General features: G+C 66.1%; 55 protein-coding genes (1 of these 55 only partly in view). 36 read left to right on the top strand and 19 right to left on the bottom strand.

Annotated elements, in window-relative coordinates:
* The first annotated feature begins 306 nt into the window (after positions 1–306).
* Complete coding sequence (locus tag QSJ18_RS06825) at positions 307–1,824, top strand: aldehyde dehydrogenase family protein (protein WP_286325572.1); 1,518 nt, start codon at positions 307–309, stop codon at positions 1,822–1,824.
* A gap of 90 nt (positions 1,825–1,914) precedes the next feature.
* A complete protein-coding gene (locus QSJ18_RS06830) occupies positions 1,915–2,526 on the top strand; it encodes a TetR/AcrR family transcriptional regulator (RefSeq protein WP_286325573.1) in 612 nt (203 codons plus the stop codon).
* 27 nt (positions 2,527–2,553) lie between these two features.
* Here the strand turns inward: QSJ18_RS06830 and zapE are convergent, their stop codons facing one another.
* Positions 2,554–3,549, bottom strand: coding sequence for a cell division protein ZapE (zapE, locus tag QSJ18_RS06835; RefSeq protein WP_286325575.1), 996 nt, complete (start codon positions 3,547–3,549; stop codon positions 2,554–2,556).
* A 42-nt stretch (positions 3,550–3,591) separates the two neighbouring features.
* On the opposite strand from zapE, the gene QSJ18_RS06840 reads away from it, so the two are divergent.
* On the top strand, positions 3,592–4,128 hold the full coding sequence (locus tag QSJ18_RS06840) for a TetR/AcrR family transcriptional regulator (RefSeq protein ID WP_286325576.1): 537 nt from the start codon (positions 3,592–3,594) through the stop codon (positions 4,126–4,128).
* Positions 4,129–4,156: 28 nt separating this feature from the next.
* Here the strand turns inward: QSJ18_RS06840 and QSJ18_RS06845 are convergent, their stop codons facing one another.
* Positions 4,157–5,215: an MBL fold metallo-hydrolase gene (locus QSJ18_RS06845; protein ID WP_286325578.1), complete on the bottom strand. Its 1,059-nt coding sequence runs from the start codon at positions 5,213–5,215 to the stop codon at positions 4,157–4,159.
* 162 nt (positions 5,216–5,377) lie between these two features.
* On the opposite strand from QSJ18_RS06845, the gene QSJ18_RS06850 reads away from it, so the two are divergent.
* Complete coding sequence (locus QSJ18_RS06850; RefSeq protein WP_286325579.1) at positions 5,378–6,976, top strand: acyl-CoA synthetase; 1,599 nt, start codon at positions 5,378–5,380, stop codon at positions 6,974–6,976.
* A 46-nt stretch (positions 6,977–7,022) separates the two neighbouring features.
* Here the strand turns inward: QSJ18_RS06850 and QSJ18_RS06855 are convergent, their stop codons facing one another.
* From QSJ18_RS06855 to echA20, 4 genes are read right to left on the bottom strand one after another with little or no spacing between them, the layout of a single operon-like run.
* Entirely contained in the window at positions 7,023–8,129 is a 1,107-nt protein-coding gene (locus tag QSJ18_RS06855) for an NAD(P)H-dependent flavin oxidoreductase (RefSeq protein ID WP_286325581.1), read from the bottom strand.
* Positions 8,126–8,893 (bottom strand): CoA-transferase subunit beta, encoded by a 768-nt coding sequence (locus QSJ18_RS06860; protein WP_286325583.1) that lies wholly within the window; start codon positions 8,891–8,893, stop codon positions 8,126–8,128. Before QSJ18_RS06860 ends, QSJ18_RS06855 begins: the two co-directional genes overlap by 4 nt.
* Positions 8,890–9,876, bottom strand: a complete 987-nt coding sequence (locus tag QSJ18_RS06865; RefSeq protein ID WP_286325584.1) for a CoA transferase subunit A — start codon at positions 9,874–9,876, stop codon at positions 8,890–8,892. The genes QSJ18_RS06860 and QSJ18_RS06865 overlap by 4 nt, the downstream gene beginning before the upstream one ends.
* 1 nt (position 9,877) lies before the next feature.
* Positions 9,878–10,663, bottom strand: coding sequence for a (7aS)-7a-methyl-1,5-dioxo-2,3,5,6,7,7a-hexahydro-1H-indene-carboxyl-CoA hydrolase (echA20, locus tag QSJ18_RS06870; protein WP_286325585.1), 786 nt, complete (start codon positions 10,661–10,663; stop codon positions 9,878–9,880).
* Between the two features lie 96 nt (positions 10,664–10,759).
* Here echA20 and QSJ18_RS06875 point away from each other — a divergent pair, with 96 nt between their 5' ends.
* From QSJ18_RS06875 to QSJ18_RS06885, 3 genes are all read left to right on the top strand, one after another.
* On the top strand, positions 10,760–11,596 hold the full coding sequence (locus QSJ18_RS06875; protein ID WP_286325586.1) for an SDR family oxidoreductase: 837 nt from the start codon (positions 10,760–10,762) through the stop codon (positions 11,594–11,596).
* A gap of 81 nt (positions 11,597–11,677) precedes the next feature.
* Entirely contained in the window at positions 11,678–12,574 is an 897-nt protein-coding gene (locus tag QSJ18_RS06880; protein WP_286325587.1) for an SDR family oxidoreductase, read from the top strand.
* Positions 12,571–12,942: a hypothetical protein gene (locus QSJ18_RS06885; protein WP_286325588.1), complete on the top strand. Its 372-nt coding sequence runs from the start codon at positions 12,571–12,573 to the stop codon at positions 12,940–12,942. The genes QSJ18_RS06880 and QSJ18_RS06885 overlap by 4 nt, the downstream gene beginning before the upstream one ends.
* Before the next feature lie 75 nt (positions 12,943–13,017).
* Here the strand turns inward: QSJ18_RS06885 and QSJ18_RS06890 are convergent, their stop codons facing one another.
* Positions 13,018–13,674: a GNAT family N-acetyltransferase gene (locus QSJ18_RS06890; RefSeq protein ID WP_286325589.1), complete on the bottom strand. Its 657-nt coding sequence runs from the start codon at positions 13,672–13,674 to the stop codon at positions 13,018–13,020.
* Between the two features lie 194 nt (positions 13,675–13,868).
* On the opposite strand from QSJ18_RS06890, the gene fadD8 reads away from it, so the two are divergent.
* The gene (gene fadD8, locus QSJ18_RS06895) at positions 13,869–15,509 is read left to right on the top strand and encodes a fatty-acid--CoA ligase FadD8 (RefSeq protein WP_286325590.1); all 1,641 of its coding nucleotides are present in this window, start codon (positions 13,869–13,871) and stop codon (positions 15,507–15,509) included.
* A gap of 111 nt (positions 15,510–15,620) precedes the next feature.
* Here fadD8 and QSJ18_RS06900 read toward each other — a convergent pair whose 3' ends face one another.
* Complete coding sequence (locus QSJ18_RS06900) at positions 15,621–16,880, bottom strand: cytochrome P450 (RefSeq protein WP_286325591.1); 1,260 nt, start codon at positions 16,878–16,880, stop codon at positions 15,621–15,623.
* 227 nt (positions 16,881–17,107) lie between these two features.
* On the opposite strand from QSJ18_RS06900, the gene QSJ18_RS06905 reads away from it, so the two are divergent.
* Positions 17,108–17,719 carry a TetR/AcrR family transcriptional regulator gene (locus QSJ18_RS06905; RefSeq protein ID WP_286325786.1) on the top strand — a complete coding sequence of 204 codons (612 nt, stop codon included), beginning with the start codon at positions 17,108–17,110 and terminating at the stop codon, positions 17,717–17,719.
* A gap of 124 nt (positions 17,720–17,843) precedes the next feature.
* Here the strand turns inward: QSJ18_RS06905 and QSJ18_RS06910 are convergent, their stop codons facing one another.
* Both QSJ18_RS06910 and QSJ18_RS06915 read right to left on the bottom strand, forming a co-directional pair.
* On the bottom strand, positions 17,844–18,323 hold the full coding sequence (locus QSJ18_RS06910) for a nitroreductase family deazaflavin-dependent oxidoreductase (protein WP_286325592.1): 480 nt from the start codon (positions 18,321–18,323) through the stop codon (positions 17,844–17,846).
* A gap of 15 nt (positions 18,324–18,338) precedes the next feature.
* Positions 18,339–19,502: a steroid 3-ketoacyl-CoA thiolase gene (locus QSJ18_RS06915; protein WP_286325593.1), complete on the bottom strand. Its 1,164-nt coding sequence runs from the start codon at positions 19,500–19,502 to the stop codon at positions 18,339–18,341.
* Positions 19,503–19,885: 383 nt separating this feature from the next.
* Between QSJ18_RS06915 and QSJ18_RS06920 the strand changes: the two genes are divergently transcribed.
* The 6 genes from QSJ18_RS06920 to QSJ18_RS06945 all read left to right on the top strand — a co-directional run bounded on the left by QSJ18_RS06920 (position 19,886) and on the right by QSJ18_RS06945 (position 23,917).
* Positions 19,886–21,160: a cytochrome P450 gene (locus QSJ18_RS06920; RefSeq protein ID WP_462476004.1), complete on the top strand. Its 1,275-nt coding sequence runs from the start codon at positions 19,886–19,888 to the stop codon at positions 21,158–21,160.
* The gene (locus tag QSJ18_RS06925; protein WP_462476005.1) at positions 21,157–21,615 is read left to right on the top strand and encodes a nuclear transport factor 2 family protein; all 459 of its coding nucleotides are present in this window, start codon (positions 21,157–21,159) and stop codon (positions 21,613–21,615) included. Before QSJ18_RS06920 ends, QSJ18_RS06925 begins: the two co-directional genes overlap by 4 nt.
* A gap of 136 nt (positions 21,616–21,751) precedes the next feature.
* The gene (locus QSJ18_RS06930) at positions 21,752–22,255 is read left to right on the top strand and encodes an RNA polymerase sigma factor (RefSeq protein WP_462476006.1); all 504 of its coding nucleotides are present in this window, start codon (positions 21,752–21,754) and stop codon (positions 22,253–22,255) included.
* Complete coding sequence (locus QSJ18_RS06935; RefSeq protein WP_286325595.1) at positions 22,252–22,869, top strand: hypothetical protein; 618 nt, start codon at positions 22,252–22,254, stop codon at positions 22,867–22,869. The genes QSJ18_RS06930 and QSJ18_RS06935 overlap by 4 nt, the downstream gene beginning before the upstream one ends.
* Complete coding sequence (locus tag QSJ18_RS06940; protein ID WP_286325596.1) at positions 22,866–23,366, top strand: hypothetical protein; 501 nt, start codon at positions 22,866–22,868, stop codon at positions 23,364–23,366. Before QSJ18_RS06935 ends, QSJ18_RS06940 begins: the two co-directional genes overlap by 4 nt.
* A gap of 2 nt (positions 23,367–23,368) precedes the next feature.
* Positions 23,369–23,917 (top strand): carboxymuconolactone decarboxylase family protein, encoded by a 549-nt coding sequence (locus tag QSJ18_RS06945; protein WP_286325597.1) that lies wholly within the window; start codon positions 23,369–23,371, stop codon positions 23,915–23,917.
* Positions 23,918–24,007: 90 nt separating this feature from the next.
* Here the strand turns inward: QSJ18_RS06945 and QSJ18_RS06950 are convergent, their stop codons facing one another.
* The 4 genes from QSJ18_RS06950 to QSJ18_RS06965 all read right to left on the bottom strand — a co-directional run bounded on the left by QSJ18_RS06950 (position 24,008) and on the right by QSJ18_RS06965 (position 28,450).
* Complete coding sequence (locus QSJ18_RS06950; protein ID WP_286325598.1) at positions 24,008–25,000, bottom strand: hypothetical protein; 993 nt, start codon at positions 24,998–25,000, stop codon at positions 24,008–24,010.
* Positions 25,001–25,219: 219 nt separating this feature from the next.
* Positions 25,220–26,398, bottom strand: coding sequence for a thiolase domain-containing protein (locus QSJ18_RS06955; RefSeq protein ID WP_286325599.1), 1,179 nt, complete (start codon positions 26,396–26,398; stop codon positions 25,220–25,222).
* Complete coding sequence (locus QSJ18_RS06960) at positions 26,398–27,444, bottom strand: thiolase domain-containing protein (RefSeq protein WP_286325600.1); 1,047 nt, start codon at positions 27,442–27,444, stop codon at positions 26,398–26,400. Before QSJ18_RS06960 ends, QSJ18_RS06955 begins: the two co-directional genes overlap by 1 nt.
* Positions 27,445–27,460: 16 nt before the next feature.
* Entirely contained in the window at positions 27,461–28,450 is a 990-nt protein-coding gene (locus QSJ18_RS06965) for a Zn-ribbon domain-containing OB-fold protein (protein ID WP_462476015.1), read from the bottom strand.
* A 135-nt stretch (positions 28,451–28,585) separates the two neighbouring features.
* Here QSJ18_RS06965 and QSJ18_RS06970 point away from each other — a divergent pair, with 135 nt between their 5' ends.
* Positions 28,586–29,623: an LLM class F420-dependent oxidoreductase gene (locus QSJ18_RS06970; RefSeq protein ID WP_286325602.1), complete on the top strand. Its 1,038-nt coding sequence runs from the start codon at positions 28,586–28,588 to the stop codon at positions 29,621–29,623.
* Positions 29,624–29,636: 13 nt separating this feature from the next.
* Here QSJ18_RS06970 and QSJ18_RS06975 read toward each other — a convergent pair whose 3' ends face one another.
* Complete coding sequence (locus QSJ18_RS06975) at positions 29,637–31,076, bottom strand: cytochrome P450 (protein ID WP_462476016.1); 1,440 nt, start codon at positions 31,074–31,076, stop codon at positions 29,637–29,639.
* A gap of 190 nt (positions 31,077–31,266) precedes the next feature.
* Positions 31,267–32,088 carry a crotonase/enoyl-CoA hydratase family protein gene (locus tag QSJ18_RS06980; protein WP_286325603.1) on the bottom strand — a complete coding sequence of 274 codons (822 nt, stop codon included), beginning with the start codon at positions 32,086–32,088 and terminating at the stop codon, positions 31,267–31,269.
* Between the two features lie 72 nt (positions 32,089–32,160).
* Between QSJ18_RS06980 and QSJ18_RS06985 the strand changes: the two genes are divergently transcribed.
* The 7 genes from QSJ18_RS06985 (at position 32,161) to QSJ18_RS07015 (ending at position 39,170) form a co-directional block, all read left to right on the top strand.
* Positions 32,161–33,804 (top strand): acyl-CoA synthetase, encoded by a 1,644-nt coding sequence (locus tag QSJ18_RS06985; RefSeq protein WP_286325604.1) that lies wholly within the window; start codon positions 32,161–32,163, stop codon positions 33,802–33,804.
* A gap of 2 nt (positions 33,805–33,806) precedes the next feature.
* Complete coding sequence (locus QSJ18_RS06990; RefSeq protein WP_286325605.1) at positions 33,807–34,940, top strand: NAD(P)H-dependent flavin oxidoreductase; 1,134 nt, start codon at positions 33,807–33,809, stop codon at positions 34,938–34,940.
* A gap of 270 nt (positions 34,941–35,210) precedes the next feature.
* Complete coding sequence (locus QSJ18_RS06995; RefSeq protein WP_286325607.1) at positions 35,211–36,437, top strand: hypothetical protein; 1,227 nt, start codon at positions 35,211–35,213, stop codon at positions 36,435–36,437.
* A gap of 122 nt (positions 36,438–36,559) precedes the next feature.
* Complete coding sequence (locus QSJ18_RS07000; RefSeq protein ID WP_286325608.1) at positions 36,560–37,027, top strand: enoyl-CoA hydratase; 468 nt, start codon at positions 36,560–36,562, stop codon at positions 37,025–37,027.
* A gap of 411 nt (positions 37,028–37,438) precedes the next feature.
* Positions 37,439–38,026: an enoyl-CoA hydratase gene (locus QSJ18_RS07005; RefSeq protein ID WP_286325610.1), complete on the top strand. Its 588-nt coding sequence runs from the start codon at positions 37,439–37,441 to the stop codon at positions 38,024–38,026.
* 71 nt (positions 38,027–38,097) lie between these two features.
* Positions 38,098–38,598 carry an enoyl-CoA hydratase gene (locus tag QSJ18_RS07010; protein WP_286325611.1) on the top strand — a complete coding sequence of 167 codons (501 nt, stop codon included), beginning with the start codon at positions 38,098–38,100 and terminating at the stop codon, positions 38,596–38,598.
* A 71-nt stretch (positions 38,599–38,669) separates the two neighbouring features.
* On the top strand, positions 38,670–39,170 hold the full coding sequence (locus tag QSJ18_RS07015) for an enoyl-CoA hydratase (protein ID WP_286325612.1): 501 nt from the start codon (positions 38,670–38,672) through the stop codon (positions 39,168–39,170).
* A 75-nt stretch (positions 39,171–39,245) separates the two neighbouring features.
* On the opposite strand, the gene QSJ18_RS07020 is transcribed toward QSJ18_RS07015, so the two are convergent.
* From QSJ18_RS07020 to QSJ18_RS07030, 3 genes are read right to left on the bottom strand one after another with little or no spacing between them, the layout of a single operon-like run.
* Positions 39,246–40,817, bottom strand: a complete 1,572-nt coding sequence (locus QSJ18_RS07020) for a long-chain-fatty-acid--CoA ligase (RefSeq protein WP_462476017.1) — start codon at positions 40,815–40,817, stop codon at positions 39,246–39,248.
* Positions 40,818–40,832: 15 nt separating this feature from the next.
* Positions 40,833–41,978: an acyl-CoA dehydrogenase family protein gene (locus tag QSJ18_RS07025; protein ID WP_286325614.1), complete on the bottom strand. Its 1,146-nt coding sequence runs from the start codon at positions 41,976–41,978 to the stop codon at positions 40,833–40,835.
* A gap of 59 nt (positions 41,979–42,037) precedes the next feature.
* A complete protein-coding gene (locus tag QSJ18_RS07030; protein ID WP_286325615.1) occupies positions 42,038–43,255 on the bottom strand; it encodes an acyl-CoA dehydrogenase family protein in 1,218 nt (405 codons plus the stop codon).
* A 201-nt stretch (positions 43,256–43,456) separates the two neighbouring features.
* Between QSJ18_RS07030 and QSJ18_RS07035 the strand changes: the two genes are divergently transcribed.
* The 13 genes from QSJ18_RS07035 to QSJ18_RS07095 form a co-directional block, all read left to right on the top strand.
* Complete coding sequence (locus QSJ18_RS07035; protein ID WP_286325616.1) at positions 43,457–43,651, top strand: ferredoxin; 195 nt, start codon at positions 43,457–43,459, stop codon at positions 43,649–43,651.
* Positions 43,652–43,735: 84 nt separating this feature from the next.
* Positions 43,736–44,626, top strand: coding sequence for a 3-oxoacyl-ACP reductase (locus tag QSJ18_RS07040; RefSeq protein ID WP_286325617.1), 891 nt, complete (start codon positions 43,736–43,738; stop codon positions 44,624–44,626).
* A 57-nt stretch (positions 44,627–44,683) separates the two neighbouring features.
* Entirely contained in the window at positions 44,684–45,448 is a 765-nt protein-coding gene (locus QSJ18_RS07045) for an MlaE family ABC transporter permease (RefSeq protein ID WP_286325618.1), read from the top strand.
* 4 nt (positions 45,449–45,452) lie between these two features.
* On the top strand, positions 45,453–46,304 hold the full coding sequence (locus QSJ18_RS07050) for an MlaE family ABC transporter permease (RefSeq protein WP_286325619.1): 852 nt from the start codon (positions 45,453–45,455) through the stop codon (positions 46,302–46,304).
* Positions 46,305–46,308: 4 nt separating this feature from the next.
* Positions 46,309–47,487, top strand: coding sequence for an MCE family protein (locus QSJ18_RS07055; protein WP_286325620.1), 1,179 nt, complete (start codon positions 46,309–46,311; stop codon positions 47,485–47,487).
* On the top strand, positions 47,480–48,535 hold the full coding sequence (locus QSJ18_RS07060) for an MCE family protein (RefSeq protein ID WP_286325621.1): 1,056 nt from the start codon (positions 47,480–47,482) through the stop codon (positions 48,533–48,535). Before QSJ18_RS07055 ends, QSJ18_RS07060 begins: the two co-directional genes overlap by 8 nt.
* Positions 48,535–49,755 (top strand): MCE family protein, encoded by a 1,221-nt coding sequence (locus QSJ18_RS07065; RefSeq protein ID WP_286325622.1) that lies wholly within the window; start codon positions 48,535–48,537, stop codon positions 49,753–49,755. The genes QSJ18_RS07060 and QSJ18_RS07065 overlap by 1 nt, the downstream gene beginning before the upstream one ends.
* 1 nt (position 49,756) lies before the next feature.
* Positions 49,757–51,016: an MCE family protein gene (locus QSJ18_RS07070; RefSeq protein WP_286325623.1), complete on the top strand. Its 1,260-nt coding sequence runs from the start codon at positions 49,757–49,759 to the stop codon at positions 51,014–51,016.
* 71 nt (positions 51,017–51,087) lie between these two features.
* Positions 51,088–52,335, top strand: a complete 1,248-nt coding sequence (locus QSJ18_RS07075) for an MCE family protein (protein ID WP_286325624.1) — start codon at positions 51,088–51,090, stop codon at positions 52,333–52,335.
* Positions 52,332–53,759: an MCE family protein gene (locus QSJ18_RS07080; protein WP_286325625.1), complete on the top strand. Its 1,428-nt coding sequence runs from the start codon at positions 52,332–52,334 to the stop codon at positions 53,757–53,759. Before QSJ18_RS07075 ends, QSJ18_RS07080 begins: the two co-directional genes overlap by 4 nt.
* A 26-nt stretch (positions 53,760–53,785) precedes the next feature.
* Positions 53,786–54,829, top strand: coding sequence for a hypothetical protein (locus QSJ18_RS07085; protein WP_286325626.1), 1,044 nt, complete (start codon positions 53,786–53,788; stop codon positions 54,827–54,829).
* Positions 54,829–55,503: a hypothetical protein gene (locus QSJ18_RS07090; protein ID WP_286325627.1), complete on the top strand. Its 675-nt coding sequence runs from the start codon at positions 54,829–54,831 to the stop codon at positions 55,501–55,503. The genes QSJ18_RS07085 and QSJ18_RS07090 overlap by 1 nt, the downstream gene beginning before the upstream one ends.
* A 396-nt stretch (positions 55,504–55,899) precedes the next feature.
* Positions 55,900–56,442 carry the 5' portion of a hypothetical protein gene (locus QSJ18_RS07095; RefSeq protein WP_286325628.1) on the top strand. The gene runs 798 nt beyond the window's last position, so 543 of the gene's 1,341 nt are visible here — the first part of the coding sequence; the start codon lies at positions 55,900–55,902; the stop codon falls past the right edge of the window.

The following is a 56,442-nucleotide window of genomic DNA, read 5'->3' on the forward strand; positions in this document are numbered from 1 at the left end:
CCCCCCCCCCCCCCCCCCCCCCCCCCCCCCCCCCCCCCCCCCCCCCCCCCCCCCCCCCGGCTGACCGGATGCGGCGAGGCGGATCATCCGCCTCGCCGCATCGCTGTCCGGGTCGGGGCTGAGGAGTCGGAGCGGCGCTGCGAGCCAACCGGGGGGACTGGTGAACATGCTGGTCAGGACCACAACTCGGCATCTTCTGACAACGGGTGTGGCCACATCGCTGTGATCTGACGCATACTATTGGTGACACACGCGCCGCGATCCGTTTCCGGTGCCGTTCACTACGCGATCAATCGGAGGATCTCGATGACCAAGCCCGCAGAGGCGACCACCACGACCCCGGCGCGCGGGGTCTCGTCGGAGGAGCACACCCTCACCGAATTGCTCGAGATCCAGCGTGCGGCCTTCCTACGCGACGGCATCCCCAGTGCCGACGTCCGCATCGACCGCATCACCCGCCTCGGGGCGCTGCTGCTCGACAATGCCGAGGAGATCGCGGCCGCGCTGACCGCCGACTACGGTTCACGCCCGCGGGATCTGTCGATCGCGGCCGACGTGGTGGGCTGCATGATCGACCTGACCCATCAGCGTCGCGGCGTCAAGGAGTGGATGGCCGAGACCAAGACCGCGAAGGTGCAGAGTGCGCTCGGCTTCAAGCAGCGCGTGCGTCATGACCCGCTCGGCGTCGTCGGCATCATGGGACCGTGGAACTTCCCGCTGCAGCTGACGTTCGTTCCGGCCGGATCGGCCTTCGCCGCCGGTAACCGCGTGCTGATGCGGCCGTCGTCGATCACCGCGAAGACCACCGAGGTCATCGCCAAGCATGCACCCGACTACTTCTCCATCGAAGAGTTCGCGATCGTCACCAGCAAGCACGGCGGTGGCTCCGATTTCGCGAAGCTGAAGGTCGACCACATGTTCTTCACCGGTTCGCCGGAGGTCGGTGCGTCGGTGGCGCAGGAGGCTGCGAAGAACCTCATCCCGGTCACCCTGGAACTCGGTGGCAAGAACCCGGCCGTCGTCGACGTCGACGCCGACATCGACAAGGCCGCGAAGATGCTGGCCGACGCCCGCATGGTCAACGGTGGCCAGGTCTGCCTGTGCCCGGACTACGTCTTTGTTCCGGAGGCGAAGGTCGGCGAGTTCACCGACAAGGTGATCGCCCGCTGGACCGAGAACTTCCCGACGATCTACGACAACCCCGAGTTCACCGCGACGATCAACCAGAAGAACTACGACCGGATCGTCGGCCTGATCGACGATGCGGTCTCGCTCGGCGCGACCAAACATCAGGTCATCCCGGGTGGGGAGCCACTGCCGAACGCCGATCGCCGCAAGATCCCGCCGACGCTGCTGACCGGGGTCAAGGCGGGTATGAAGATCACCGAGGACGAGGTGTTCGGCCCGGTGCTCACGGTGTACCCCTACCGCGATCTGTCCGAGGCGATCAGCCACATCACCGGTGCGCCGCACCCGCTGACCATGTACTGGTCCGGTGATGACAACGATCGTTTCCAGAAGCTGGCCGACAGCACCCGCAGCGGTTCGATCAACGGTAACGACTTCGCACTGCACCTGTTCGGTGCCGAACTGCCCTTCGGCGGCGTCGGCCGGTCGGGTATGGGTGGCTATCACGGCAAGACCGGTTTCGACACCTTCAGCCATGCGCGTGCGGTGGCCTTCTCGAAGATGCCGATGTCGGTGGCGGAGATGATGTCGCCGCCGTTCCGTCCGCGCGACACCAAGATGACCAACAACCAGCTCAAGATGTGGAACTTCTGGAACAAGCGCGCCATCAAGAAGGTGCGCAAACGTCTGGGCTGATCCCCGACGTCGATCTGCCCTTGGCCGGGACCGCATACTGCGGTCCCGGCCAAGCGCTTGCTAGGGTGAAGTCCGATCCGAGGAGGTGTGGTGCCACCACGCAATGCGCAATCAACGCGCCGGGACGAACTGCTGGACACGGCGGGGCGCATGTTCGCCGAGCAGGGTCTGCGGTCCACCACGGTGCGCGACATCGCCGATGCCGCCGGCATCCTCTCGGGCAGCCTCTATCACCACTTCGACTCCAAGGAGTCGATGGTCGACGAGATCCTGCGGGGTTTCCTCGACGATCTGTTCGCCCGGTACCGCGAGATCGCGGCGGCCGGGCAGCCGGCGACGCAGACGCTGCGCGAGCTGGTGATCGCGTCCTTCGAGTCGATCGACGCCAAACGCAATGCGGTGGCAATCTACCAGGACGAGGCCAAACGGCTGGCCGGCCAGGAGCGGTTCGGCTATATCGGTGAGCTGAACACCGAGTTTCGTCAGCTCTGGCAGTCGGTGCTGCAGCGGGGCGTCGACGATGGCGAGTTTCGTGCCGACCTCGATGTGGAGCTCGTCTATCGCTTCATGCGTGACACGGTGTGGGTCGCGGTGCGCTGGTATCGGCCCGGCGGTTCGATGAGCGTCGAGAAGATCGCCGATCAGTACCTGTCCGTCGTACTGGACGGGATCCTGCCGCGCCCCTCCGCCGCGATGTCGTAATACGACAGCGGTAATCGCGGTGTCGTACTACGAAATCGGGATGGGTGCGACGTTCAGTTGGCCTAGCCGGCTCAGCAATCGCGGTGGTAGCAGGTCGCGTCGCCCGAAGTCCTCCAACGGAAGCCGGGATTCGAAGCTCGTCTCGACGTCGTTGTCGTAGAGCACGTCGACCAGATGCAGGAAGCGTTGGGCCGGTTCACTTCCGGCGTCGGTGAGGTCGGTGACCCCGACGACGGTCCAGCGGCGGTACCGATCGGCGAGTGTCAGATAGTCGGTGGCGCCGAGTGGTCGTCCGCACAACTCGCCGAAGTCGACGACCAGCCCGTCGTCATCCGCCCGCAGGACGCGTAGGCGGCGACCGTTGACGTCGATGTGTTCACCCAGGGCGTCCGCACGCCGATCCGCGGTCTCCCGTTCGCCGACGATCCACCGTCCGGCCGAGAATCCCGAGGACGTGTGTGCCTCGGTCCGGTAGTCCACGCCGGCGTCGAGTTCGGCGACCGTGAACTCTCTCTCGATCAGGTGGATCGTCGGTGCGAATCCGTCGTGGAACAGCGGGTTGGGCATGAGTTCGCGAGGTCTCACGTTGCTGGTCACGACCAGCCGCACATGCGCCGCGCGCGCGGCCGCGAACAGGCGGTCGACAAAGATGCCGTCGGCGGGGTCGTCGACCGCGAACTCGTCGAAGCACAGCACGGTGTGTGATCCGAGCAATCGCGCCAGTCCGGCGGGCAGGCTGCCCGCGGTGCGGATGCAGCGATGCAGATCGCGGGTGAATTCATGCCAGTGCAGTCGGAGCGGAATCCCGGCGGGCAGTGCCGCCGTGTAGGTGTCGAGGAGCCAGGATTTGCCGCGTCCGGGCGGGCCGACGAGATAGCACCATGTGGCGTCGTCGGCGAGCGTTCGCGCGGCCTCGAGCTGGCTCGAGTCGAGATCGAAACCCTCTCGGCGGGCGGCATTCTCGAACATATCGGGTGATAGGGCCGGTGGTGTGGCGGTGCGGTGCCGGAACGGTGACCTCATGCCGAAACTCTATCATCGTAGAGTTTCGGTAGGATGTGAGCTATGCCTCGACCAAATCGTCGTCCGGTGATCTGTGATGCAGCGCTGGACCTGGCGGCGACCGGTGGCAATCACGCCGTCACCCACCAGGGCATCGACCGCCACCTCGAACTCCCGCGCGGATCGACGTCCTACTACTTCCGAACCCGCGAATCGCTGATCGCGGCGGCCGCCGACCACCTCGTGGCAATCTCGCAGGACTCGTTCCGACGCCGATTCGTTCCGGCCGACGCCGATGCGGCGGGTGATCCGGTCGAGGTCATCACCGACTACGTCGAGGAACTCCTCACCGACCGGATCCGTGACGTTCGTGCCCGACTCGCCCTCATCGGGGACCCGACCCTGCCCGATGCGGTGGTGACTTCGTTGGCGAACTGCTTCTTCTCGGCGTCGGCCGCCGAGGAGCTGATGCGCTCACGCGGAGCAGTGGATCCCGCCGCCGCGGCAGATCGGCTGCTGATCACGCTGGAAGGAATCATCTTCACCGGCCGCCGCCGACGTGACCGTCTTCGGGCGGTGATCGCCGCCGCGATGTCGTAGTACGAACCGCGGTAATCGCGGTGTCGTACTACGAAATCGGGGGAGGGGCGACCGACCAGCGGACCGGGGTGCCCTCGGCGGCGACGATCGCACCGCGCGACTCCAGGACGATCAGATGTGCGTTGGTTTCGCGCAGGGCCATATAGGCCAGATTCTTCGGTAGGTCGGAGAAGGGCCGTGACCAGGTCACCGATCGCGTGATCTCCCACGGCGTGCTCTCCGGGTGTATCCGGATGGCCTCGGTGATCTCGGTGAGCCGGTCCTCGTGGTGTTCGAGCAGGTGGGTGACGCGATTCGACAACCCGCGGAAGCGATACTCGTGCGACGGCAGCGCTTCGAGGTCTCCGAGCTTCTCAGTATGCGCGAGCGACACCAGGTAGTCGGCCAGCGGATCCGCCGCCTGGAAGCCGTTGGTCGACACATTGGGGCTGATCCTGGGCAGCAGATGGTCGCCGGTGAGGACCACCCCGGCATCGTCGTCGGCGAAGCACAGATGACCCGCCGTATGTCCCGGCGTCCACAGCGCTCGCAGATTCCAGCCGGGCAGATTCAGTGGCTGGTCGTGTTCGAGTTCGACGTCGACGTCGCGCCCGTCGGGCATCCTGGTGAACCAGCGGATACCCGATTCGGCCGGGTCGTCGGGCGGTGCGCCGAGGTAGGCGAGTTCGGCGGCATCCACCTCGATCTGCCGGTCGATCTCGGTGGGAGAGCAATATCGCAGGTGGAGGGCGTCGTTGCGGTGCATCGCGATGACCGGGTCGACGTGTTCGAGCAGCCGGGGCACCAACCCGAAGTGGTCGGGGTGCAGGTGGGTGATCGACACGTGTTTCACGTCGGCGATGTCGTGGCCGGTGACGTGCAGACCGGCGACCAGGGCATCCCACGAACTCTCGGCATTCCACCCGGTGTCGATCAGGGCGACGCCGTCGGGCAGTACGAAGACATAGACGAGGATGTAGCGAAGCGGGTTGTCCGGGATGGGGACGGGAATCGACCACAAGCCCGGGCGGACCTCCTCGACCGGCGGAAACTCCTTGGCAGTCCAGGCCTCTCGCTGACGATGGCCGGTGACCTCGATCGTGTGCATCACGCCTCCTCGGGGCCGACAACGTCGTCGGGATTCGACGCGAAAATAAACATCGGCCCTCCAGCCATACGATCACAGGCCGTCGCCGAGGCTCAACCATGCGTTGCTAGTGTGATCTGGTTAACACGATGCGGGGGCACGATATGAGGATGACCGGACGCAATGACAGCGCAGATGCACACGACCACCGCGACCACGATCGCGACCGCCCGCCGGCACACCATCGGTGACCTCCTCCGACGCACCGCGCGGCGGGTGGGGGACAAGGTCGCGCTGATCAACGGAGACCGAACCCTCACCTTCGCCGAATTCGACGCCGCCGTGAACCGCTGTGCAAACGCGCTCAGCGGACTCGGTCTGCGCAAGGGCGACCGGTTGGCGCTGGTGAGTCACAACAACTGGCAGTACGCGGTGCTCAACTTCGCGACAGCTCGCCTCGGCGTCATCCTGGTGCCGGTCAACTTCGGTCTCGGTCCGACCGAAATCGCCTACATCCTCGACCATTCCGGGGCGAAGGTCGTCGTCGCCGAGGATGCCCTCACCCCGACCGTGGCCGAGGCGGTGGCCGCGTCTGCCGGTGCGGCCACGGTGCGCGCCTACCTCCCGATGTCCGGCACCGACGTCCCGGCGGACTGGCGCAACGCCGACGAATGGATGCTCACCGGTGACGCCACCGAGCCCACCGTGCTCGTCGCCGACGACGACCCGCTGCGCCTGATGTACACCTCAGGGACCGAATCGCGCCCCAAAGGCGTTCTGCTGTCCTCGAAGTCGCTGATCAGTCAATACGTGTCCTGCATCGTCGACGGCGGGATGAGCGCCGACGACATCGAGATCCATTCGCTGCCGCTGTTCCACTGCGCACAGCTCGACTGTTTCCTGTCGGTGGATGTCTATCTCGGAGCCACCAGCATCATCCTGCCCGGACCGGACCCGGTCACCGTGCTCGCCACCATCGAGAAGCATGGGGTCACCAAGCTGTTCTGCCCACCGACGGTGTGGATTTCGCTGCTTCGCCACCCCGACTTCGACACCCGTGACCTCTCCACGTTGCGCAAGGGCTACTACGGTGCCTCGGCGATGCCGGTGGAAGTGCTGCACGAGATGTCTCGCCGACTCCCCGACGTTTCGCTGTGGAACTTCTACGGTCAGACCGAGATGTCACCACTGGCAACGATTCTCGGTCCAGACGAGCAGATCGAGCGAGCCGGTTCGGCGGGGCGGGCGGCCCTGAACGTGGAGACCATCGTCGTCGACGATGACAACAATCCGGTACCGACCGGGGAGGTGGGCGAGATCGTGCACCGCAGCCCGCACGCCTGCCTGGGCTACTACAACGACGAGGAGAAGACGGCCGCCGCGTTCGCCGATGGCTGGTTCCACTCCGGTGACCTCGGCATCATCGACGCCGACGGCTATCTATCGGTCGTCGACCGCAAGAAGGACATGATCAAGACCGGCGGCGAGAATGTGGCCTCCCGTGAGGTCGAGGAGGCCATCTACCGACTCGACGGTGTCGCCGAGGTGGCGGTTTTCGGTGTGCCCCACCCGAAGTGGATCGAGGCGGTCACCGCGGTCATCGTGCCCAAAGTGGATGTCGAGCTGACCGAGGAACAGGTCGAGACGCATCTGGCCGGAATTCTCGCCGGCTACAAGCGTCCGAAATACGTCGTCTTCGCCGACGCGTTACCCAAGAATCCCAGCGGCAAGATTCTGAAGAAGAACCTGCGCACCGATCACGCCGAGATCGCCGGGACATGAGTTCCGACGCGGGTGTCGTCCGGGGAGGACACCCGCGCCGGAGGTCTCAGCCGAGCGCGCCCAGCGTCTTCAATCGTTCGTGGGCCTGGCCCATGATGGATTGGATCAGCGCGTCGCAGGTCGGGAGATCCTCGATCATGCCGACAACCTGACCCGAGGCCAGCACGCCGGCCCGGGTATCGCCCTCGACGAGCCCGGCGCGCAACAGCATCGGAGTGTTGCCCGCCATGATGATCTGCTGCCACGACCGTTCGCCAGAGCGCTTCATCGCCAGGCCGTCACGCACCATGGTCGTCCAGCGCATTCCGGTGAGCTGCTTGAACTCGTTGGCGTTGCGTGCGGCGGCGACCAACGCCTTTGTCGGACTACCGCTCTCCAGAGCCTCGACCAGCGGGGTGCGCAGGACGCGGTGGGGCATACCGTCGACCTTCACCGATACGACCGTGTCGTTGAGGGTTCGGGTGAGGTACTCCTGCTTGACCGAATCCGGTACCGCACTGTCGGCGGTGAGCAGGAACCGGGTTCCCATCGCCACGCCCTCGGCACCGTAGGCCAGCGCGGCGGCCAGGCCGCGACCGTCGAAGAAGCCGCCCGCGGCGACGACCGGCATGTCCGAACCGTTGGCGGCCAGGGCATCCAGCACCGACGGCAACAGCAGGGTGGTGGCCACCGGACCGGTGTGTCCGCCGCCCTCACCGCCCTGCACGATCACCGCATCGGCGCCCCAGGATGCGACCTTGACCGCGTGTTTGGCCGCGCCGATCGACGGAACGACCACCACCCCATGCTCTTTGAGCTTGGCGATCAGATCCTTCTTGGGTGCCAGCGCGAACGAGGCAACCTTCACACCTTCACGGATCAGCAGGTCGATCCGTTCGCCCGCATCGGTGGCATCTGCGCGGATGTTCACCCCGAAGGGTTTGTCGGTCAGTGACTTGGTCTTCGCGACGGCGGCTTCGAGTTCGGGATAGGTCATCGTCGCGGATGCGAGGATGCCCAGCCCGCCCGCGTTGGAGGTGGCCGAGGTGAGCGCGGGACCGGAAACCCAGCCCATGCCGGTCTGCACGATCGGATACTCGATGCCGACGAGCTCGGTGAACTTCGTCGACAGTCCCGCGGCGCGCGCCGGTGTCGGTTGTGCGGAGCCGGTCATCGGACTTCCTTGTTGCGAACACCCTTGGGGTCGAGGACATCTCGAATGAGGGTGAGTTCTTCTTCGGTGGGACGACGGGTCTCGGGGGCATCGGTGAGTCCGGCCACCTCGAAGGAGGTGTTCTCTGCGACCTCGTCGGCGGTGACCCCCGGATGCAGCGACAGTGCACGCATCGTATGGTCCGGGCCGCCGAAGTCGAACACGCCGAGGTTGGTGACCACCCGGTGGATGTCGACGTCGTCGAAAGCCGGGTTGTCCGGATCCACCTTGTCGTATCCGACGCCGCAGACGATGTCCACGGTGTCGGTGAAGACCCGCGCCGTATGGCGCGCAACCCAATAGCTGGTCGGGTGATTGATGGTGTTTCCCGGGGCGCCACGCGATCCGAACATCTGCCGCGTCGGCTGCTGGAGCGGACCGAAAGCGGAGAGGTTCTGATTGCCGAACCGGTCGATCTGGTTGGCGCCCATGACCACATGCCGACGGCCGGAGGCGACCACGTCGAACACCCGCGAGAACGGCAGCCAGCCCTCGATGGGGCCGGTCTTCCCGATCGCCGGGGTCTCGGCGAAGATCAGTGCCTCGCCGTCGGTGATGAGCAGATCGGGTTCGGAGGTGAGCCGCGCCAGGCGCGCGCCGAGAAGCGGCGTCGGGGCCATCGGGGAGGCGAGAATCTCACCGGCACCGGCGAAGATGTCCGCACAGCCGATGACGCAGTATTCGGCGCGGGTGATATCCACCGACGCGGCTGTTGAGGTGGTCACTTGGCGTCCTCCTGTTCACTGCGCCAGGCGGTGACCTCGCGCTGATAGGTTTCCTCGTCGACCTCGAGGAAGCGGCGGGAGAAGGCCGCCCACGCCTCGGGGTCCTTGGCCGATTCCACATAGAACTGCTGGAACTTCTCGTCGCGCGCGTATCCGGAGGCCGCATCGGCGCCGGTAACATGCGGCCCGCTCGCTGCGCTCCCGGCGCCGGTCACATTCGGCCCGCTCGCTGCGCTCCCGGCGCCGGGTCCGGCGAAGGTGAAGTGCGCACCGTTGGGGGTGTGCACCACCCGATCGACATCCATCCTGTTGAGCAGAAGTCGCTGGTGCGGAACCGATTTCACCAGCACCTCGGTGGAGACGAGCTGGTCGGTCTCCAGGTAGCGGCGATCGGCGGCCGCGCAGTAGAGATTGTCGAAGTACGGGTCGATGCCGGTGTAGGCGGCATTGCCGCGGTTGTCGGCCAGATCGAGGTGCACGAAGGCCGCGTCGAGCCGGAGTGCGGGCATCGCGATCAGGGTCTGGGTGCGCCCGTCGGGATCCGGATACGGGGATTCGACGGTCTTGAGCTCGCCCTCCCAGAAGTTGAGGACGTCGGAACCGAGGCCTGCGCGAATGGGCAGGAACGGCACCCGAGCCGCGGCCGCCTCCAGACCGCACTTGACCATGCCCTCGTCCATCTCGCGTACCTCGATGGCGCCGGTGGTGCGAGCGTGGGCGAACCAGGGGTCGTAGAAGGGCGCCGAGTCGAGCGAGACGAAGCCGTAGTAGGCGCGCCGGACCTTGCCTGCGGCACAAAGCAATCCGAGGTCTGGGCCACCGTAGGTCACGATCGTCAGGTCGGAGACGTCCGAACGGGCGAGTGCCCGGACCAAGGCCATCGGCTTGCGCCGGGAACCCCAGCCGCCGATGCCGATGGTCATCCCGTCGCGCAGTTCGCCGATGACCTCGTCGAGGGTGCTGGTCTTGTCGGTGCTGGTCATCTCAGGCGTTTCCTCCATGGCTGTTGGCCGCACTGCTGCGGGGCTTGCCGGTGGCGACGAAGGCATCGCGATGCTCATCGGCGACCCCGGCGAGGTTGAGTTCGAAGGTGAAACCCTGCTCGAGGCGGTAACTGGCCTTCACGTCGACCGGATCGATGTGGTTGATGGCCTCCTTCGCGGCGCGGATCACCCGGGTGTCCTTGACCGCGATCTGCTCGGCGACTTCGAGTGCGGTGTCCAGCAACTGTTCACGCGGTACCACCCGGTACACCGAGCCGAAGTGTTCGAGCTGCTGCGCGGTCACATTCTGCGCGGTGTAGTACAGCGTGCGCATCATGTGCTGAGGCACCAGCCGGGCGAGATGCGTTGCCGCGCCGAGGGCCCCGCGATCCACCTCGGGCAGCCCGAAGATCGCGTCGTCGGAGGCGACGATGACGTCGGCATTGCCGACCAGGCCGATGCCGCCGCCGACGCAGAATCCGTTGACGGCGACGATCACCGGCACCGCGCAGTCGTAGACGGCGGAGAATGCGGCGGCGCAACCGCGGTTGGCGCCGATCAGGGCATCGAATCCCTCGGTCGCCTGCATCTCCTTGATGTCGACGCCGGCATTGAAGCCGCGTCCCTCCGCGCGCAGGATCACCACGTGGGTGTCGGTGTCCTCGCCGGCCGTGGTGATGGCATCGGCGAGTTCGAACCATGCCGCCGATGGCAGTGCGTTGACCGGGGGATAGTCGACGGTCACCGTCACGATCCCGGATGCGGTGCGTGTGGTGGTGATCGGCACCCGTGCTCCTCTCGTCGGATCCGCGTGGCAATGCCGGGGACTCCGGCTCGCACGCAGAACCAAGCAAGTGCTTGGTTGTTTGGTAGGGTAGCACCCATGAGTACGGAGTCGCAGGTGGACGTCGGGCTGGGTGGACGGGTCGTCCTGGTGACCGGAGGTGCCCGCGGGGTCGGAGCCGGGATCACCCGGGTGCTGGCCTCGCTGGGTGCTCGGCCGGTCATCTGCGGACGCCATCCCGACTCGATTCCCGACGATTTGGCCGCGCATCTGTTCATCTCCTGCGACGTGCGTGACGACACCGCGGTCGCGGCCATGATCGAGCGGATTCTCGGCGAACTCGGCCGCCTCGACGGTGTTGTCAACAACGCAGGCGGGTCGCCGTTCGCGCTGGCCGCCGATGCATCGGCACGTTTCACCAGCAAGATCGTCGACCTCAACCTGCTCGCGCCGTTGGCCGTCGCACGGCATGCCAACGCGGTGATGCAGCAACAGGATGGCGGGGGTGCGATCGTCAACGTCTCCAGCGTCAGCGGGCATCGGCCCTCTCCGGGCACCTCCGCCTACGGCGCGGCCAAGGCCGGACTGGACAACCTGATGGGATCGCTGGCCGTCGAATGGGCGCCGCGGGTACGTGTCAACTCGGTGGTCGCCGGGCCGGTGGAGACCGAACAGGCGCATCTGCACTATGGCGACGACGCGGGTATCGCCGCCGTCGGTGCGACCATCCCGATGGGCCGGATGGCCACCCCGGTCGACGTCGGGAATGCGGTTGCATTCCTCCTGTCGCCGCTGGCCGGTTACATCACCGGTTCGACGCTGACCGTGCACGGCGGCGGCGAGCGGCCGGCGTTCCTGGACGCGGCCACGGTCAACAGCGACACCGCACACAACGCCGCGAGTAGCGACACCGTCGGTACCGGCGTGTCGGCCTGACGGGCCGCCGCGCGGTGACGTCGGGTGCCACCTGAACATCGCACTGGATTGAGTAAGAACTCACGCTGGAGAGGAAAGACGTTGGGCGAGAAGTTGAATGAGGGGCGCGTCGCGATCGTGACCGGCGCCGGACAGGGCATCGGGCGCTCGCATGCGCTGGCCTTCGCGGCAGACGGGGCGAAGGTCGTCGTCAACGATTATGCGGCGGATTCGGCGAACGCAGTCGTCGAGGAGATCACGGCGGCCGGTGGTCAGGCGGTGGCTGCCGTCGGCGATGTGGCGGACTGGGCCGACGGCGGTGCCCTGGTGCAGACCGCACTCGACACCTTCGGCGGACTCGACATCCTGGTCAACAACGCCGGTTTCGTGCGGGATCGCATGCTGTTGTCACTCGGCGAGGACGAATGGGATTCGGTGGTGCGGGTGCACCTCAAGGGGCATTTCGTGACGCTGCGGCATGCCGGCGCCTACTGGCGGGGTGAGGCCAAGGCCGGCCGCGCGCGGCAGGCTCGCATCGTCAACACCTCGTCGGGTGCCGGGCTGTTCGGCTCGGTCGGGCAGGGCAACTATGTGGCTGCCAAGGCCGGGATCCTCGGCCTGACGATTCAGGCCGCGGCCGAACTCGGCGGCTACGGCGTGACGGTCAACGCGATCGCGCCGGCCGCGCGCACCCAGATGACCATGGGCGCGGGCGGGGAGATGGCCGAACAGATGGCGGCACCGGCCGACGGTTCCTTCGACGCGATGAATCCGGCGAACATCTCACCGCTGGTGGTCTGGCTCGCCTCACCGGGTGCCGGTGAGGTCAACGGTCGCGTCTTCGAGGTCGAAGGTGGCCGCATCACCGCCCTCGACGGCTGGCAGCGAAGCGCCGAGCAGGACAAGGGTGCCCGCTGGGAGCCCGCGGAGGTGGGGGCCGCCGTGGCCGACATCCTCGCCAAGACGCCGGCGCCGGTGCCCGTGTACGGGGCCCGGTGACCGCTGATCGTGCGGCCGGTCGGATCGCGGTGGCCAGGGCTTATGTCGACGCGCTGGTCAGTCACGATCCGAGTGGGGTGTCGTTGCATCCGGAGTGCACGCGCATCGAACTCGGCGTCAAGACCGGCCGCAGCGGTGCGCATATCGCGCGCAGCCTGGCGCGCGGCCCGCAGTTTCGGTTGATCACCCGGGTGAGCGGGTTCGTCGCCGAGGTCGACGGGCACACCGTCGTCACCCGGTACTTCGTCCATGTGCGGCCGTCGGTGTTGCGACTTGCCGCCCCGGTGTCGGAGACCTTCGTCGTCGACGAGACCGACCGCATTCGGAAGATCGTCGCGCGCTTCGGGTTTCCCCGGCGTCGGCACTGAGCGAAACCCCAGCGGGATAGACGACAGCCACCGGGAGCGACCCGGTGGCTGTCGTCTTTTGTCGTGCTGGGTGCGTCAGGCGCTCGGTGCTCGCACGACCATCGGCACGCCGGGGAAGTACGCGGCCATCTCGGTACGGGACTTGCGTAGCGCGGCAGTGCCGAAACCGTGCTTGCGGTGGTCGGGGTGGATCCAGATCCGGACATCCACCTCGCCGTGCGTGAGTTCACCGAAGACGAAACCGACCTTCGCCGGACCTTCGACGGCGACGAGCCAGACGGCCTCCTCGTTGTCGACGCGGGCGGCCGCCTGGGACAGTTCCTCGGACAGTTCGGTTGCCGGAGCGCCCGATCCGTCGCCCGCGACTCCGAGTTCGTCGGTACGGACCGCGAAGAGGTCGGCGTCGGCGTCGGCGTCGAAGGGGCGCAGGTCGAGGGTGTCGCCGCTGCTGGCGGGTCGCTCGGCCAGCGTGAAGGTCAGCTCGGTGTTCAGATCATCGAGCTCGGCCTGGTTCTTGCGGCGTTCGTCCTTGGTGAGCTGCTTGAGCTTCATGTCCAGGATGGCCTCGGCGCCGAGCTGTGACTTGTCGAGTAACGCGGCGATCGCGGACGCGGCGTCCGCGTGGTTGTCCGCGTCGACGATGGTGTCGAGAACCTCGTGGCGACGCTCGAGTGCGGTGAGCAGGGCGTCGGTGATGTCGCGGCGGGTGGTGGCGAGGTCGAGATCAGTCATGAGTGCGATCCTAAGTCACTACTCGCAGGTAGGCTCGCGCGAAATTCACCGACGCGCCCGAATCGCCACTTGTGGGGAAAGTTAGAACGTGTTCACCATTGGTGCTCGCGTCGTTGTCGGGGTAAAACCCATGTAAAGACGCATGGAATGGCGGGATGCTTTCGCAATTCTGGAACACGTCCTAGTCTGAGTGCATGACGGACGAACAGTTGCAGACGACCGAATTCGATCCGCTGCGCGGCGGCACGCACATGGGGGACCTCATGGTGGCGGCACTGCGTCGGCACGCCAAGCGCAAGGTGCTGGTGCTCGGCGACACCGAACTCACCGGCGGCGAGATGGCCGACGCCATCAGCCGCTACGTGCAAGCCTTTGAGGGGCTCGGTTCGGGGTCGGGGGCCGCGGTCGGCCTGCTCGCGCTCAACCGTCCCGAGGTCCTGTTGGTGATCGGCGCCGGACAATCGCAGGGCTGGCGCCGCACCGCGCTGCACCCGCTCGGTTCGCTCGATGATCACGCCTATGTCCTCTCCGACGCGGGTGTCACCACCCTCGTCATCGATCCGGTGCCGATGTTCGTCGAACGGGCCGTGGCCCTACTCGAGCGCGTCGACAGTCTCAAGCAGATCCTGACCCTGGGGCCGGTCCCCGAGGAACTGGCGGGCGCCGGCCGCGACGTCATCGCCGAGGCAGCCCAGTATCAGCCCAAGCCGCTTGTGGCCGCACAACTCTCACCGGACCACACGGTGTCGATCACCTACACCGGCGGCACCACCGGCAAGCCCAAGGGCGTGATCGGCACGGCCCGCGCCATGGCCACGATGACCCAGATCCAGCTCGCCGAATGGGAATGGCCGGAACACCCGAAGTTCCTGCTCTGCACCCCGCTGTCGCATGCGGGTGCGGCGTTCTTCGTGCCGACCCTGATCAAGGGCGGGCAGCTGGTCGTGCTGTCGAAATTCGACCCGGCCGAGGTGCTGCGGACGATCGAGGAGGAGAAGATCACGGCGACCATGCTGGTGCCGTCGATGCTCTACGCGCTGCTCGATCACCCCGACTCCCGCACGCGTGACCTGTCCTCCCTGGAGACGGTGTATTACGGTGCGTCGCCGATTAATCCGGTCCGCCTGGCCGAGGCCATCGAACGCCTGGGGCCGATCTTCGCGCAGTACTACGGCCAGTCCGAGGCGCCGATGGTCATCAGCTACCTGGCCAAGGACGATCACCCGGGGCCCGGCGAGGACCCCCGTCGCCTGAGTAGCTGTGGTCGACCGTCGGCCTTCCTGCGAACCGCACTCCTCGGCCCCGACGACAAGCCGGTGGCCAAGGGCGAGCCGGGTGAGATCTGCGTCGCGGGCCCGCTGCTCGCGGGTGGCTATTGGGGTCTACCCGAACAGACCGCCGAGACCTTCCGTGATGGCTGGCTGCGAACCGGTGACGTCGCCCGCGAGGACGAGGACGGCTTCTGGTACATCGTGGATCGCACCAAGGACATGATCGTCACCGGGGGGTTCAATGTCTTCCCGCGTGAGGTGGAAGATGTGGTGGCCGAACATCCTTCGGTCGGCCAGGTGGGTGTCATCGGCGTACCCGACGACAAGTGGGGAGAGGCCGTCACCGCAATCGTCGTGTTGCGCGCCGACGCCGATACCTCGGATGAGGCGAAGGCCGCGGTGAGCGCGGCCATCCAGCAGTCGGTGAAGGAGCGGAAGGGGGCGGTGCAGTCGCCCAAACAGGTCATCTTCGCCGAGTCGCTGCCGCTGACCGCGCTCGGTAAGCCGGACAAGAAGGCGCTGCGGGCCCAGTACTGGGCGGGCAACGACCGCGGCGTCGGCTGAGGCCGACCGGGTCTCGATCGCGAAGAGCCCGCCCTCACCAGGTAGTTCACCTGGTGAGGGCGGGCTCTTGCTGATGGCTCGTCGCGGACGGGCGCCGCGAACGGCCTGTCCTCAGGCGACCGGGCAGCCGCCGGAGTAGCTGACGCCAAGCTCTTTGACGCCGTTGAGCCACCCCGACCGAACCCGACGCATCTCGCTGATGCGGGAGATGTCCGGCAAGGTGTCGGCGATCGCGTTGAAGATGAGGTTGAGTTCCAACCGTGCCAGATTCGCCCCGATGCAGAAATGGGCGCCGTTCCCGCCGAAGGCCAGGTGCGGGTTGGGATCTCGGGTGATGTCGAACTCGAAGGGGTTCGCGAAGACGTCCTCGTCGTAGTTGGCCGAGCTGTAGAACAGTCCGACGCGCTGTCCCTTGGCGATGTCCACGTCCCCGATGCGGGTGTCTGCGAGGGCGGTTCGCTGGAAGGCGTGCACCGGAGTCGCCCACCGCAGGATCTCGTCGACGGTGGTCGACGGCCGTTCCTTCTTGTAGAGCTCCCATTGCGCGGGATTGTCGAAGAAGGCGTTCATCCCGTGGGTGGTGGCGTTGCGGGTGGTTTCGTTGCCCGCGGTGATCAGCAGGATGACGAAGAAGCCGAACTCGATCTCGGTGAGGCCTTCGCCGTCGATGTCGGCCTCGATGAGGGTGGTGGTGATGTCGTCGGTCGGGTTCTTGCGGCGCTCCTCGGCCATCGCATATGCGTAGCCGAGAAGTTCGGCATTCGCGGTCGCCGGGTCGATCGTCTGGTCCGGGTCGTCGCTGTTGATGATCGCGTCGACGAGCTCGTGAATGCGTGCACGATCGGCGTCCGGCACACCGATCAGATCCAGAATCGCTTGCAGCGGAAGGTGAATCGCGACGTCATCGACGAAGTTGCCGGTGTCTTTGGCGGCCGCGTCGGCGACGATCTGCTTGGCGGAGGCGAGGAGTTTGTCGTGCAGCGAGTTGACGGACTTCGGGGTGAAGATGCGCGAGACGATCTTGCGCAGACGGGTGTGCTCGGGCGGATCGTGGTTGATCAGCAGGGCCTTGGTGAACTCGATCTGATCGGCGGTGACGTACTCGGGGAGTCGGATGATGGCGCCGTTGGCGTTCGTCGACCACAACTGGCTGTTCTTGGAGATGTCGCGGATGTCGGCATGTTTGGTGATGACCCAGAATCCGCCGTCGTGGAAGCCGCCACCCGTGCCGGGTACCTGGGCGTTCCACCACACCGGGGCGGTCTTCCGCAGTTCGGCGAATTCCTGGATCGGCATGCCGCGTTCGAGCAGATCGGGGTCGGTGAAATCGAACCCCTTGCTGAATGGACATACGTCGGTGGGAGCTGTCATCGCGACATCCTTCGTTGTGCTGCATCCAGGGCGCACGAATGTGTGCCCGATCACCACACCATACAACTATAAGTTGGTTGTATGGTCAAGGGAGGAAAGTCCTAATCAGAGGCGGTTACCGTGCGGTAGACAAGCGGCCGACGTCGGCCTCGGAGGGGTGAATGCGCAGGTGAAGTAGGGTGTTCACCTATGGATTCGACCACTGCCAGATGCCTGGGGATGCGCTGATGCGCACACATGGCTGGGGTGGCCGGCCACCGGTCACCGACGACGAGGCGGTGGCGAGAATCCTCGCCGCGACGCGCACGACCATCGATGCGCGCGGGGTCTCCACGAGCCTCGCCGACGTCGCCCGGGCATTGGGGGTCACCCGCCAGACGGTGTACCGCTACTTCGCCGGCACCGATGAACTGCTGGCCGCCACCGCGTTGGATGCGGTCGACGGACTGCTCAACCGGATGGCCGATCGCCTGCGCGGCATCACTGCGCCGGATGTCGCCATCGTCGACGGCATTGCCGGTGTGCTGGAGGAGTTGGCCGCCGACAATTACGTCGGCCTGCTGTTCCGGCCTGGACATGTGAGCCTGCCGGTGGTCGGTGAGATCACCTCGGAAATGGGGCGGCAGTTCGCTCGCTCGATGGTCGATCGGCTCGATGTCGACTGGGGCGGTGAGGGTTTCGGTGAGGCCGAGCTGGATATCGTCGCCGAGATCGTGTTGCGGGCCTTGCAGTCGATGCTCCTCGACGCCGGGTCACCGCCCCGTACTGGAGCCGATCGTCGGCGATTCCTGGACGTCTGGTGTGGTGCCGCGATCCGCGAACTGGCCGGCCGAAAGTAGGGGACGAAGTTCCTCCCCGACATTTGCGTTCGTCCCCCAGTTGCACCTCGGGGACGAACGCGAAACTAGGGGACGAGTGGTCGTTGCCGGAGTCGGCTACTCAGGGTGGATCGGCGATTCGGGCTCAACGAGGATCGCAGATGACGACCGGGATCGTCCGGTCCGTCCAGGCCGCGTAAGTGTCGAAGTCGGCGTACATCTCGACCAACCGGGGCCACAGTTCGTCGCGTTCGGCGTCGGACGCGGTTCGGGCGGTGAGAGCGAATGTCTCACCACCGACCTGGATTTCGACCTCCGGATGGTCGCGGAGGTTGAGATACCAGGCCGGATGTGATGGCAGGCCACCCTGCGACGCGACGACGACGAAGCCGTCGCCGCGACGCAGGTAGAGCAGTGGTGCGGTGCGTGGCTTACCCGACTTGCGGCCGATGGTGGTGAGCAGACAGACCGGGGTCGGTTTGCGCATCGCGGCACCAACCCGCCAGGTGCCGCCGATCCGTCCCTTGGTGGCTCGATAGAGCGCGGTGTTGGCGCGCGAGCCGACCTTGATGATCTTCGCGACCAGGGGCGAATCCAGCTGGGCCGGACGGTTGTTGGCATCCATGTCGGGTCAGCCTACTCAGATGCGTTCGATGATGGTGCCGGTGGCCATCGCGCCGCCTGCGCACATGGTGATGAGGGCGGTCTGACCGTCGGTGCGCTCCAGTTCGTGCAGCGCGGTGGTGATCAGGCGGGATCCGGTGCTACCCACCGGATGTCCGAGTGCGATGGCGCCGCCGTTGACGTTGACCTTGTCCATGTCGGCGTTGTGCACACGTGCCCAGCTCAGCACCACCGACGCGAAGGCCTCGTTGATCTCGACGAGATCGATGTCGGACAACGACATTCCCGCGCGTGCGAGGACCCGTTCGGTGGCCTGCACCGGGCCGTCGAGGTGATAGTGCGGTTCGGCGCCGACGAGCGCCTGTGTTTTGATGCGCGCGCGGGGAGTCAGACCGAGCGCCCGTGCCTTGGCCTCGTCCATGAGTAGGATCGCGGCCGAGCCGTCGGAGATCTGCGACGAGGTGCCCGCGGTGTGGATGCCGCCCTCGATGACCGGCTTGAGTGCGCCGAGCGAGTCGAGTGTGGTGTCGCGCAGGCCCTGGTCGCGGCTGACGTCGAGGATGTTGCCGGTCGGCTGGCCGTCTTTGGTGCGTTCGGGGGCCTTGACGGCCAGCACCTCGCGGTCGAAACGTCCTTCGTCCCAGGCCTGTCGGGCGCGCTGCTGGCTTCGCACGCCGAGTTCGTCGATGTCGGCGCGGGTGATCCCGCGTCGCCGTGCGATCCGCTCGGCCGCCTCGAACTGGTTGGGCATGTCCACATCCCACGAATCCGCGTGGTAGGGACCGGCTTCGGTGCCGACGTTGGCGCCGAGAGCGACCTGCGACATGGTCTCGACGCCACAGGCGATGCCGACGTCGATCGCGTCGGTGGCGATGAGGCCCGCGATCAGGTGGTTGGCCTGCTGGGCCGAGCCGCACTGGCAGTCGATGGTGGTGGCGCCGGTGTGGTCGGGAAGTCCGGCCGACAGCCACGCCTTGCGCGTGATGTTGCCTGCCTGGGCGCCGGCCTGGGTGACGCAGCCGCCGATGGCCTGCTCCACAAGTGCCGGGTCGATACCGGCCTTCTCGATGAGGCCGCGTTGGGTCAGGCCGAGCAGTTCTTCGGCATGCAGTCCCGACAACCAGCCGCCGCGCTTCCCGATCGGCGTACGAACGGCTTCCACGATCACCGGTACACCCATGTCCACTCCTTAGTCGATGTCGCCACGCCAGGGGTGGATCGATCCGATCCCGGGGCGTCGCTGTCCGTTGGTGTCGCCACCTGTGGCACACCCGTGATCTCAAGCTAGAACATGTTCTCGTTTACGTCTATGTCGGCCGGTCGCCAGCCGGTCCTCGATCGGTCGATGGCGTCCGAAAGTGGGCATCCAGGGGTTGGCTGACGGTCTGTCGCGGAACGAGTTTCGGGAAGTATCTGTCGCGGAAGGCCAGGTCAAAGCCCTTCGTGAGACAACTTCTGAAACAAGTTCTCACCGAGGTGTGTCATCCACGTCACAGTGTGCTTCAATGACTATTGAAACAGGTTCTAATCTCATTGCGAGATCTCACAGCGAGGTGGTGTGACGTGACCCAGGCCCAAAGCGCCCCGGTCGGCAGTGCCGGCAAGTGTCCGTTCATGGAGCAGGAGGGGTGGGACTTCACCAGTCCGGACCTGCTCGAACAGGGTATTCCGGTCAAGGAATTCGCGGAACTGCGTAAGACCGCGCCCGTCTGGTGGAACGCCCAGCAGCCGGGTAAGGGCGGTGGCTTCCACGACGGCGGCTATTGGGTGATCTCCAAGCACGCGGACATCCGTGAGATCTCCAAGAACAACGACGACTGGGAAACCAACGCCAACGGCGTCATCATGCGTTTCGACGACGAGATGACGCAGGACCAGATCGACGTCACCAAGGCCCTGCTGATCAACCACGACCCGCCGGAGCACACCCGTCTGCGCAAGCTCGTCTCGAAGGCGTTCACCCCTAAGGCCGTTCACGGCCTGGAGGAGAAGCTCGACGAGGCGGCACGCAAGATCGTGCAGCAGGCGGCCGACTCCGGTTCCGGTGACTTTGTCCACCAGGTTGCCGTCGACCTGCCCCTGCTGGCGATCGCCGACCTGCTCGGGGTGCCCGAAGAGGACCGCACCAAGCTCTTCGACTGGTCGAACTCGATGATGAACGCCGACGACCCGGAGTTCACCGCCGATCCGCAGATGGCGTCCGCCGAGATCCTTGGTTACGGCTACAACATGGCCGAGGCGCGTCGCAAGTGCCCGGCCGACGACATCGTGACCACGCTGGTCAACGCGGATATCGATGGCCAGAGCCTCGACGAGATCGAGTTCGGGTACTTCTTCATCCTGCTGACCGTCGCGGGTAACGAGACCACCCGCAACGCGATCAGCCACGGCATGAATGCCTTCCTGGAGCACCCGGACCAGTGGGAACTGTTCAAGAAGGAGCGTCCGGCGACGGCCGTCGACGAGATCGTCCGCTGGGCGACCCCGGTCAACTGCTTCCAGCGGACGGCCAAGCGCGACACTCAGATCGGCGGGGTCGACATCAAGCAGGGGCAGCGCGTCGGCCTGTTCTACGGGTCGGCCAACTACGACGAGGACGTCTTCGAGAATCCCTTCGAATTCGACATCTTGCGTGACCCCAACCCGCACGTCGGATTCGGTGGCAACGGCGCACACTTCTGCGTCGGCGCCAACCTGGCCCGCATGGAGATCAACCTGATGTTCAACGCGCTGGCCGACATCGTTCCCGACATCACGCGTCTGGAAGAACCGCGTCGTCTGCGCCACGGCTGGATCAACGGCGTCAAGGAACTGCGCGTCGACTACGGAAACCGGTGACGCCGGTGACGGCCGATCCGAAAGCTCTGCCGTATCTGAACATCGACCGGGATAACCATCCCGCGGTCATCGCGGGTCGTCGGTCCCGTGCGGCGGTGATCGCCCGCGACAAGGAGGCCTGGCTGGCCAACTTCGCCGCGGACGGCAGCGTCGAAGACCCGGTCGGTCCGTCGATGTTCGACCCGGAGGGCAAGGGGCATCACGGCATCGACCAGATCTCCGCGTTCTGGGATGTCTCGATCGCGAACACCCAGAAGATCGACTTCGTCTTCGACTCCGAGATCATCTGCGGCGATGAGGTCGCCTATGTGGGCAAGATCGTCACCCACATCGGCGGTCACATCTCCGAGGCGGAGGGCGTGTTCACCTATCGTGCCGATGTCGACGGCAAGATGGTCGCGCTGCGGGCGTTCTGGGAGGTCGAGAAGACGATGAACTCCCTGCGTCCGGCTTGAGGCGAGCAACACTAGACTCCACCCCATCTCCTGTCAGTCATCCCGACCACGGTCGGGGTGGGTGCGGGAGATCGGGGTGGATTTCTGCTTTGATGCGCCGTCGCCACCCCGACGGGGGCGCCGAGGCGAAAGGTGGATGGTGACACAGCCGTTCTCCGAGGTCTATCGCGAACATGTGGCGCCGATCTGGCGCTACGTGCGCACCCGGCTACCCTCCGATGCCGACGCCGACGACCTGACCGCCGACGTGTTCGCGGCGGCGATGCGTTCCTGGGAACGGTTCGATCCCGACCGGGGGAGTGTCGGCGGGTGGCTGGTCGGGATCGCCCGTCATCGGATCGCGGACTGGTGGACGACGCGCAGCCGTGAGGTGCCGGTGGAATCGGTCGAATCGGCAGCGCCCGAAGCTGTTTCCGAGTCCGACGACCCCGAGTCGATGGCCCTGCGTCGCGACGACGTGGACACCGTGCGCAGACATCTGGGCGCCCTCAGTCCACGTGAACGAGAGGCGGTCGCGCTGCGCTTCGGGACGTCGATGACATCGGAGCAGATCGGCGCGGCGATGGGTATCACCCCGACGGCCGCGCGCATGCTGGTGTATCGAGGAGTGGGCAAGCTCAGGGAGGTGATGTCGCGATGAATGCACGTGATTTCGACGCGGAAGCCGCCCCGGGCGATGCCGACCTGGCTGCGGCCAACCGGCTCGACGACCAGATCTCGGCGATGCTGACTGGAGTGCCGTCGACCGGGACCGATCCGCAGTTGCTGTGGCTGGCCAACGCGCTACGTCCGGATCCGTCCGCGGCCACCCACGCCAGGATCGACGCCCGGATCGAGGCCGGGACGCGGTCGGCACGAGCGCGCCGCTGGCGATGGGCGAGACTGGCCGCAGCTGTACTCGGGTTCTTCTTCCTGGTGCATGGCATCGGCAACATGGTTGCGGGGGAGTGGATCTCGTCCAATCTGGGCGAGCCGTTCAACGAACACGCGATGGTCGACGGTGGGCTGGCCTTCCTGGCCGTCGGGTCGGCTGTGCTGGTCGCGGCGACGCGGGTCCGATGGCTGCCGGTCGGGATCATCGTCGGTGTGCCGTTCGGTCTCATCCTGGGTGGACGCGGGCTGCACGAGGTCGGCACCTTCGCGTGGGGCGCCACCCTGCACGGGGCAACCGGCCTGGCGGCGATTATGGCGCTGGTCACATTTGCGATCGGTTGGCGTTACGGCCGCAAGGGTGGCGCCGAAGACCGGGTATGACGGACGAATTAGGTGAGGCCACCGTGGTCGGGACACCGCCGGCGTCGGGTGCTGATCGTGCCCTCGCGCCGGGCTGGGCCCGGCTGTTGCTGGTCGTGGTGGGAATTCCACAGGTGGTCACCGGGCTGTGGGCAGTGTCGGCACCCCAGCACTTCTTCGACCATTTCCCCGGTCTCGGGCCGATGCTGGTGGCGGCCGAACCGCCGTTCAACCATCATCTGGTCAGCGATACCGGGTCGGGATTCCTGGCCACCGGGGTGTTGGTGCTGATCGCCGCGATCTGGGGGCTGCGGCCGCTGGTCTTCGTGGCTTCCATCTGCCTGATCGTGTTCGCGGTGCCGCACTCGGTCTTTCACGCGCTCCACCCGGCCGATGCGCTGACCGCCGCCGAGAACGTCGTCAATGTCGCGGTGCTGGTCGTCGGCGCGGCGATACCGGTCGTCGTCGCCTATGCGGCCCGGCCCGAGTTCGGACACAACCCATCGAAAGGGCAATGAGCATGAGAGCCGCACGTCGAATCCTGGCCTTCATCAAGGTCTTCGCCGCCGCGAAGCGCAATCGAGTCGACCTGTATCGCTGGCTCATCCGCCGGCCGCTGCTGTTGGCGGCCAACGGGTTCTACGAGTTCGCACTACTCTTCAGCAACCGTCTCGACCCTCGGTTGAAGGAACTCGCCGAGCTGAAGACCGCGGGACTGATCAACTGCGAATACTGCCTGGACATCGGTTCGGCACTGGCGGTCCACGGCGGTATCGGCGAAGCGCAGCTGCGTGATCTGCCGGTCTACCGTGACAGCCCCGCCTACTCCGAGCCGGAGAAGCTCGTCCTCGAGTTCGCCGAGGTGATGACCCTCACCCCGGCCGTCGGGGACGATCTCGCCGACGTGCGAACCCGTCTCGCCGCACATCTGTCCGACACCCAGATCGCCGAACTCGCCGCGACGATCGCGTGGGAAAACCAGCGGGCGCGGCTCAATCAGGCGCTCGGCGTCCGCCCGACCGGAATGTCTGACGGGGCGGCGTGTGCCCTCCCCGAGTCCCGAAAGTAGGGGACGAACCTTCTTCCCCGACTTTCGGATTCGTCCCCGACGAACTTCTGGGGGATGAGTCGGGAAGTAGGGGAAGAGTGGCTGCGGCGCCTAACAGGCAATGCCGGCGCGACGCAGCGCGCGCAGGACCTTCGCGGCGAGGGCGTCCGGGTCCCGAAGTTCGGCCCAGGTCCAGCGGACGACGACGATCCCGCAATCGCGGATCTCGTCCTCGCGCAGCTTCTCGTCGTAGACGACGTCGTCGGCGTCGCGATATCCGCTCGCGGCCGATTGTCGTCGATATTTGGTCCTCCCGTCGAACTCACCGACCACACGGAGGCGTCCGGTGCGGTCGCGCCACCCGAAGTCACCGCGTTTCACCGATCCGTCGGCGACGATGATCTCCACCTGCAGTTCGGGTTCGGGGACGATGTGCGTCTCCGCCAGCACCTGACGGCTCAGGGACTCGCCCACGCTCTCCGACTGGTCGGTGGCGAATCCCAGGGCGACGCGCAGCGTGTCGACACCATGCTGACGACGTAGGCTCGCCGCGATCTCGGCGAGGTCGACCGGAACCCCACGGCACCGTGCCGCGTACAGCCCGGCGTCGAGTGCGCAAACCGCCTGACGCAGGGTACCGGACCGGGCGACGTCACAGACGGTACGGCCGATGCCGGTCACCGTCATGCCGCCGACCGTGGTGAGTTGGGAGTCCGGGATCGGCGTCTGATGGATGACGAGTCCGGGGGACGTGCGTCCCGAACGACGCGACACGAAATGGACCGTCGACAGATCGGGCTGTAGCAGCGGGATGTCGAGCACGGCCGCGGCCGACTGGTGGCTGAGATATCGCGACGCCCCGCCGGTGCGCACCGCGGCGTCGATCATCCGGCGGTATCGGCTGGTCGCGTCGCCGAACGGATCGTCGGGGTCGGGGCGGGCGGTCGGGACGTAGGAACCCCACCAGACGCGTTCGACGAGGTTGTGGCGAAGGGCGGCGCGGATCTCGGCGTCCGTGCCGCCCTGCCGGATCACCTCGCGACGCAGGATGAGTCGGCCGGCGGGTGTCGCCACGCGGAAGTCGAAGTCGTCGGGCTCGGTCATCGTCCGATCGTCGGCCATCTTCATCGCGAACGCCGACGACGATCCACAGGTGTGGACGGCGCGCTTGGTCAGTTCTTCCCCTGGGTGTGGTTTCTTCCCCGAGAAGCTTCTCGGGGAAGAAACGAAAAGTAGGGGACGAAGTTTCGTCCCCTACTTTCGGTGCGGGGGTTCGTCCCCTACTTTCGGTGCGGGGGTTCGTCCCCTACTTTCGGTCCCCGGTCAGTGCTGTGGTTTGTCCGCGCCGACGAGCCACATCGAGAAGTACTGCGACCCACCGCCATAGGCGTGACCGAGGGCCTTGCGGGCGTCGCGAACCTGGTGGTCGCCTGCCTTGCCGGTGACCTGAATCGCCGCCTCGGCGAAGCGGATCATGCCCGACGCGCCGATCGGATTCGACGACAGGACACCACCGGAGGGGTTGAAGGGGATTCGGCCGCCGATCTCGGTCTCGCCCGCCTCGGTCAGCTTCCAGCCCGTGCCCTCGGGCGCGAAACCGAGGTTCTCCAGCCACATCGGCTCGAACCACGAGAACGGTACGTACACCTCGGCGACGTCGATCTCGTCCAGCGGGTTGCTGATGCCGCCTGCCTTCCAGAGTGCGGCCGCCGCATCCCGGCCGGCTTGCGGGTTGACCACGTTGCGGTGGGCGTAGGCCAGCGGCTCGGTGCGCATCGCGGTGGCGTGGATCCAGGCGACCGGATTGCCCGCCGCCGCACTGTCATCGGCGGCCTGCTCGTCGCCGATGACGACCGCGCAGGCACCATCCGACGACGGGCAGGTCTCGTCGTAGCGGATCGGGTCCCACAGCATCTGTGACTTCATCACCGATTCGACGGTCTGATCCGGCTGATGCAGGTGGGCCAACGGATTACGGGCGCCGTTGCGGCGGTCCTTGGCCGCGACCATCGCGCCGATGTGTTCGGGTGCGTCGGACTGGCGGATGTAGGCCCGCACATGCGGGGCGAAGAAGCCGCCCGCCCCGGCACCCACCGGCTTGGTGAACGGGACCGGAATCGACAGTGCCCACATGGCATTCGACTCGGACTGCTTTTCCCAGGCGACGGCGAGAACCCGGCGGTGCACCCCGGCCGACACGAGCGACGCGGCGACGTTGGCGGTCGAACCGCCGACGGAACCCGCGGTGTGCACGCGGATCATTCGCTTGCCGACGGCGCCGATCGCCTCGGCCATCGCCAGCTCGGGCATCATCGATCCCTCGAACAGGTCGGGAGCTTTGCCGATGACGATGGCGTCGATGTCGTCGATGGATACGCGGGCGTCGGTCAGTGCGGCGTCGATTGCCTCGCGGCACATGCCTGCCATGGTGACGTCATGTCGTTTGGCCACATACTTCGTCTGGCCGGTGCCCAGGACGGCCGCGCGATTCTTGAGTGCCATCAGTTCTCGTCTCCCGCAGTGGTATCGGACAGGGTCACGACCATGTTCTGCTGCAGCAGCGGGCCGCTGGTGGCGTGGGCGAGCGCCGAGCCCGCGTTACCGGTGAGGATCTCGTTGGCGGCGTACCCGACCCGCTGCAGTCCCGTCGAGAACAGCGAGTTGCCGGCGAGGGTGCCGCCGGACGGGTTGATGCGCACCGAATCCGGCAGGCGCAGTGCGTTGCGCACGATCAGTTCCTGATGGGTGAACGGCGCGGCGATCTCGGCGACGTCGACGGCCCGGCTGCGGTCGCCGAACGCGGTGTCGCCGGCGAGAGCGGTCGACGGGGAGACGGTCAGGTCCCGGGCCCCGAAGTTCGGGCTGTCGATCCGGTGGTCCCACCCGGTGATGAAGGCCGGATTGGCGACCAGTTCCCGGGCCCGGCGTTCGCTGGCGATGACGACGGCGGCTGCCGCGTCGGTGTACGGTGCGATGTCATGTGCGCGAAGCGGATTCGCGACATAGTCGGCGGCGAGAAGTTCGTCGACCGATGCGCCGGTGGTGCGTGCCGCGACGGCGGCCATGTCTGCCTCGGTCCACACGCCGGCGTCGAGACCGGCACGGGCCTGCAGGGCCGCGAGTGCGCTTGCCCCCGGCCGCAGCGGTGCCACGGTGTACGGATCGGTCTGCAGGGTGAGTGTCTGGTCGGAATTGCCTGCGGTCGCCTTGCCGAAACCGTAGGCGAGGGCGAGATCGACTTCGCCGGTGGCGATCTTGACCCACGCCTCGTACAGGGCCCAGGCGCCGTCCATCTCGACATGGGACTCGTTGATCGGCGGCATCGCGCCGATCGAGTCGACCGCCGAGATGAACGAGAATGCGCGGCCGGCAAGGTAGTCCGACGATCCGCTGCACCAGAACTCGATGTCGGTGCGGGCGATGCCGAGTTCGGCGTAGAGCTTGTCGAAGCAGGGGATCAACATCTCGACACCGTTGGTGGTGCCGTGTGTGCCCGCGACGTTGGGGCTGTGCGCGAAGCCGATGATCGCGATCCGGGGAAGTGCCATCAGAGGTGGTCCTTTGTCACAGGTGGGCTCGGTAGGTCTCGTAGTCGGCGTCCGGCTCTCCGGTCGGCGCGAAGTGGCTGATGCTGCCGATGGAGTACTCGCGTTCGTCCTCGGGCATCCAGACGGCCTTGACACGCATACCCATTCGGACGTCGGCGGCCGCACAGTCGAGGATGAGGTGCAAGAAGGTGATGTCGGCGCCGTCGAGCAGTACGTAGGCCGCGACGTAGGGCGGCTTGATCCGCTGACCCTGGAACGGCACGTTGACGATGCAGAAGGTGGTGACGATGCCGGTGTCGGCGAGTTCCACGTACTCGATGGCACGAGAGCCGTCGGCCGGGCTCACCCCGCGCGGCGGGAAGTAGACGCGATCGGCGTCCACGCCACCGCCGATGCGGGAACCGATCAGCTTGCCGTCTTTCAGTCCACGTAGGTAGACGGATTCGGCCTCGGTGGCCGAATGCGTGATCACGGTGGCGACCGGGGTGGTGATGACGACGTCGGTGCCCTCGGGGTTCTCGGCGGTGTTGGCCGGGGCGTCCTCGGTGCCATCGCCGGGTGCGAAATAGGCGATGTCATCGATCCGGCCGGTGCGGGCGGCCTTCCAGACCGCGTGGACGCGTAGCCCGGTGGTCAGGTCGTCGGCACTGTCGGCGGCGACGGCGTGCAGCAGGGCGGTATCCGCGCCGTCGAGGGTGATCAGCGCCCAGGCGAAGGGGCGATCGAGGGGCTGTCCCACAACGGGTTCGGCTTGCCAACTCCACGTCGACACGGTGCCGACAGCGGCGACGTCGACGATCTCGGTCGTCTGCGCACCGGTGCGGGGATCGAACTCGACCGGCGGGACGCTCACCGTGCCGTCGCTGCTCTTCGATCCCACGATGCGGCCCGCGCGCAGCGCGAGGGCGAACTGGCTCAACACCGGTCCGAGGGAACGGGTGTAGTCGAAGGAATTGGTCAGGGCCGCGGTCAGGATGTCCGACGCGGGTTCGGGGACTGGGGCCACCGGAGAAGCCGGGCCACCCGATGTGGATGCGGTGATGCTCACACTTCGAGTAGAACACGTTCTAGTATTGGGCACAAGAAGTGTGTTCACGGACGGGCTCAGCTGCCCGCGACACACGCCGGCGAAGGGGTAGATGTGAAGCTCGGGCTGCAACTGGGGTACTGGGGATCGGGGCCGATCGCGAATGCGTCGGAACTGATCGCGGCGGCGGAGACCCACGGATTCGACGCGGTGTTCACCGCCGAATCGTGGGGGTCGGACGCCTACACGCCGCTGTCGTGGTGGGGTGCGGCCACCGAACACATTCGGCTCGGTACGGCCGTCGCGCAGTTGTCCGCACGACCGCCGACCTCGCTGGCGATGGCCGCACTGACCCTGGACCATCTGTCCGGCGGGCGGCACATCATCGGACTGGGGGTATCCGGGCCGCAGGTCGTCGAGGGGTGGTACGGCGAACCGTTCGCCAAGCCGCTGGCGCGCACCCGTGAGTACGTGCAGGTCGTCCGGGATGTCCTCGCGCGGCAGGCGCCGGTGTCGAATGCCGGTGTGCACTACCCGCTTCCGTATCCGGCCGAGGCGCCGGGATCGACCGGGCTGGGCAAATCACTCAAACCGATCACCCATCCGCTTCGTTCGGACGTCCCGATCTGGCTGGGTGCGGAGGGACCCAAGAACGTCGCCCAGACCGCCGAGATCGCCGACGGCTGGCTGGCCATCTTCTTCAGTCTGCAACTCGCCGATCAGTACAACGCCTGGCTCGACGAAGGATTCGCCCGGCCGGGTGCGCGGCGCTCGCGTGCGGACTTCGAGGTGGCGGCGACCGCTCAGGTGGTGGTCACCGACGATGTCGCGTCCGTCATCGATGCCTACCGGCCGTCCACCGCACTGTATGTCGGCGGGATGGGCGCCAAGGAGAAGAACTTTCACGCGGAGCTGTACCGGCGCATGGGATATGGCGACGCGGTCGACGAGATCGTCGCCCTGTTCCAGGCGGGTAAGAAGGCGGAGGCATTGGCCGCGGTACCCGACGAGATGGTGCGCGAGACCATGATCATCGGTACCGAGGACCAGGTGCGCCAGCAGATCAAGGAGTGGGAGGCGGCCGGTGTCACGATGCTGATGCTCACCGCACGTGACCCCGACATGATCGGACGGATCGCCGCCCTCGTGTGAGGGACGGCCGGCCCTACTCCGCGGGCGGTGCGTCGTGATCGGCCGGTGGACGTCGGCCCGCCCCCGGCACGCGGTGGGTCAGGGTCAGGTGCAGTTTGCCGGGCACCATGGTGAGGCGCTCGTGAACTCGCAGTACGTAATCCGGGTCGGGGGTCAGGTCGTAGCGGTGGATGAGCCGTGCCAGCACCAGGACCGACTCGTGGAGTGCGAACTGACGTCCGATACAGGCGCGCATCCCGGTGCCGAAGGGTTTGTAGCTGTGTGCGGGTCGCTTCTTGATCTCGTCTGGCAGGAACCGGTCGGGATCGAAGGTCTCGGGATCTTCCCACACCGCCGGGTCCCGATGTACCTGGCCGAGCATGATCAGCGCCCAGTCGGAGGTGCGCATCGGATAGCGGCCGCCGAGTACGGTGTCGCTGACCGGACGCCGCGAGAAGGCGGGCACGGTCGGCCACAGTCGGAGTGACTCGTCGAGGCACCGGCGGATGTACCGAAACTTTGCGACCTGCTCGTAGGTGGGTTCGGCATCGGGGTCGTCGCCGAGGATCTCGTCGGTCTCCTGCTGGGCGAGAGCCAGGCAGTCGGGGTTCTCGGAGAGGAAGTAGAGCGCGAAAGACAGTGCGCCCGCCGTGGTTTCGTGACCGGCAACCAGGAAGGTGAGAATCTGGTACCGAATGTTGAGGGGGGTCAGACGTTCCCCGGATTCCGGGTGCCGGACGTTGAGCATGATGCCGAGCAGGTCGTGCTGTGAGGTGTCCTCGATGCGCTCGGCGACCAGTTCGTCGATGAGCGCATTGGCGTAGTCGTGGTCGTCGGCGATACGTCGGGTCAGATAGTTGCCCAACAGTTTTCCGCCGGGTGCGGCGCGTAGACCACCCCGTCTGCGGCCGGTCTCCAGGGCGCGCACCATCGCACCGACGAACGGATGCGGCCGCTCGCTGGTGAAGGATCCGAAGTCGTGGCTGAAGGCCGCCCGGCTCAACGTCTCCATCGCCAGTTTGGTCATGTCCCGGGTGATGTCCACGCGCTGCTCGGGTAGGCGGTCCCAGTAGTCGATGAGTTCCTGGGAGGTGGTCAGCATGATGTCGTGGTAGCGCTGCATCGACGCGCGGGCGAACGCGGGCATCAGCAGATCGTGCGCCAGCTGCCAGTTGGGTTCGTCGTTATATGCGGTGAACAGTCCGTCGCCGCCATATTCGCGCAGTGCTCCGATCGCCGGCGGAAGGGTCTTGCAGAATCGTGTCTCATCGCACAGTTCCGCGGTGAGATCGGCGGAGGCGACGAAGACGAACTTCTGGCGAAAGACTTTCAGTTCGTAGATTCCGCCGAGTTCGGCGCCGAGCCGCAGGATGCTCAGGATGGGGTTGCGTGGGTCGGACACCTGGACGTCGCCGATGATCGGCCGACGCCGACCAGGATGCGGGAACTTCTGCCCTGACCAGCTGTTATGGATACCGAATCCGCGGAACAGGGTGCGCGGAAGCGGCCCCGAACCTGCCTGTTCGCGGGTGTTCTGCTTACCTGTCACCGTCGTCGGCCCCCGTATCGCCAGGCCTCAACATTCCGAGGCCGTCCTGATGAGTATGGACGACGGGGATCGTTACCGGAAAGTCACCAAGTGATGCGACTTTCCGGAAACGGGGCTATTCGCCGGTGAAGACCGGCTTCTCCTTGTTGGCGAATGCCTTGGGGCCGATCTTCGCGTCCTTGCTCTTGAACACCGCGATGCCGAGCTTGGATTCCAGCTCGAAAGCCTCGAGTTCGTGCATCCCCTCGGTGTCGCGGATGGTCTTCAGGATGGCCTGCACCGCGAGGGGGCCGTTGGCGGCGATGGCTTCGGCGATGTCGATGGCCTTGTCCAGCGCGCCGCCGTCCTCGACGACGTGACCGATGAGGCCGTACTCCTTCGCCTCATCCGCGGTGACATGCCGACCGGTGAGCAGAAGATCGGCGGCGATCGTGTAGGGGATCTGCCGGGGCAGCCGGACGGCGCTGCCGCCGAGCGGGAACAGACCCCAGCGAGCCTCGGCGACACCGAATTTCGCGCTCCTGCCGGCGACTCGAATGTCGGTGCCCTGCAGGATCTCGGTGCCGCCGGCGATGGCGGGTCCTTCCACGGCGGCGATGAGCGGCTTGGTCAGTCTGCGTCCCTTGAGCAGGGCGGGCAGGCTGGCCGGATTCCAGGAACCCTTGTCGACGGTGTCGCCGGGGGCGTTCTTGTTCATCGTCTTGAGGTCCATCCCGGCGCAGAACGCGCCGCCCGCGCCGGTCAGGATCGCGACCCGGATGTCGGGGTCGGTGTCGACCTGATCCCACGCCTCGACCATGATCCGCATCATTTCCGCCGACAGCGCGTTACGTGCTTCGGGGCGGTTCATGGTGACGATCAGGATGTGGCCGCGCTTCTCGACGAGGCATTCGGGCGCCTTGTCGGTTCCGGGATGTGAATCGGCAACAGTGGTCATCGTCGTCCCTCGCGAAAAATTGTCGGAGATTGCTGCTTGCTCGAAACGATAACACGTTCTAATTTTGATGCCATGGCCTACACGATTGCCGACTTGATCGAGCATGCGGTCGACCTGATGCCGGAACGGACGGCGTTGGAGTCGGGGGAAGAGACACGAACCTATGCGCAATTGGAGGCGCGTGCGAACGCGATAGCGCACAAGCTACGCGAACTCGGTGTGAAGCCGGGGGACCGGGTGGGTCTGTACAGCAGAAACACCATCGAGGCTGTCGAATCGATGATCGCCATCTTCAAGGCGCGCGCGGTGATGGTCAACGTCAACTACCGCTACGTCGAAGCCGAACTCGAACACATCTTCGTCGACTCGGGGATGGTGGCGCTCATCCATGAGCGCCAGTACTGCGAACGCGTCTGCAACACGTTGCCGAAATCGCCCGAGCTGCGTTCCCGGATCGTCATCGAGGACGGGACGGACAGCGAACTCGCGTGCACCGGCTACGGCGACTCGATCCGATATGAGGATGCCATCGCCGACTCCTCAGCCGAACGCGACTTCGAGGATCGCTCCAGCGACGACCTGTACATGCTCTATACCGGCGGCACCACCGGCAAGCCCAAGGGTGTGGTGTGGCGCCAGGAGGACATCTGGCGTGTCCTCGGCGGCGGCATCGACTGGTTCAACAGCGAGCCGATCACCGACGAGTGGAAGCTTGCCCGCGACGGTTCCGAGGGTGGCCAGCTGGTGCGCTTCCCGATCCCACCGTTCATCCACGGCGGCTCACAGTGGGCGATCTTCCAGTCGCTGTTCGCCGGTGGCAAAGCCATCGTCTACCCGGAATTCAGTGGCCGCGGCACCTGGGAGATCGTCGCCCGCCATGGCGTCAACGTCGTCTTCATCACCGGCGACGCCATGGGGCGGCCGATGGTCGAAGCCCTGGCCGAAGGTGTCGACCACGACTTGAGCAGCGTCGTCACCGTCGCGTCGTCGGCGGCGCTGTTCTCGCCGAGCGTCAAATCGGAGTTCCTCGATCACTTCCCGAACGCGATCATCATCGACGCCATCGGGTCGTCGGAGACCGGCTACGGCGGCCTCGGTGTGGTCACGAAGGATTCGCCCCATTCGGGCGGTCCGCGGGTCAAGGCGGACAGTGAGACCCACGTGCTTCGCGAGGACGGCACTCCGGTGGAGCCGGGTAGTGGCGAGATCGGCGTGTTGGCCCGCAGCGGTCACATTCCGCTGCACTATCACAACGATCCGGTGAAGTCGGCGCAAACCTTCAAGGAGTTCAACGGGATTCGCTACTCGCTGCCCGGCGACTTTGCGCAGCTGGAGGCCGACGGCAACATCACCATGCTCGGCCGCGGCTCGGTGTCGATCAACACCGGCGGCGAGAAGGTGTTCCCGGAAGAGGTCGAGGGCGCGCTGAAGGCCCATCCCGACGTCTTCGACACCGTGGTCGTCGGGGTGGCCGACGACCGATGGGGTCAGCGTGTCGGAGCGGTCATCGCGACCCGCGACGGTGCCCGGCCGTCCCTCGCCGAACTCAACGACGTCGCGCGCAAGGAACTCGCGGGATACAAATGCCCGCGCAGCGTCTGGTTCGTCGACGAGATCAAGCGATCGCCCGCGGGTAAACCCGACTACCGCTGGGGTGCGGCGATCACCCAGGAACATCCCGCTGACGAGGCGCATTCGGCGCCGGAGAAGAGCTGACCATGCGCACCGAACTGGCCGACCGGTTTGGCATCGAATACCCGATCTTCGGGTTCACTCCGAGCCAGGACGTCGCCGCCGCGATCAGCCGGGCCGGAGGTCTCGGCGTGCTCGGGTGCGTCCGCTTCAACGAGCCGGACGAACTCGACGAGGTCCTCGAATGGATGCACGAGAACACCGACGGAAAACCGTTCGGCGTGGACGTCGTCATGCCCGCCAAGATCCCGACCGAGGGGTCCAAGGTCGATCTGGATTCGATGATCCCGCCCGAACACCGGGCCTTCGTCGAACGGACCCTCGACGACCTGGGCGTGCCGCCGCTGCCCGGGGGTGACCGGGTCGACGCCGGGGTGCTGGGGTGGCTGCATTCGGTGGCGCGATCACACGTCGACGTGGCTATGGAACATCGCCGCAAGTACGGGCAGATCAAGCTGATCGCCAACGCTCTCGGTTCGCCGCCCGACGACGTGATCGCCACCGCCCACGACAACGGTGTCCTCGTCGCCGCCCTGGCGGGCGCGAAAGAGCATGCGCTGCACCATGTCGCGGCGGGGGTGGACATCGTCATCGCCCAGGGCTATGAGGGTGGCGGCCACACCGGCGAGGTCACCTCGATGATCTTGTGGCCCGAACTCGTCGACGCGGTCGGCGACACCGCGCCGGTGCTCGCCGCCGGTGGCGTCGGCAGCGGACGCCAGATCGCGGCGGCCCTGGCCCTCGGCGCGCAGGGCGTGTGGATGGGCACCTACTGGCTCACCGCCGCCGAATATCAGCTGGGCAAGACCGAGGGCGACGACGGTCCGACCACCGTGCAGCGGGCCCTGCTCGCGGCGACCTCGCGCGACACCGTGCGTCGTCGGATCTACTCGGGTAAGCCGGCGCGCCTGCTCAAAACCAAGTGGACCGACGCGTGGGATGCGCCCGACGCCCCGGAGCCGCTGCCGATGCCGCTGCAGAATCTGCTCGTCGCCGAGGCTCACAGCCGGATCTCGCAGGCCGACGATCCCGGTGTCGTGGCCATGCCGGCCGGTCAGATCGTCGGCCGCTGCAACGACATCGTGCCGGTTGCGGACATGATCGCGGGGATGGTCGCGGAGTACAACGAGGCGGTCAAACGTCTCGACGCCACCCTCTGAGCCCAACCACACAAGTCGTCCAACCACATAAGTCCCGGGTACCGCCAGGTGCCCGGGACTTTCCCGTTCGTCGGGGTGTGGTGTCGCTGGTGGGCCACGGGCTTGTTAACATCCTTCTCAGTTTCGACGCATCACCGGCGACTTCGTCGGGATCGTCGTGGGCGGGGGATGTCCAGGGGGGACGGTGTCGTCGGCGATCTGCCGGTGACGCGCAATCTGCGATCTTTCTCGCGCTCGAACCATCGAATGTGCACGAGAGAGGGCGTTGACATGACGTCGACCGATAACCGCGGACGCCACCGCCACGAATCCCGGCGCGGCCCGAGCGCGCCGCTGCTGTCCATCGCCTCGGCCATGCTGGCCGCCTCCATCGCCGCCGGCGCAGGTAGCGCCTTCGCGGTGCCGCAGCAGGGTGGCACCAATCCCGGTGAGTCCGTCCCGCAGCAGGGTGGCACCAATCCCGGCGGAAGCCAGGGGCCGGGATCGGATGCGCCGATCAACTACAGCGAGCCGTCGGAGATCCCCGGACCGGGATCGATCCCGGGCCCGCCGGTCGAGGCGCCGTATCAGCCCTACACCCCGCAGCCGCAGTACGACAATGCTTACAACCCGGGGTCGCGTGCGAACAACATCGGGCCGGCCGCTCCGGTTCGGCCGATTGCTCCGCCGGTCAACAAGATCCGCGTGGGCAACTTCATCACCGACATTCCGCCGGGTGTGAACAAGCGCGACGTCAACTCGCTCAATGCGTGGGCGGCCTACGGTGAGGCGAAGATCGCCCAGAACCTGATCGCTGCGGGTGTGCCCAAGGACGAGGCCAGCCGTCGTGCGGCGGCGACCATTATCGGTGTCGCCATCGGCGGAACAGCCGGCGCCGCGGCCGGTCTGGTCCCCGGCGCGGTCGTCGGTGCTCTGGTCGGTCTCCCGGCCGGTGCGTTGATCGGTGCGGGTGTGGCGTCGTTCGCAAGTTCGTACACGGGGCCCGCGATTGTCGGTGTGCTTCCTTTCGCGGCGACCTACGGCACGCTTATCGGTACGGTGGCCGGTCCGTTCGTCGGTGGTGCCGTGGGCGGGGTTGCCGGCGCAGCAGGCGGCGCGATCATCGGTGGTGCGATCGGCGGCACGATTGCATACACCCTCGGTGCGGGCGATCCGGGCGCGAACCCGCAGGCGCCGTGGCAGCAAGGCCCGCGTCATTCTCTGCCGGATCCGCACGGACCCAACCAGTTCGAGTACCACCTGCCCGCCCCGGCCGCGCGTGCGGCCGGGCTGCCCGCCGTGGATTATGTGGTCACCGCCCGCGGCGACGTCAAGATCTCGGTCGGCGCGTCGACGTTGGGCTGGTCGGCCGAACAGGCCCGCGTTGCCGGCTCCGGCATCGTCGACGCCGGACGTGCCTGGACGCGCGCCCAGTCGGACACCATCAAGAACCTCATCCCCGGCGGCGACATCACCTGGCCCACCGAGGCATCGGCCCCGGGTAAGCATCGCGCCTGATATTCGTCGTCGCGGGTAGCTCGACCGTGCAGGCTGGATGCGGGCCACTGCGAATCTGCACGCTTCGTCTCGAAACCAAAGGGAGATCGACGTTGACAACTCTGAAGCGCACATTGCTACTCATGATCACCACCGTGCTCGTCGGTGCCGGCCTCTCGATCGGGGCGGGCGCCGGGGAGGCCGCCCCGAGGCAACTACTGAGGGTGACGGGACTTGGCGACAGTTTCGGCACGTACGGCGATCACGCCAACTGCCACGGAGCCCTCAATGTGGGGCTCACTGCCACGCCGCACAAGCCTGGGTGGGTCCGGGTGATGCTGACCTCGTTCGGCTTCACCGGTGAAGGGCGAAGCTGGCGGAAGGATCCGAACTGCCGGATCCTGGTCGGACATGCGATGGACAGTTCCCTCGGCTATGGCCGCTTTGACTTCTGGCCCGCGAGCTTCGGCCCGAAGCGAGGGCAGCGGGCGGTTCACGACGTCCGTGTCGGTTCGGGATTGGCGCTCTTCGGGATCGCGACGTACCAGCTCCACAACCCAGTCCGGGTTCCCCAGTCCTACGGGATCAACTACTACGTCATCGTTCCCTGATCCCGGTCCGCGCATTCCCGGGTGGCGGACCGTCGGCAAGTGCAAGAGTTCTGAACTGACAACTCTCAAGCGCACGATGCTGTTGATATTGACGGTGATGCTGGTCAGCATCGGTGTCACGCTGGGCGCCGGACATAGCGAACCAGCCCCTCCGCGGCAGCTGCCGAAGTGGTCGAGTCTGGGCGACAATTTCGGCACCGTTGGTGATCACGCGAACTGCCACGGTGTCTCTGGCCGACCAGCTTCGGCCCGAAGCGGGGGCAGCGGGTGGTACGTGATGTGCGCGTCGGTTCTGGACTAGTGCAATTCGGGGTCGGGACCTACCAGCTGCACAATCCGGCGCGGATCCCGCTCTCCTACGGGCTGACCTACGTGACGATCGTCCCCTGATCCCGAGTGTTGAATACCGCAATGACCCATTCGCGGCCGGAACAAAGGCCGCGGACCGTCGCGGAGGGCTTCGTGGCCTTGCCGCCGTTCTTTCACAAGGAGATACACATGTTGCACATCAAGCGAGCGATCCTCGTAGTGATCAGTGGGGTCTTGTTGGGCGCTGGACTCACGGCCGGCGCGGGGGCCGGTGATGCCGCTCCACAGCAGCTGCCCCGATGGTCCAACCTGTTCACCGATGACTTCGGTACCTTCGGCGATCATGCGGGGTGTCACGGTGCGCTGCGGGTGGGATTGACAGGGGTTCCGCATAAGCGCGGCGTTGTGCGCGCCACCTTCACGTCGCTGGGTTTCACAGGCAACGGCGCGGGCTGGCGGCGTGACCCGAACTGCCGAATGCGTGTGGGTGTTGCTTTCACGGGCTCGGGTGGGTACGCCGTTTACAAGCTCTTCCCGGCCAGCTTTGGACGCAAGCCCGGCCAGCGGGTCGTGCATGACGTGCGGACCGGGTCGGGACTGGTGGTTCTCTCGGCTGCCACCTACCAGCTCAAGAGCCGGTTGCCTGTTCCACAGTCCTACGGGATCAACTACTACGTCATCGTCCCCTGACGACGAAATTGCCTACGCCGTTGCCTGTTTGGCGTCGCGGCGGAATTGTTGCCAACTACGAGGAGATTGAAATGGCCAGGCGCAAGCGCTCACTATTGGTGATGTTCACCGCGATGTTGGCGTGTATCGGTGTGTCGATGGGTGCGGGTGCCGGTGAAGCTTCGCCGTTGCGACCGCTCTGGAAGTCCACCGGACTCAGTGACAATTTCGGCACCGTCGGAGATCATGCGAATTGCCGGGGCGCCATGCATATCGACCTGTATGCCACCCCGCACAAGCCGGGCTATGTGCGCGTGTCGCTAACCTCCTTCGGATTCATCGGTGACGGGCCCGGCTGGCGGAAAGATCCGCATTGCCGCTTCCTCGTCGGGCACGCCATGCGTAGTTCCTTGGGTTTGGAGCGGTGGGCTTTCTGGCCGGCCAGCTTCGGTCCCAAGCGTGGGCAGCGGGTGATGCATGACGTGCGTGTCGGCTCGGGCCTGGCGGTCTTCGGGATCGGGACTTTCCAGCTGCACAATCCGGTGCGTGTACCGCTCTCGTACGGCGTGAATTACTACACCATCGTCCCCTGACGACGAAATTGCCTACGCCGTTGCCTGTTTGGCGTCGCGGTGGAATTGTTGCCAACTAAGAGGAGATTGAAATGGCCAGGCTCAAGCGCTCACTATTGGTGATGTTCACCGCGGTGTTGGTGTGTGTCGGTGTGTCGATGGGGGCGGGTGCTGGCGCCGCCGCACCCGCGCAACAGCTCCCGAAATGGTCGGGTCTGGGTGACGACTTCGGTACCTTCGGTGATCATGCCAATTGTCACGGCGCCATGCACGTTGGACTGACGGCGACGCCACACAAGCGTGGGTACGTACGTGTGACGCTGACATCTTTCGGCTTTACCGGCGAGGGGGCCAGCTGGCGCAAGGATCCGCACTGCCGATTCCTCGTCGGTCATGGCATGAATAGCTCCCGAGGCTACGCCTGGTTTGCCTTCTGGCCGGCCAGCTTTGGTCCTAAGCGTGGGCAACGCCTGGTGCATGATGTGCATGTCGGGTCCGGTCTGGCGCTATTCGGTGTTGGGACTTACCAGCTGCATAACCCGGTGCGTGTGCCGCTTGCATACGGACTGAACTACTACGTCATCGTTCCCTGATCCGATCTGATACGACCCAAACGGCGTCGGCGGCAATTTCTACTGCCGCCGACGCCGTTTCGGTTTCCGGCCGAGTCAGGATCGGCAACGGTGGTAGGCACGTCCGACGCGCCGCCATTGCGGCTCCGGGTCGCCCTCGCGCAGCGCACGTTTGACGATCTTGTGGGTCGCCGTGGTCGGCATCTCCCCGACGAAGCGGACACGATGCGGCCACTGTTTGGGGCCGAGATCGGGCTGTGCGGTGAGGAAGTCGGCGAAGCGTTCGGGATCGAGATCGTCGGACACCACGAGGACTGCCTCGATCTCGTCGCCGATCTCCACCGGCACACCGTAGACGGCGGCCTGTTCGATCTGTGGGTGGCGCAGCAGGATTCGTTCGATCGGGCTGGTGCCCAGGTTCTCGCCGTCGACGCGCAGCCAATCACCGAGCCTGCCCGCGAAATGGAGGTAGCCCGCGTCGTCGACCCAGCCGAGATCGCCGGTGTGGTAGACGCCGCCGCGCATCCGGTCGGCGGTGGCGGCCTCGTCGTCGTAGTACCCCGAGAACAGGCCCGGCCCTGAGGCGTTGACGATCTCGCCGACCTCGCCGACGGACACCGGCGTGCCCGTCTCCGGGTCCACGATGGCCGTCGGTGGCCGGAGTGGCCCGAGTGCAGACGGTGGGGTGTCAGGTGTGCGTGTGATGGCGACACCGCCCTCGGTGGAACCGAAACCGTCGACGACACGGCAGCCGAAGCGGGCTGCAAACCGTTCCCGGTCGGTCGCCGACGCCTCGTTGCCGTACATGATGCGCAACGAGTTGTCGGCGTCGTCCGGGGACGGCGGGGTGGCCAGGATGTAGTGCAGCGGTTTGCCGACGTAGTTGGCGAAGGTGACCCCGTACCGGCGTACGTCGGGCAGAAATCCGCTCGCCGAGAATCGTTGGCGCACCACGACAGAAGCGCCGCCTGCCAGGGCCACCGACCAGCCGGCGATAACCGCGTTCGAATGGAACATCGGCATCGACAGATAGACGACATCGGTGTGGTCGATGCCGAACCGGTCGGCCAGCATCCGGCCGCTCGCGGCGAACTTGCGTTGCGTGCAGCGCACCGCCTTCGGATCGCCGGTGGTGCCGGAGGTGAAGATCAGCATCATCAGGTCGTCGGGGGATATCGGACCGAAATCCGGTTCGCGGCAATCGATGTCGACCAGCATCCCGGCATACTCGATGCCGTCGACGTCGAGCACCCGGACGCCGTCGAGCGATTCCGGGTCGAGTTCGTCGAGCAGATGGCGGGTCGGCCGGTGGGTCAGGACGATCTGACAATCCGCGGTGGCGATGTCGGTGGCGAGTGCGGCACCCCGTCGCGTGGTGTTGAGGCCGACGAGCACGAACGCGCCCAGGGCGGCGGCACCGAGCAGGAGGCTGAACTCGGCGGTGTTCTCCATCAGCACCCCCACATGCGGCGGCGCATCCGCGGGCAGGTGCGCGCGTAGAGCGTTGCCGCGTCGGGCGGACTCCGTCAGATGCTCACTCCAGCAGACGAAGTGGTCGTCGTGATGCACCCCGCGATCGCCGGCCGCGGACAGTGAGCGCAGCAACTCGGCCAGGGTGTCGGCAGTCGCCGGTCTGGTTGCGGCGGTGCGGTGGTCGACACTCGCCACATGGGTGTCCACGCGTCAGGCCGGAGTGTCGGCGAGGGTGACGCCGATAGCACGCAGGGCGGCCGTCGCAGGTCCGAAGGTGAACTCATTCTGTTTGGCGCGCAGGAAGTATCGATGCACCGGGTGGGTGGTGTCGAGGCCGACGCCGCCGTGTACGTGAACGGTGGTGTGGGCCACCCGGTGTCCGGCATCGGCGGCCCAGAATTTGGCGGTTGCGATCGCGGTGTGCACCTCGGCGTCGGTGATCCCACTGTCGGCCTCGGCCGCGGTGGCCAGGAGCCAGGCCGCCTGGGTGGTCGTCAGAGCGAGGCCCTGGGCGTCGATGTACCCGTCGGCCAGCCGCTGGGCGACCGCCTGGAAGGAACCGATCGCCCGGCCGAACTGTTCCCGCTCACGCGCGTACTGGGCGGTGAGCTCCAATGCCCGGCCCACGATTCCGGTCTGTTCCGCGCAGATTGCCAAGGTGATCCGGTCGGCGACGACGCCGACGGTCGTCGCGCCACCGCTGAGGATGCGTCCGGCGGGCAGCACCACATCGTCGAAGTCGACTGCGGCGGTGGGGACGAGGCCCGTCGAGATAGTCGGCGTGACACGAACTCCCGGATCGTCGGCGAAGACGACGACCGCCACCGCGCCGTCGGGTCCGCTCGCCGACACCACAAAGGCGTCGGCGGCCGCACCATAGGGGACGTTGAGTTTGGTGCCGCGCAGCGATGGTGCGTCACCGCCGGTGATGGTTGTGGTCGGGCTCAGGAGATCGGGTCCGAGCTCTTCCTCGAAGGCGACGGTCAGTACCGTCTGACCGGCTGCGGCCGACGTGAGCACACGATCGGCCAGCTCGGGTGCGGCCGTCGATGCGATCACCGGCAACGCGACCACCGCGTGTGGCCCGAAGGGGACCCGGGCCAGGACTCGGCCGAGTTCCTCTGCGACACCGCAGTTCTCGATGGCCGACAGGTCGCCGCCGGCGTCGCCGACCGATTCGGCGCTCAGTTCGAGTCCGAGCAGACCGGCCGTGCCGAGTTCGCGCCACAGGTCGGCGTCGATCGGTGCGGACGCCGACTCCAGTTCGGCGACGCGGTCGTCGGTGCTGATCTTGGTGGCGATGTCGCGGGTCAGGCCGCGGACGTCGGAAGCCGATTCGGGAAGGGAGAAATCCATGATGTGCGCTTCTTTTCGCTGGGTTTGAGCGGGCGGGATGAGCTATGACTCCGAGCCGGTCAACGTCGCTGCGGGGGGAGGCCGAGGGCGAGCATCGAGATGATGTCGCGCTGCACCTCGTTGGTGCCGCCGCCGAAGGTGAGGATCAGGGAGGTGCGCTGGTAGCGTTCCAGGCGGCCACGCAGCTGAGCGCCCGGACTGCCGGCGCGCAGCGTGGCGGCCGGTCCCAGGATCTCCATGAGCAGTCGGTAGGCCTCGGTGGCGAATTCGGTTCCGAACACCTTGGTGGCCGAGGCATCGGCGGGGCTCGGGGCCTGCCCGGACGCCGCCTGTGAGGCGATCTTCCAGTTGATCAGCTTGAGGAACTCGACCTTGGCGTGCACGCGGGCAAGGTTGGCCTGCACCCATCCCGCGTCGATGACGCGAGCGCCGTCGCCGGTCTTGGTGTGCTGCGCCCACTCGATGGTCTCGCGCAGCGCGGTCTGGATCGGGGCCGCGCTACACAGGGCGACACGCTCGTTGTTGAGCTGGTTGGTCACCAAGGGCCAGCCGCCGCCCTCTTCGCCGACGACGGCCGAGGTCGGCACCCGCACATCCTGGTAGTAGGTGGCGCTGGTGTCGACGCCGGACATGGTGTGCACCGGGGTATAGCTGAATCCCTCGGCATCGGCGGGCACGATGAGCACCGAGATGCCGTGATGCTTCTTGAGACCGCGCGCCCGACCCTCGTCGGTCAGGCTCGACGGATCGGTGCGGCACGCCAGCCAGATGTAGTCGGCGTAGGCGACCAGCGATGTCCACATCTTCTGACCGTTGATCACGTACTCGTCGCCGTCGCGGACCGCGGTGGTGCGCAGCGCGGCCAGGTCGGTACCGGCACCCGGCTCCGAGTAGCCGATGGAGAAGTGCAACCGGCCGGCCGCGATCTTCGGCAGGAAGAACGCCTTCTGTTCGTCGCTGCCGTAGTTCATGATCGTGGGGGCGACCGAGTTGATCGTGAGGAACGGGACCGGCGCACCGGCGATCGCCGCCTCGTCGGTGAAGATCAGCTGATCCATCATCGACCGGTTCTGGCCGCCGAACTCGGTCGGCCAGCCGAGCGCGAGCCAGCCGTCGGCGCCCATCTGCGCGACGACATCGCGGTAGGCGTCGCCTTCGCCGAGCTCGCCGTCGCCGCCCTGAAGTGCGGCACGGCGCTCGTCGGTCATCAGAGCCGCGAAGTAGGCACGCAGTTCGCGCCGCAGTTCGGCCTGTTGGTCGGTGTAGGCGATACGCATGGAGCGCTCCGTTGTCGGCTGCCGGTCGCATCCTTGATGCGAACTCTTCTGCAGGGGGCTTTGATGGAGTTGGGAGCCTCGGATCCGGGTCGATCTGGTCAAGTGTCCACCAGGGCCGGTATCCTCAGGTTCTGAAACACGTTCTAGCCTGTTGTACACAGCCCGTCAACCGGTTGGCCAGTCATCGAGGAGTTACTTGTCATGCGTATCAAGGCAGATTTCGACCTGTGCGAGTCCAATGCGATCTGCGTCGGGATGGCCCCTGACGTCTTCGACCTCGACGATGACGACTACCTGGTCATTCTTCAGGAAGAGGTGCCCGCGGGCCGCGAAGAGGAACTGCGTCAGGTCGTCGCCAACTGCCCGAAGTCAGCATTGTCGATAGTCGACGACTGATCGCGGGTGATTCGCTCGTTTCTTTCCATCCGGGTAATAAACATGCTAGAACAGGTTCTAGTTTCAGCTCAGAAGGGAATTCGGGTGGGTCAATCGCTACAGGGTCGCGTCGCCGTCGTTACCGGTGCGGGTGCCGGACTGGGTCGGGCGGAGGCCATCGGCCTCGCCGCCGAGGGCGCGAGCGTCATCGTCAATGATCTGGCCGGGGCGCTCGATGCCAGCGACGTGATCGACACGATCACCGATGCGGGCGGCACCGCGGTCGCCGTGCCCGGAGACATCTCCGACGCGGCCACCGCCACCGCGATCATGTCGACCGCCACCGATCGGCTCGGAGGCCTCGACATCGTCATGAGCAATGCCGGTGTCGTCCGTGACAAGATGTTGTTCAACATGACCGACGACGACTGGGATCTGGTGATCCGGGTTCACCTGCGCGGACATTTCCTGCTCAACCGCAACGCCGCAGCACACTGGCGGGCGGCGTCGAAGGCGGCCGGGGGGCCGGTCTACGGGCGGTTGATCAACACCTCGTCCGAGGCGGGTCTGCTCGGACCCGAGGGGCAGGCCAACTACGGCGCGGCCAAGGCGGGTATCACCGCCCTGACGCTGTCGGCCTCCCGTGCGCTCAAGCGATACGGCGTCCGGGCGAATGCGATCTGCCCGCGTGCGCGTACCGGGATGACGGCCGACGTCTTCGGCGACGCGCCTACCGACGGGGTCGATCCGCTGTCACCCGAACACGTGGTGCGGCTGGTCAATTACCTCGCCGGACCCGACTCCGAAGATGTCACCGGGCAGGTGTTCGTCGTCTACGGTCCGCAGGTCACCCTGATGGCCGCTCCGACGGTCGACGAGGTCTTCACCGCGGACGGTGACGCATGGCAATCAGATGATTTGTCGAAGGCGCTGACCAGCTACTTCGCCAACCGTGAGCCGGGTCGGAGTTTCTCTGCCAGCTCGTTGGTCAACTGACCAATCGGACCTGAGACCGAGTGGTAATTTCGCGGTGTCCAAAGGGGAGGAGTGCTGATGTTGGGAAGGCTTGCGACCCCACTCGGGGGGATCGGGGACTTCGTAGCACTCGGTGTCGATTCCGCGCGTGAGTTGTTCAAGCGTCCGTTCCAATGGCGCGAAACCGTTGAACAGTCGTGGGCGATCGCGCGAGTCTCGATGGTGCCGACGCTGCTGGTCGCGATTCCGTTCACCGTGCTGGTGAGTTTCACCCTCAACATCCTGCTGCGCGAGATCGGTGCGCAGGACCTGTCGGGGGCGGGTGCCGCGTTGGGCACCATCACCCAGATCGGCCCGATCGTCACCGTGCTCATCGTCGCCGGTGCCGGCGCGACGGCCATCTGCGCCGACCTCGGTGCCCGCACCATCCGCGAAGAGATCGACGCGATGAAGGTGCTCGGCATCAACCCCATCCACCGGCTCGTCGTTCCGCGCATCATCGCCTCGACCGGCGTCGCACTCCTGCTCAACAGCCTGGTGTGCACCATCGGCATCGGCGGCGGCTTCATCTTCTCCGTCTACCTGCAGGACGTGAATCCGGGTGCGTTCATCGCCAACCTCACCCTGCTCACCGGCTTCGGCGAGCTGATGATCTCGATGGTCAAAGCCGCCCTGTTCGGCCTGTTCGCGGGTATGGTCGGCTGCTACCAGGGGCTCAATGTCAAAGGTGGCGCCAAAGGTGTCGGCGACGCCGTCAACGAAACCGTCGTCTACTCTTTCATGGCGCTGTTCGTCGTGAACGTGGTGGTGACCGCGGTCGGTCTCAAGGCAACGGCAGGCTGAGCACATGGTCCTTCCCTTCACCACCCGACTTCGCACGGCGCGCGTCGCGGTCAAACGCGCAGGCCAGGACTGGGATCAGCTCGGCGATCAGGCCCTGTTCTACTGGGACAGCATCGTCGCCATCCCCCGTGCCCTCAAGCACTACAAGAAGGAGACGCTGCGGCTCATCGCCGAGATCTCCATGGGGACCGGCGCGCTGGCGATGATCGGCGGAACGGTCGTCGTCGTCGGCTTCCTGACGCTCTTCACCGGCGGCACCATCGCCGTGCAGGGCTACAGTTCGCTGGCCAACATCGGCGTCGAGGCGCTCACCGGCTTCTTCTCCGCGTTCATCAACGTGCGCATCGCGGTGCCGGTCATCTCTGGTATCGCCCTGGCCGCCACGATCGGTGCCGGTGCGACGGCACAATTGGGCGCGATGCGGGTCAGCGAGGAGATCGATGCGCTGGAGACGATGGCGATCTCCTCGATCCCGTATCTGGTCAGCACCCGGATCGTCGCCGGGCTGATCGCGATCATCCCGCTGTACGCGCTGGCGTCGCTGGCCTCCTTCCTGGCCAGCCGCTTCGCCACGGTATTCCTGTACGGACAGTCGTCGGGCGTCTACGACCACTACTTCAACACCTTCCTGATCCCGTCGGACATCCTGTGGTCCTTCGTGCAGGCCATCTGTATGGCGGTGGCGGTCATGCTCATCCACACCTACTACGGCTTCAACGCCTCCGGCGGTCCGGTCGGCGTGGGCGTCGCGGTCGGCAACGCGGTGCGGGCCTCGCTGGTCGTCGTCGTCGTCATCACACTGCTGACCTCGCTCGCCATCTACGGCGCCGACGGCCACTTCAACCTGGCGGGATGAGGCCATGACACGCAAACAGGAACGGACGAGGACCACCCGTCGACTCGCGGCCGTCACCATGGTCGGGTTGTTGCTGGCCATCGTGATCGGGGCGTCGGCGCAGTTCCTCGACCTCTTCGCCAGCACCGACAAGGTCACCCTCTACGCGCCACGCGCCGGCCTCGTGATGAACCCCGACGCCAAGGTCAAGCTGCGCGGCGTCGAGGTCGGCCGCGTCTCGGAGATCTCCGAGGAGGACGGTCAGGCCGTTCTCACGCTGGCCATCGACTCCGGACAGATGGACAAAATCCCCGGCAATGTCACCGCCGACATCAAGTCCAACACCATCTTCGGAGCCAAGGCCGTCAACCTGAACGTGCCAACCACCGGCCCCGAAGGCAGTCTGGACACCACTCGGGTCATCCACGCCCAGCACGTCGTCGTCGAACTGAACACCGTGTACCAGCAATTGGTCGGCGTCCTGGCGCAGTTGCAGCCGGACAAGCTGAACGCGACGCTGGGTGCCCTCAACACCGCGCTGGCCGGGCAGGGTGCCGCCATCGGTACCGCACTCGACCAGTTGAACAGCCTGGTCACGACCACCAACAAACATCAGCGCCAGCTGTCGCAGTTACTGCGGCAGGCGGCCACGGTCACCAACGTCTACGCCGACGCCATGCCCGATCTGATGCGGACCGTCGACAACTTCACCGTCGTCGGTAACACCCTGGTCGACAACACCAGCAACTTCGACGCGCTGCTCATCAATGCGACGGGGATGGCCAACACCATCGACGGCGTCATCGCGCCGACCAAACGGACGCTGATCAACGCGCTCACCGACATCGGTCCGGTCGCCCGGCTGCTGGGCTACAACGCCCCGGGCATCAAATGTTTCATCACCACCACCGCGGTCGCGGCGGAGGCGGCTCGGCCGTTCCTCGGCGAACGCAACGGCAACCTGATGCTCGACGCGAGCATCCTGCCCGGCAAGGACCCCTACACCTACCCGTACGACCTCCCGCAGGTGCGCGGCGAGGGACCGCCGACCTGTGCAGGCAATCTCAGTGACCCGTCGTCGAACGAGCACACCAAGTTCTACGTCGCGGACAACGCGAACAACCCATATCACCCGAGGACCAGGCCGAAAGTGAATTCGCAGAAGCTATTCCAACTCCTGTTCACGGAGCCGCCACGTGGATAACAGAGCACGCGCGTTCCGGGCGACCGCGATCAAACTGGGTGCCTTCGCCGTTGTCATGCTGCTGGTCTTCGTCGGCCTGGTGGTGGTGTTCAGCCGCTACCGCCCGGGATCGTCCAATGACTACACCGCCACCTTCGCCAGTGCATCGGCCATCAAATCCGGCAGCAAGGTCAAGATCGCCGGTGTCGAGGTCGGATCGGTCAACAGCGTGGAACTGACCCGGGACAATCAGGCCGAGATCGGATTCAGCGTCGACCAGAAGTACGTGCTGCCCGCCAGCGTGCGCGCCATGGTCCGGTACGAGAACCTGACCGGCGACCGCTACCTGGAATTGCAGCGCGGGTCGGGGGACACCGCAAAAACCCTGTCCGACGGCGCGCATATCCCCATCGAGCAGACCCAGCCTGCACTCGACCTGGACAAGCTGGTCGGTGGTTTCAAACCGCTGTTCCGCACCCTGAACGCCGAGGAGGCCAACGAGCTCACCTCGTCGCTGATCTCGGTGTTCCAGGGGCAGGGCGCCGGGTTGACCCAGCTGCTGAGCAACACCGCCCAATTCACCAACTCGCTCGCCGATCGTGATCAGCTCATCGGCTCGGTCATCGACAATCTCAACCGGACGCTCGGGACCATCGACGGTGACCGGCAGGGCCTCGACACCAGCGTCGACCTGTTGCAGCAGCTGGTCAGTGGTCTGGCGTCGCAGCGCGGCACCATCGGCAACGCCCTGACCCAGACCGCGAAGGTCACCAACGGCCTGTCCGACCTGCTCTCGGCGACCCGTCCGGACCTGAAACGGACGATCGCCGCGACCGGCACGACCTCCGAAGAGCTCCTGAAGGCCGAACCCTTCATCCGGCAGCTGATCTCGCGGTTGCCCGAGGACTATCTGACCCTGTCCAACCTGGGCAGCTACGGTGCCTGGTTGCAGATCTACTTCTGCCGCATCCGACTGCTCTTCTCCGGACCGAACGGCACGCAGGTGTTCTTCACCGCGGCCGACCTGATGGGGAACAAGTCCAAGGCCGGCGGAAGGTGTGCAACCTGATGAGCTTGCCATTCGGAGGATTCTTCAGCAGCCGGCGCACCGAATCCGATCAGGCCGACATCGCCCGGGAAACCAAACGCGGTGGCCGGACGCGGGTGCAGATCGGGGTCATCGGCATCGTGGTCACCTCGATGGTGGTCATCACCGCGATGCAGATGGACAAGCTGCCGTTCCTGTCACCCATCAGCACCTATTCGGCCTACTTCGACGACGCGGGCGGGCTGGTCACCGGTGACATCGTGTCGGTGGCAGGCATCAATGTCGGCACCATCGAATCGATCGAACTCGCCGACACCGACCAGGGCAAAAAGGTCAAGGTCGGGTTCCGGATGCAGGACACCGTCGAGATCGGCAACCAGTCGCAGGCGGCCATCAAGACCGAGACCGTCCTGGGTCGACGCAACCTGACCCTCATCCCCAACGGTGGCGAACGCCTCAAGCCCGGCGACTCGATCCCGGTGGGCCAGACGATCTCCCCGTATTCGCTGCAGGACGCGCTCGAAGGCGCCAGTTCGACGATCGAGGAAACCGACACCGACCAGCTCAACCAGGCGCTGCGCGTGCTGTCGGTGACCTTCTCCGACACCCCCAGCCAGGTGCAGGGTGCGGTCAACGGTGTCGCTCGGCTGTCGAAGGCGGTCGCCGACCGCGACAACGAACTGCGCACCCTGCTCTCCAAGGCCAACCAGGTCAGCCGGATCGTCGGCGACCGCAATCAGCAGATCAATCGGCTGCTCATCGATGCCAACTCGCTACTCGGCGAGGTGCAGATGCGCCGGGCCGCGTTGGCCCAGCTGATCACCGGGCTGCGGGACGTGTCCCGTCAGTTGAGCGGGTTCATCACCGAGAACAACGAACAGCTCAAGCCGGTGCTGGAGAAGTTCAACCGGCTCACGCAGATCTTCATCGACAAGGAAGTGGATCTGAAGAAGACCATCGACCGGCTCGGACCGTTCGCCAACACCCTCGGCGAGGCGGTGGCGTCGGGACCGAACTTCGACTCCCTGGTCGGCGTGAGCGCCTTCGGCGACTACACCGCGATGTTCATGGCGGCATTGCAGCGCAAGTATCCGCAGCTGTGGAAGCTGCTGATGCGGTCGGGCAACCCGATCCTGCCGCACAACTGGGGTCCGGCCGCACCGTACGGGAGCGAACCGCCGCGACCCAAACCGCCCGCCCCGACCTACCCGACCCCGATCCCGAACCAGCCAGGAGGATGAGATGAGCGCCAAACGCCGCCTGATCCTGGCCGGGATCGCCGCTGTCCTGGCGGTGGCCCTCGTCGCGGTCGGCTACACCGTGTACAACCGCGCCACGACCAAGACGATCACCGCCTACTTCCCGTCCGCGGGCAGCCTCTACAAAGGCGACCCGGTACGCGTTCTCGGGGTGAACGTCGGCAAGGTCACCGAGATCACCCCGCGCCGTGGGGACGTCAAGATCGTGCTGCAGGTCGATCGGAACGTCGAGATCCCGGCGACCGCGAAAGCCGTCGTCGTCGCGCAGAGCCTGGTGTCGGGACGTTTCGTCCAGCTCACCCCGGTCTATGAGACCGGCCCCACGATGGATGACGGTGCGACCATCCCGATGGAACGCACCGCCGTACCGATGGAGTGGGACGACATCAAGGCGCAGCTGACCAAGTTGACCAAGTCGTTGGGACCGGAGGACGGCAACGACGGTGCCGCCGTCGAGGCCATCCAGGTCTTCGACAAGAACCTGTCCGGCAACGGCGCGGCGATCAACCAGTCGATCACCGAGATGTCGAAGGTGATCGGCACCCTGGCCGCCGGTCGCGGCGACCTCTTCTCGACCGTGCAGAACCTGCAGAAGCTCACCGATGTGCTCTCGCAGAGCCACGAGCAGCTCGTGCAGTTCAACGGCCGCATCGCCTCGGTCTCGTCGGTGCTCGCCGACAACACCGACGAACTCAACGACGCCCTGCACGAACTCGACACGACGATGACCGACGTGCAGAAGTTCATCAAGCGGAACGGAGACGCGATCAACGCGTCCGCCGGTCAGCTGGGCAATGTGCTGCGGATCGTCGCCAACAAGGACGAGCAGCTGCGTGGACTGCTGCATTCGGCACCGAACCAGCTCGCCAACTTCTTCAACATCTACAACCCGTTGTCGGGGTCGTTGTCGGGTGTGTTCGGGCTGGGTATGGGCACCAACCTGATCACCCTGCTCTGCGGCACGATGGATGCCAACGACAGTCCGGAGATCTCCCGAGCCGACGTGGACAAATGCGTCGACGTGCTCTCGCCGATGCTGTCCAACCTGGTGATGAACTATCCGCCGTTCCTGGCGAATCCGGTGTCGGGTAAGAACGCCAACACCGACCAGATCGTCTACCAGAACGCGAGTGTGAAGGCCCGCTCCAAGGCCAGCGTCGATCGCGTCGACGCCGAGGCCCGCCGAGCCAACGGCAATTCGCCGCTCAAGGATCTCCTCGTCCCCTGGGAGCCGCGCGGATGATACGAACGAGGACGTCTGACCGGACGCGACTGCGCCGGCGCGGAGCAACACTGGCCACCCTGGCCGTCACCATGTCGCTGGTGGTGGCCGGCTGCGGCTACGACGGACCGGGTTCGGTCCCGGTGCCCGGCGCCGAGGGCACCGGCGACGGTGCGTATCAGATCACCGCGATCATCCCGACCGCGGCAGGACTGGTGAACAACGCGCCGGTCTACATCGACGACTCGACCGTCGGCAGCGTCGGCGACATCGAGGTGAAGGACTGGAACGCCCAGGTCACCATCCGGCTCAAGAAGGGCACGATGGTCCCGCAGGGATCGCATGTGATGGTCGGCATGACCAGTGTGCTCGGGTCGATGCATCTGCAGATCGTCCAGCCCGCCGAACCCACCGGCCAGATGATGAAGGCGGGCGAGGAGATTCCGCTGACGCAGTGTCCGGAACAGCCTCAGATCAAGGCGCCCACCGACACCCCGCTGGTCGCCGACATCAATGTCGCGCAGGACGTCGCCCTCTGTACCTACCCGACGACCGAGCAGGTGCTGAGCTCGTTGTCGGTGGTGCTCAACGGTGGCGGGCTGAGCCAGATGGGCGACATCGTGCACGAGATGAACGACATCTTCTCCGGGCACCAGACGTCGATCCGGAACCTGATCCCGCAGCTGAACACGCTCGTCGGCGAACTCAACGACCAGAAGGCCGACATCATCCGGGCCACCGAGGGCCTCGACCGGCTCTCCCGGTCGATGAACGAGCAGTCGGCGACCATCGAGAACGCTTTGCAGGCGAGTCCGCGGATTCTTCAGCTGTTGGTCGATCAGCGTAAGCCGCTCACCGACGCGCTGGCCGCGGCGGCGAAGCTGTCCACGACGGCCAACGACGTCCTCGATGCGAACACCGACGACATCAAGGCGTTCGCACACAACCTGCGGCCCGCGCTGGAACAGCTGGCCGCGACGGGTCCCGCGTTGTCGCAGTCGCTCAACATCCTGCTGACCTTCCCGTTCTACGAGCCGTCGATCCGCAAGCTGGTCAAGGGTGACTACGTCAACTCCGACCTGGTGCTGGACCTGACGTTCGCTCGTCTGAACAAGAGCATGTTCGCGAGTATCGGACTGACCGGCCCCGAAGGTGTGCTCGGTCGACGGGCCGGGGCGGCGGCCCGGGGTCTCGATCCCTTCCTGTCGCCACTCAAGCCGGGCGGTGAACGACCGCGGGATACCGCCGATCCGGTGCCCGCGCCGGGCATGCTCCCGGCCGGGGCGACACCGCGGCATCACACGCCTGATCCGACGACACCCCGAGGCGGTGGCCGATGAAGATCACCGGATTCGTCCGCATGCAGCTGATCATCTTCTCGATCGTGACGGTGATCGCGATCGCGGTGATGGCCATCTTCTACATCCGGATCCCGTCGATGTTCGGCGTCGGAAGCTATCGGGTCGACCTGCATCTTCCGACCAGTGGTGGTCTCTATGAGAACGCCAACGTCAGCTTCCGCGGAGTCAACGTCGGCAAGGTGGGTTCGGTGAGTCTCACCGACGACGGTGTCGTCGCCGAACTCAACATCGACAACGGCGCCGACATCCCCGCCTCCTCCCAGGCATCGGTACGCAGCGTCTCCGCGATCGGCGAACAGTTCGTCGAGTTCACACCGGTCGAGGGCGGACCCACCGGCGACCTTGGCGACGGTGCGACGGTCTACACCGACCAGGTGCCGGTCGAGATCTCCACCATGCTCGACCAGGCCGACACCCTGTTGCAGAAGATCGGCGACACCCGGTTGCGATCGCTGATGGACGAGGCCTTCGTCGCGTTCAACGGCACCGCCGAATCGCTACAGCGGTTGCTCGACTCGATGACGCTGTTCGTCGGGGAGGCCAACAAGAACACCGCGACGACGATGGCGCTCATCGACCAGGGCGCCCCGCTGCTGCGTACCCAGTCGGTGACCGCCGACGCGATCCGCAGCTGGACCGGCGACGTCACCACGTTCACCGACCAGTTGCGCGCGAACCGGCCGGAGATCACCGATCTGCTGTCCAAGGGTCCCGGCGTGCTCGACGACAGCCAGCAACTGTTCTCGTCGATGAACGCGTCGTACCAGTTGCTGGTGTCCAATCTCGGCGTGGTCGCCCACACCCAGGCGGTGTATCTGCCGAATATGCGTCAGATCCTGGTGCTCTATCCCCGGTTGATCTCGGCGCTGGTGACCGCGGTCAATTCAGGTACTCAGACCTACGGTCCGAATGTGAACTTCTCCCTCGGATTCCAGGACCGCCCGCCGTGCAACATCGGCTTCCTGCCGAAGGAGCAGTGGCGGTGGCCGTCGGCCCAGACGCCGCGGGAACTGCCCGCGGGCATGCTGTGCCGGGTACCACAGAACTCGAATCTGGCCGTCCGAGGTGCCCGCAACTATCCGTGTGTGGAGTTCCCCGGGCGACGGGCGCCGACGCCGGCCGAGTGCCGCACCGGCTACAAACCGCTCCCCGGTTCGGTCGATCCGTTCCAGGAGGGGCTCCCGTACGGGCTGAAGTGGGGCGCGCAGCCCTCCGGTACTGTGACGCCAGGCACTCCGCAGGACCACAATCCGGCTCCCGCGGTGTACGCAACCACATACGACCCGGTCTCCGGCGATTTCATCGGTCCTGACGGCAAGACCTACAACGCCGGGTCCGGAAGCCAATCGCAAGGACAGGGCCAAACATGGCAGAGTCTGATCAGCAGCACGGTCCACCCGTGACGCCCGATACCGACACCGTGGGGACGGTGCCCGAGAGCAGGAAGGCCGAGAGCAAGAAGGCCGAGACCTCGAAGGCCGACAGCACGAAGGCCGACGACCGTACCGCGCCGGACACCGCCGCCCGGGACCGGACACGACCCGCCCGTCGCGCGCCGGTTCGCCGGGCACCGATGCGGCGGGGACCGCAGGCCACACGTGGCACGTCGCGGTCGGCGACCGCATCGGAGGACACGCTCGCCGACGAACACGTCGCCGAGGGGGACATCGCTGACGGGGATGTGACCGACGAGCCGATCGAGTCCGGGTCCACCGGTTCGGCGGAGACCATCGCCGCGGAGGCCGACGAGTTCACCGACCTCGACCTCGACCTCGACACCGACGACGAGACCGCTGCCGACACGGACTCCGACGACGACAACACCGCCGCCGTCGTCGAGCCCGATCCCAGCGAGGTCGAGCGCACCGTCAGTTATCGCGAACGACGCCGACGCCGTTCCGCATCGGGTGCGGCGGACGGCAAGACCGGTGACTCGGGGCGCGCCACCGCGTCTGGCCGGGTTCGCTACCGGGGCGCGCGCGGTGGTTCGCGGCGTAGGGCGCTGGTCGGTGCGCTCGCCGTCGTCGTGCTGATCGCCTGCATCGTCGCCTCGACGTTGTTCGCGGTCGGGATCTCCCGGCAGAAGGATCTCGACGACCTGCGTGCCGAGTACGCGAACTTCGCCTCGCAGGTCATCGTCAACCTCACCAGCATGAATCCGGCCACCGTCGACGATGCGCTCCGGACCGTCCAGAATGACACCAGCGGCAAGGTGAAAGAGCAGCTGCAGGATTCGATCCAGCAGGTCGTGACGCTCGTGCGGGACTCGAAGGTGGAGACCAAGACGTCGGTGATCTCCCAGGCGGTCACCAAGGCCGAACCCGACGAGGGATCGGTGATCATGGTCTTCGGCTGGCGCCAGTCGTCCCAGGACGGTTCGGTGCCGACGGAGGTACGCACCTTTCGGTGGCGGGTGGACATGACCCGGATGAACGGTGATCTCAAGATGACGAACTTCGAGTGGGTGGCGTGATGGGAAGGACCACACGACGACTGCTCGCCGCCACCTTGGCCGTGCTGGTGGTGGCCGGACTGGTCGCCACCGGTGTCCTGGGCTACCGGTACTGGGACGGCAGGCAGACCGAGAACGCACGCGGCGAATCGCTGGAAGCGGCAAAGCGTTATGCGACAACGATGTTCGGCTTCAACCCGGAGAACGTCACCGCACACGTGGATTCGTCGATGGCGATCCTGACCGGCGCAGCCAAGCCGGAGTACGCCACCCTGGTCCGCGACAACAACCTGGCTGCGGAAGTCCGTAAGCAGGGTGTCGTCTCCGAGGTCACCATGCAGGACGCGGGCGTCGTCACCAATACCCGCACCACCTCGACGGTGCTGCTGTTCCTGAATCAGTCCGTCACCCGCGGCGGCAACAAGGAACTAGTCAGCGTCAATCCGAGTCGCGTGCAGTACGCGATGGAGAAGGACGGCGACGTCTGGCTGGTGAACGGCATCGAGGTCATCACCGATGATTCCTTCCGCAGCAAGATCGACGTCAGCGAGACCGTGCCGCCGAACGCGCGTCCGGCTCCCGGACTGGCCACCCCGCCCGGGTCGCCGACGCCCCGCCCGGGAACCCCGCAGTCGCCGACGCTTCCGCCTGCGGTGCCGCTACCCGGTGCGAGTGTTCCGACCCCGACACCGTGATCCGACGATAAATCCGTTGCACCCTGCTCGGTGGGCGGCGTAGTTTCGCCGGTACACACGAAAGGAGGTGGTCTGAAGTTGATTGACAAACGGACACGTGAGGTGACCATCCGCTGACGCTGACAACCGTGGGTTTCGCCCCGGCGCCCGGCGTCACGCGAATCCCTGGTGGTCACCCGGCCCCCGCACCCCGACCCCGTCCGGTCGGTGCAGCCCGATTTCGGGTGGTGCGGGGGCCGTCGTCGTCTACGGGTCACCCAGGTCGCGTAGTGCACTACTCGTGAATCACCGCGCGAACCGGCGTGAAATCGAATCAGTTCGCACAACGCTGAGGACATCCAGCGACCCAGACGGTGCCGAACGGACACGAGGACCGAGCAGACGCGGGAGATGACGATGAGCACCACAGCTGCGCAGCCACTGCACCCACGACGCGCTCGCGGGGTGTCGCGCATCGGCCGGCCACACCACTCGGGTCAGCCGGCCATCCGATCGGGCTGCGGTTATGAACAGTTCCTGTTGCCGGGGGATCGGGAGTGGACCGACGACGGTGCGTCGCGGTGGATCCGTGGCAACGTACACGGCCTCACCTACTCGGGGTCCGGTACGGGACGTCTCACCCTGCTCAATCGTGGCGACGCCGATCTCGGTGTCCTCTCCGTACCCCGGATGCCCGACACCCGCGGCAGCGAGTTCAGTTTCATCGCGGCGGGTGCCGCGGTGACGGTTCCGGAGGCGAGCTATCACATCCTGCAGACTCCGCGCGTCGGCGGACGGCCGGTGCTGGTGGGGGAGATCCGCGTCGACGACGACGTGCACTTCACCGTGGACGCGCCCACCGCCGGGTCGGTCGACATGGCCGGTATCGACCCCGACGACGACTTCTGGAAGCCGGGCGATCCTGACTTCGGGTGCGCCGACGACGAGCAGATACCCGAC

Source organism: Gordonia heveisoli, from assembly GCF_030315745.1.
Classification (GTDB): Bacteria; Actinomycetota; Actinomycetes; order Mycobacteriales; family Mycobacteriaceae; genus Gordonia.

What these genes read in the sequence shown, in the direction of transcription:
- QSJ18_RS07000 (WP_286325608.1), top strand. Translation starts at nt 36,560, where the DNA reads ATGATCACCACCGTGCTCGTCGGTGCCGGCCTCTCGATCGGGGCGGGC.
- QSJ18_RS06995 (WP_286325607.1), top strand. Translation starts at nt 35,211, where the DNA reads ATGACGTCGACCGATAACCGCGGACGCCACCGCCACGAATCCCGGCGC.
- QSJ18_RS06935 (WP_286325595.1), top strand. Translation starts at nt 22,252, where the DNA reads ATGAATGCACGTGATTTCGACGCGGAAGCCGCCCCGGGCGATGCCGAC.
- QSJ18_RS06855 (WP_286325581.1), bottom strand. Translation starts at nt 8,129, where the DNA reads ATGACCGGCTCCGCACAACCGACACCGGCGCGCGCCGCGGGACTGTCG.
- QSJ18_RS06900 (WP_286325591.1), bottom strand. Translation starts at nt 16,880, where the DNA reads ATGACAGCTCCCACCGACGTATGTCCATTCAGCAAGGGGTTCGATTTC.
- QSJ18_RS06915 (WP_286325593.1), bottom strand. Translation starts at nt 19,502, where the DNA reads ATGGGTGTACCGGTGATCGTGGAAGCCGTTCGTACGCCGATCGGGAAG.
- QSJ18_RS07065 (WP_286325622.1), top strand. Translation starts at nt 48,535, where the DNA reads ATGAGCTTGCCATTCGGAGGATTCTTCAGCAGCCGGCGCACCGAATCC.
- QSJ18_RS06840 (WP_286325576.1), top strand. Translation starts at nt 3,592, where the DNA reads ATGCCTCGACCAAATCGTCGTCCGGTGATCTGTGATGCAGCGCTGGAC.
- QSJ18_RS06945 (WP_286325597.1), top strand. Translation starts at nt 23,369, where the DNA reads ATGAGAGCCGCACGTCGAATCCTGGCCTTCATCAAGGTCTTCGCCGCC.
- QSJ18_RS06865 (WP_286325584.1), bottom strand. Translation starts at nt 9,876, where the DNA reads ATGACCAGCACCGACAAGACCAGCACCCTCGACGAGGTCATCGGCGAA.
- QSJ18_RS06875 (WP_286325586.1), top strand. Translation starts at nt 10,760, where the DNA reads ATGAGTACGGAGTCGCAGGTGGACGTCGGGCTGGGTGGACGGGTCGTC.
- QSJ18_RS07055 (WP_286325620.1), top strand. Translation starts at nt 46,309, where the DNA reads ATGACACGCAAACAGGAACGGACGAGGACCACCCGTCGACTCGCGGCC.
- QSJ18_RS06930 (WP_462476006.1), top strand. Translation starts at nt 21,752, where the DNA reads ATGGTGACACAGCCGTTCTCCGAGGTCTATCGCGAACATGTGGCGCCG.
- QSJ18_RS06955 (WP_286325599.1), bottom strand. Translation starts at nt 26,398, where the DNA reads ATGGCACTCAAGAATCGCGCGGCCGTCCTGGGCACCGGCCAGACGAAG.
- QSJ18_RS06845 (WP_286325578.1), bottom strand. Translation starts at nt 5,215, where the DNA reads ATGCACACGATCGAGGTCACCGGCCATCGTCAGCGAGAGGCCTGGACT.
- QSJ18_RS07075 (WP_286325624.1), top strand. Translation starts at nt 51,088, where the DNA reads ATGTCGCTGGTGGTGGCCGGCTGCGGCTACGACGGACCGGGTTCGGTC.
- QSJ18_RS07030 (WP_286325615.1), bottom strand. Translation starts at nt 43,255, where the DNA reads ATGCGTATCGCCTACACCGACCAACAGGCCGAACTGCGGCGCGAACTG.
- QSJ18_RS06890 (WP_286325589.1), bottom strand. Translation starts at nt 13,674, where the DNA reads ATGACTGATCTCGACCTCGCCACCACCCGCCGCGACATCACCGACGCC.
- QSJ18_RS07010 (WP_286325611.1), top strand. Translation starts at nt 38,098, where the DNA reads ATGGCCAGGCGCAAGCGCTCACTATTGGTGATGTTCACCGCGATGTTG.
- QSJ18_RS07045 (WP_286325618.1), top strand. Translation starts at nt 44,684, where the DNA reads ATGTTGGGAAGGCTTGCGACCCCACTCGGGGGGATCGGGGACTTCGTA.
- QSJ18_RS06950 (WP_286325598.1), bottom strand. Translation starts at nt 25,000, where the DNA reads ATGACCGAGCCCGACGACTTCGACTTCCGCGTGGCGACACCCGCCGGC.
- QSJ18_RS06940 (WP_286325596.1), top strand. Translation starts at nt 22,866, where the DNA reads ATGACGGACGAATTAGGTGAGGCCACCGTGGTCGGGACACCGCCGGCG.
- fadD8 (WP_286325590.1), top strand. Translation starts at nt 13,869, where the DNA reads ATGACGGACGAACAGTTGCAGACGACCGAATTCGATCCGCTGCGCGGC.
- zapE (WP_286325575.1), bottom strand. Translation starts at nt 3,549, where the DNA reads ATGAGGTCACCGTTCCGGCACCGCACCGCCACACCACCGGCCCTATCA.
- QSJ18_RS07005 (WP_286325610.1), top strand. Translation starts at nt 37,439, where the DNA reads ATGACCCATTCGCGGCCGGAACAAAGGCCGCGGACCGTCGCGGAGGGC.
- QSJ18_RS07025 (WP_286325614.1), bottom strand. Translation starts at nt 41,978, where the DNA reads ATGGATTTCTCCCTTCCCGAATCGGCTTCCGACGTCCGCGGCCTGACC.
- QSJ18_RS07090 (WP_286325627.1), top strand. Translation starts at nt 54,829, where the DNA reads ATGGGAAGGACCACACGACGACTGCTCGCCGCCACCTTGGCCGTGCTG.
- QSJ18_RS07080 (WP_286325625.1), top strand. Translation starts at nt 52,332, where the DNA reads ATGAAGATCACCGGATTCGTCCGCATGCAGCTGATCATCTTCTCGATC.
- QSJ18_RS07070 (WP_286325623.1), top strand. Translation starts at nt 49,757, where the DNA reads ATGAGCGCCAAACGCCGCCTGATCCTGGCCGGGATCGCCGCTGTCCTG.
- QSJ18_RS06980 (WP_286325603.1), bottom strand. Translation starts at nt 32,088, where the DNA reads ATGACCACTGTTGCCGATTCACATCCCGGAACCGACAAGGCGCCCGAA.
- QSJ18_RS07050 (WP_286325619.1), top strand. Translation starts at nt 45,453, where the DNA reads ATGGTCCTTCCCTTCACCACCCGACTTCGCACGGCGCGCGTCGCGGTC.
- QSJ18_RS06825 (WP_286325572.1), top strand. Translation starts at nt 307, where the DNA reads ATGACCAAGCCCGCAGAGGCGACCACCACGACCCCGGCGCGCGGGGTC.
- QSJ18_RS06960 (WP_286325600.1), bottom strand. Translation starts at nt 27,444, where the DNA reads ATGGCACTTCCCCGGATCGCGATCATCGGCTTCGCGCACAGCCCCAAC.
- QSJ18_RS06910 (WP_286325592.1), bottom strand. Translation starts at nt 18,323, where the DNA reads ATGGATGCCAACAACCGTCCGGCCCAGCTGGATTCGCCCCTGGTCGCG.
- QSJ18_RS06905 (WP_286325786.1), top strand. Translation starts at nt 17,108, where the DNA reads ATGCGCACACATGGCTGGGGTGGCCGGCCACCGGTCACCGACGACGAG.
- QSJ18_RS07015 (WP_286325612.1), top strand. Translation starts at nt 38,670, where the DNA reads ATGGCCAGGCTCAAGCGCTCACTATTGGTGATGTTCACCGCGGTGTTG.
- QSJ18_RS06985 (WP_286325604.1), top strand. Translation starts at nt 32,161, where the DNA reads ATGGCCTACACGATTGCCGACTTGATCGAGCATGCGGTCGACCTGATG.
- QSJ18_RS07035 (WP_286325616.1), top strand. Translation starts at nt 43,457, where the DNA reads ATGCGTATCAAGGCAGATTTCGACCTGTGCGAGTCCAATGCGATCTGC.
- QSJ18_RS06990 (WP_286325605.1), top strand. Translation starts at nt 33,807, where the DNA reads ATGCGCACCGAACTGGCCGACCGGTTTGGCATCGAATACCCGATCTTC.
- QSJ18_RS06850 (WP_286325579.1), top strand. Translation starts at nt 5,378, where the DNA reads ATGACAGCGCAGATGCACACGACCACCGCGACCACGATCGCGACCGCC.